At 39.4% G+C, this 57,671-nt stretch carries 68 protein-coding genes and 2 other annotated features (1 of these 70 running past the window's edge); of the genes, 3 read left to right on the top strand and 65 right to left on the bottom strand.

Going from position 1 to position 57,671, the window contains the following annotated elements; translation table 11 throughout:
- From AN161_RS19875 to ispF, 57 genes are all read right to left on the bottom strand, one after another.
- On the bottom strand, window positions 1-99 hold the 5' portion of the coding sequence (locus AN161_RS19875) for a DNA-directed RNA polymerase subunit alpha (protein ID WP_004233733.1). It extends 846 nt beyond the left edge of the window; the window shows 99 of its 945 coding nt (coding positions 1-99); its start codon is at window positions 97-99; its stop codon lies beyond the left edge, outside the window.
- A 139-nt stretch (window positions 100-238) separates the two neighbouring features.
- The gene (gene rpsK, locus AN161_RS19870; protein WP_004233731.1) at window positions 239-628 is read right to left on the bottom strand and encodes a 30S ribosomal protein S11; all 390 of its coding nucleotides are present in this window, start codon (window positions 626-628) and stop codon (window positions 239-241) included.
- Window positions 629-653: 25 nt separating this feature from the next.
- Window positions 654-1,019, bottom strand: coding sequence for a 30S ribosomal protein S13 (rpsM, locus tag AN161_RS19865; protein ID WP_053596069.1), 366 nt, complete (start codon window positions 1,017-1,019; stop codon window positions 654-656).
- A 24-nt stretch (window positions 1,020-1,043) separates the two neighbouring features.
- Window positions 1,044-1,157 carry a 50S ribosomal protein L36 gene (gene rpmJ / locus AN161_RS19860; protein WP_000868344.1) on the bottom strand — a complete coding sequence of 38 codons (114 nt, stop codon included), beginning with the start codon at window positions 1,155-1,157 and terminating at the stop codon, window positions 1,044-1,046.
- A 37-nt stretch (window positions 1,158-1,194) separates the two neighbouring features.
- Window positions 1,195-1,413 carry a translation initiation factor IF-1 gene (infA, locus tag AN161_RS19855; RefSeq protein ID WP_004233690.1) on the bottom strand — a complete coding sequence of 73 codons (219 nt, stop codon included), beginning with the start codon at window positions 1,411-1,413 and terminating at the stop codon, window positions 1,195-1,197.
- Between the two features lie 410 nt (window positions 1,414-1,823).
- Complete coding sequence (locus AN161_RS19850; protein ID WP_053596068.1) at window positions 1,824-2,477, bottom strand: adenylate kinase; 654 nt, start codon at window positions 2,475-2,477, stop codon at window positions 1,824-1,826.
- A 70-nt stretch (window positions 2,478-2,547) separates the two neighbouring features.
- A complete protein-coding gene (gene secY, locus AN161_RS19845) occupies window positions 2,548-3,843 on the bottom strand; it encodes a preprotein translocase subunit SecY (protein ID WP_053596067.1) in 1,296 nt (431 codons plus the stop codon).
- A complete protein-coding gene (rplO, locus tag AN161_RS19840; RefSeq protein ID WP_010860592.1) occupies window positions 3,843-4,283 on the bottom strand; it encodes a 50S ribosomal protein L15 in 441 nt (146 codons plus the stop codon). The genes secY and rplO overlap by 1 nt, the downstream gene beginning before the upstream one ends.
- 34 nt (window positions 4,284-4,317) lie before the next feature.
- On the bottom strand, window positions 4,318-4,500 hold the full coding sequence (rpmD, locus tag AN161_RS19835; protein WP_049662869.1) for a 50S ribosomal protein L30: 183 nt from the start codon (window positions 4,498-4,500) through the stop codon (window positions 4,318-4,320).
- Window positions 4,501-4,513: 13 nt separating this feature from the next.
- Entirely contained in the window at window positions 4,514-5,017 is a 504-nt protein-coding gene (gene rpsE, locus AN161_RS19830) for a 30S ribosomal protein S5 (protein ID WP_053482806.1), read from the bottom strand.
- A 21-nt stretch (window positions 5,018-5,038) separates the two neighbouring features.
- Window positions 5,039-5,398, bottom strand: a complete 360-nt coding sequence (rplR, locus tag AN161_RS19825; protein WP_075807301.1) for a 50S ribosomal protein L18 — start codon at window positions 5,396-5,398, stop codon at window positions 5,039-5,041.
- A 32-nt stretch (window positions 5,399-5,430) separates the two neighbouring features.
- Window positions 5,431-5,970: a 50S ribosomal protein L6 gene (gene rplF, locus AN161_RS19820; protein ID WP_053596065.1), complete on the bottom strand. Its 540-nt coding sequence runs from the start codon at window positions 5,968-5,970 to the stop codon at window positions 5,431-5,433.
- A 30-nt stretch (window positions 5,971-6,000) separates the two neighbouring features.
- Window positions 6,001-6,399, bottom strand: a complete 399-nt coding sequence (rpsH, locus tag AN161_RS19815; protein ID WP_008181717.1) for a 30S ribosomal protein S8 — start codon at window positions 6,397-6,399, stop codon at window positions 6,001-6,003.
- A 29-nt stretch (window positions 6,400-6,428) separates the two neighbouring features.
- Window positions 6,429-6,614: a type Z 30S ribosomal protein S14 gene (locus AN161_RS19810; RefSeq protein WP_004233656.1), complete on the bottom strand. Its 186-nt coding sequence runs from the start codon at window positions 6,612-6,614 to the stop codon at window positions 6,429-6,431.
- A gap of 21 nt (window positions 6,615-6,635) precedes the next feature.
- Entirely contained in the window at window positions 6,636-7,175 is a 540-nt protein-coding gene (rplE, locus tag AN161_RS19805) for a 50S ribosomal protein L5 (RefSeq protein ID WP_053596064.1), read from the bottom strand.
- Window positions 7,176-7,203: 28 nt separating this feature from the next.
- Window positions 7,204-7,512, bottom strand: a complete 309-nt coding sequence (gene rplX, locus AN161_RS19800; RefSeq protein ID WP_053596063.1) for a 50S ribosomal protein L24 — start codon at window positions 7,510-7,512, stop codon at window positions 7,204-7,206.
- 35 nt (window positions 7,513-7,547) lie between these two features.
- Entirely contained in the window at window positions 7,548-7,916 is a 369-nt protein-coding gene (rplN, locus tag AN161_RS19795; RefSeq protein WP_004233650.1) for a 50S ribosomal protein L14, read from the bottom strand.
- Between the two features lie 43 nt (window positions 7,917-7,959).
- Entirely contained in the window at window positions 7,960-8,223 is a 264-nt protein-coding gene (gene rpsQ, locus AN161_RS19790) for a 30S ribosomal protein S17 (protein ID WP_053596062.1), read from the bottom strand.
- 18 nt (window positions 8,224-8,241) lie between these two features.
- Entirely contained in the window at window positions 8,242-8,442 is a 201-nt protein-coding gene (gene rpmC, locus AN161_RS19785; RefSeq protein ID WP_049662852.1) for a 50S ribosomal protein L29, read from the bottom strand.
- Window positions 8,432-8,866 carry a 50S ribosomal protein L16 gene (gene rplP, locus AN161_RS19780; RefSeq protein ID WP_053596061.1) on the bottom strand — a complete coding sequence of 145 codons (435 nt, stop codon included), beginning with the start codon at window positions 8,864-8,866 and terminating at the stop codon, window positions 8,432-8,434. The genes rpmC and rplP overlap by 11 nt, the downstream gene beginning before the upstream one ends.
- A 1-nt stretch (window position 8,867) precedes the next feature.
- Window positions 8,868-9,521: a 30S ribosomal protein S3 gene (gene rpsC / locus AN161_RS19775; protein ID WP_053596060.1), complete on the bottom strand. Its 654-nt coding sequence runs from the start codon at window positions 9,519-9,521 to the stop codon at window positions 8,868-8,870.
- Window positions 9,522-9,524: 3 nt separating this feature from the next.
- Entirely contained in the window at window positions 9,525-9,869 is a 345-nt protein-coding gene (gene rplV, locus AN161_RS19770) for a 50S ribosomal protein L22 (RefSeq protein WP_004233639.1), read from the bottom strand.
- A 22-nt stretch (window positions 9,870-9,891) separates the two neighbouring features.
- Complete coding sequence (rpsS, locus tag AN161_RS19765; RefSeq protein ID WP_053596059.1) at window positions 9,892-10,170, bottom strand: 30S ribosomal protein S19; 279 nt, start codon at window positions 10,168-10,170, stop codon at window positions 9,892-9,894.
- A gap of 60 nt (window positions 10,171-10,230) precedes the next feature.
- Window positions 10,231-11,061, bottom strand: coding sequence for a 50S ribosomal protein L2 (gene rplB / locus AN161_RS19760; protein ID WP_036124661.1), 831 nt, complete (start codon window positions 11,059-11,061; stop codon window positions 10,231-10,233).
- 48 nt (window positions 11,062-11,109) lie between these two features.
- Window positions 11,110-11,394: a 50S ribosomal protein L23 gene (gene rplW / locus AN161_RS19755; protein WP_053482811.1), complete on the bottom strand. Its 285-nt coding sequence runs from the start codon at window positions 11,392-11,394 to the stop codon at window positions 11,110-11,112.
- Window positions 11,394-12,017: a 50S ribosomal protein L4 gene (gene rplD, locus AN161_RS19750; RefSeq protein WP_053596058.1), complete on the bottom strand. Its 624-nt coding sequence runs from the start codon at window positions 12,015-12,017 to the stop codon at window positions 11,394-11,396. Before rplD ends, rplW begins: the two co-directional genes overlap by 1 nt.
- 26 nt (window positions 12,018-12,043) lie before the next feature.
- On the bottom strand, window positions 12,044-12,673 hold the full coding sequence (gene rplC, locus AN161_RS19745; RefSeq protein WP_053596057.1) for a 50S ribosomal protein L3: 630 nt from the start codon (window positions 12,671-12,673) through the stop codon (window positions 12,044-12,046).
- Between the two features lie 43 nt (window positions 12,674-12,716).
- On the bottom strand, window positions 12,717-13,025 hold the full coding sequence (gene rpsJ / locus AN161_RS19740) for a 30S ribosomal protein S10 (protein WP_004233624.1): 309 nt from the start codon (window positions 13,023-13,025) through the stop codon (window positions 12,717-12,719).
- A gap of 541 nt (window positions 13,026-13,566) precedes the next feature.
- Window positions 13,567-14,883, bottom strand: coding sequence for a Na+/H+ antiporter NhaC family protein (locus AN161_RS19735; protein WP_053596056.1), 1,317 nt, complete (start codon window positions 14,881-14,883; stop codon window positions 13,567-13,569).
- A gap of 176 nt (window positions 14,884-15,059) precedes the next feature.
- Window positions 15,060-17,018, bottom strand: a complete 1,959-nt coding sequence (locus AN161_RS19730) for an ABC transporter permease (RefSeq protein WP_053596055.1) — start codon at window positions 17,016-17,018, stop codon at window positions 15,060-15,062.
- Window positions 17,008-17,769 carry an ABC transporter ATP-binding protein gene (locus AN161_RS19725; protein WP_053596054.1) on the bottom strand — a complete coding sequence of 254 codons (762 nt, stop codon included), beginning with the start codon at window positions 17,767-17,769 and terminating at the stop codon, window positions 17,008-17,010. Before AN161_RS19725 ends, AN161_RS19730 begins: the two co-directional genes overlap by 11 nt.
- Before the next feature lie 96 nt (window positions 17,770-17,865).
- Window positions 17,866-18,882, bottom strand: a complete 1,017-nt coding sequence (locus AN161_RS19720) for a sensor histidine kinase (protein WP_053596083.1) — start codon at window positions 18,880-18,882, stop codon at window positions 17,866-17,868.
- A 6-nt stretch (window positions 18,883-18,888) separates the two neighbouring features.
- Window positions 18,889-19,572 carry a response regulator transcription factor gene (locus AN161_RS19715; protein ID WP_053596082.1) on the bottom strand — a complete coding sequence of 228 codons (684 nt, stop codon included), beginning with the start codon at window positions 19,570-19,572 and terminating at the stop codon, window positions 18,889-18,891.
- 57 nt (window positions 19,573-19,629) lie between these two features.
- Entirely contained in the window at window positions 19,630-19,767 is a 138-nt protein-coding gene (locus AN161_RS29885; RefSeq protein ID WP_158003073.1) for a hypothetical protein, read from the bottom strand.
- Between the two features lie 354 nt (window positions 19,768-20,121).
- Window positions 20,122-21,309, bottom strand: a complete 1,188-nt coding sequence (tuf, locus tag AN161_RS19710; RefSeq protein ID WP_053596053.1) for an elongation factor Tu — start codon at window positions 21,307-21,309, stop codon at window positions 20,122-20,124.
- Between the two features lie 139 nt (window positions 21,310-21,448).
- Window positions 21,449-23,527 carry an elongation factor G gene (gene fusA, locus AN161_RS19705; RefSeq protein WP_053596052.1) on the bottom strand — a complete coding sequence of 693 codons (2,079 nt, stop codon included), beginning with the start codon at window positions 23,525-23,527 and terminating at the stop codon, window positions 21,449-21,451.
- A gap of 48 nt (window positions 23,528-23,575) precedes the next feature.
- Window positions 23,576-24,046 (bottom strand): 30S ribosomal protein S7, encoded by a 471-nt coding sequence (rpsG, locus tag AN161_RS19700; protein ID WP_025116448.1) that lies wholly within the window; start codon window positions 24,044-24,046, stop codon window positions 23,576-23,578.
- Between the two features lie 149 nt (window positions 24,047-24,195).
- A complete protein-coding gene (rpsL, locus tag AN161_RS19695; RefSeq protein WP_008181595.1) occupies window positions 24,196-24,615 on the bottom strand; it encodes a 30S ribosomal protein S12 in 420 nt (139 codons plus the stop codon).
- A gap of 98 nt (window positions 24,616-24,713) precedes the next feature.
- Window positions 24,714-24,962: a ribosomal L7Ae/L30e/S12e/Gadd45 family protein gene (locus tag AN161_RS19690; RefSeq protein WP_053596051.1), complete on the bottom strand. Its 249-nt coding sequence runs from the start codon at window positions 24,960-24,962 to the stop codon at window positions 24,714-24,716.
- A gap of 137 nt (window positions 24,963-25,099) precedes the next feature.
- Entirely contained in the window at window positions 25,100-28,786 is a 3,687-nt protein-coding gene (rpoC, locus tag AN161_RS19685; protein ID WP_053596050.1) for a DNA-directed RNA polymerase subunit beta', read from the bottom strand.
- A gap of 208 nt (window positions 28,787-28,994) precedes the next feature.
- Window positions 28,995-32,570 (bottom strand): DNA-directed RNA polymerase subunit beta, encoded by a 3,576-nt coding sequence (gene rpoB, locus AN161_RS19680; protein WP_198926917.1) that lies wholly within the window; start codon window positions 32,568-32,570, stop codon window positions 28,995-28,997.
- Window positions 32,571-32,810: 240 nt separating this feature from the next.
- On the bottom strand, window positions 32,811-33,413 hold the full coding sequence (locus tag AN161_RS19675; protein WP_053596048.1) for a class I SAM-dependent methyltransferase: 603 nt from the start codon (window positions 33,411-33,413) through the stop codon (window positions 32,811-32,813).
- A gap of 76 nt (window positions 33,414-33,489) precedes the next feature.
- Window positions 33,490-33,852 (bottom strand): 50S ribosomal protein L7/L12, encoded by a 363-nt coding sequence (gene rplL, locus AN161_RS19670; protein WP_053596047.1) that lies wholly within the window; start codon window positions 33,850-33,852, stop codon window positions 33,490-33,492.
- Between the two features lie 72 nt (window positions 33,853-33,924).
- Window positions 33,925-34,425 (bottom strand): 50S ribosomal protein L10, encoded by a 501-nt coding sequence (gene rplJ / locus AN161_RS19665; RefSeq protein WP_053596046.1) that lies wholly within the window; start codon window positions 34,423-34,425, stop codon window positions 33,925-33,927.
- 32 nt (window positions 34,426-34,457) lie between these two features.
- Window positions 34,458-34,604 (bottom strand) — a sequence feature (ribosomal protein L10 leader region).
- A 61-nt stretch (window positions 34,605-34,665) separates the two neighbouring features.
- Window positions 34,666-35,364, bottom strand: a complete 699-nt coding sequence (rplA, locus tag AN161_RS19660) for a 50S ribosomal protein L1 (RefSeq protein ID WP_053596045.1) — start codon at window positions 35,362-35,364, stop codon at window positions 34,666-34,668.
- Window positions 35,365-35,484: 120 nt separating this feature from the next.
- A complete protein-coding gene (rplK, locus tag AN161_RS19655; protein WP_053596044.1) occupies window positions 35,485-35,910 on the bottom strand; it encodes a 50S ribosomal protein L11 in 426 nt (141 codons plus the stop codon).
- A gap of 228 nt (window positions 35,911-36,138) precedes the next feature.
- Window positions 36,139-36,672 carry a transcription termination/antitermination protein NusG gene (nusG, locus tag AN161_RS19650; RefSeq protein ID WP_053596043.1) on the bottom strand — a complete coding sequence of 178 codons (534 nt, stop codon included), beginning with the start codon at window positions 36,670-36,672 and terminating at the stop codon, window positions 36,139-36,141.
- A 314-nt stretch (window positions 36,673-36,986) separates the two neighbouring features.
- The gene (secE, locus tag AN161_RS19645) at window positions 36,987-37,172 is read right to left on the bottom strand and encodes a preprotein translocase subunit SecE (RefSeq protein ID WP_053596042.1); all 186 of its coding nucleotides are present in this window, start codon (window positions 37,170-37,172) and stop codon (window positions 36,987-36,989) included.
- Window positions 37,173-37,220: 48 nt separating this feature from the next.
- The gene (gene rpmG, locus AN161_RS27765) at window positions 37,221-37,367 is read right to left on the bottom strand and encodes a 50S ribosomal protein L33 (RefSeq protein ID WP_075807303.1); all 147 of its coding nucleotides are present in this window, start codon (window positions 37,365-37,367) and stop codon (window positions 37,221-37,223) included.
- Window positions 37,368-37,443: 76 nt separating this feature from the next.
- On the bottom strand, window positions 37,444-38,091 hold the full coding sequence (sigH, locus tag AN161_RS19640; protein ID WP_053596041.1) for an RNA polymerase sporulation sigma factor SigH: 648 nt from the start codon (window positions 38,089-38,091) through the stop codon (window positions 37,444-37,446).
- 68 nt (window positions 38,092-38,159) lie between these two features.
- Window positions 38,160-38,672, bottom strand: coding sequence for an NYN domain-containing protein (locus AN161_RS19635; RefSeq protein WP_053596081.1), 513 nt, complete (start codon window positions 38,670-38,672; stop codon window positions 38,160-38,162).
- A 2-nt stretch (window positions 38,673-38,674) separates the two neighbouring features.
- On the bottom strand, window positions 38,675-39,427 hold the full coding sequence (gene rlmB, locus AN161_RS19630) for a 23S rRNA (guanosine(2251)-2'-O)-methyltransferase RlmB (protein WP_053596040.1): 753 nt from the start codon (window positions 39,425-39,427) through the stop codon (window positions 38,675-38,677).
- Entirely contained in the window at window positions 39,427-39,846 is a 420-nt protein-coding gene (locus AN161_RS19625) for a Mini-ribonuclease 3 (RefSeq protein ID WP_053596039.1), read from the bottom strand. The genes rlmB and AN161_RS19625 overlap by 1 nt, the downstream gene beginning before the upstream one ends.
- A gap of 5 nt (window positions 39,847-39,851) precedes the next feature.
- Window positions 39,852-41,252: a cysteine--tRNA ligase gene (gene cysS / locus AN161_RS19620; RefSeq protein ID WP_053596038.1), complete on the bottom strand. Its 1,401-nt coding sequence runs from the start codon at window positions 41,250-41,252 to the stop codon at window positions 39,852-39,854.
- Window positions 41,249-41,899, bottom strand: coding sequence for a serine O-acetyltransferase EpsC (gene epsC, locus AN161_RS19615; RefSeq protein ID WP_053596037.1), 651 nt, complete (start codon window positions 41,897-41,899; stop codon window positions 41,249-41,251). Before epsC ends, cysS begins: the two co-directional genes overlap by 4 nt.
- A gap of 231 nt (window positions 41,900-42,130) precedes the next feature.
- Window positions 42,131-42,348 (bottom strand) — a binding site (T-box leader).
- Window positions 42,349-42,398: 50 nt separating this feature from the next.
- Window positions 42,399-43,859, bottom strand: coding sequence for a glutamate--tRNA ligase (gene gltX, locus AN161_RS19605; protein ID WP_053596035.1), 1,461 nt, complete (start codon window positions 43,857-43,859; stop codon window positions 42,399-42,401).
- 91 nt (window positions 43,860-43,950) lie between these two features.
- Complete coding sequence (gene ispF / locus AN161_RS19600) at window positions 43,951-44,427, bottom strand: 2-C-methyl-D-erythritol 2,4-cyclodiphosphate synthase (protein ID WP_053596034.1); 477 nt, start codon at window positions 44,425-44,427, stop codon at window positions 43,951-43,953.
- Window positions 44,428-44,700: 273 nt separating this feature from the next.
- Here ispF and AN161_RS19595 point away from each other — a divergent pair, with 273 nt between their 5' ends.
- Window positions 44,701-46,359 carry an SWIM zinc finger family protein gene (locus tag AN161_RS19595; protein WP_053596033.1) on the top strand — a complete coding sequence of 553 codons (1,659 nt, stop codon included), beginning with the start codon at window positions 44,701-44,703 and terminating at the stop codon, window positions 46,357-46,359.
- 169 nt (window positions 46,360-46,528) lie between these two features.
- Here the strand turns inward: AN161_RS19595 and ispD are convergent, their stop codons facing one another.
- From ispD to AN161_RS19555, 8 genes are all read right to left on the bottom strand, one after another.
- Entirely contained in the window at window positions 46,529-47,218 is a 690-nt protein-coding gene (ispD, locus tag AN161_RS19590) for a 2-C-methyl-D-erythritol 4-phosphate cytidylyltransferase (RefSeq protein ID WP_053596032.1), read from the bottom strand.
- Between the two features lie 12 nt (window positions 47,219-47,230).
- Window positions 47,231-48,316 carry a PIN/TRAM domain-containing protein gene (locus AN161_RS19585; RefSeq protein ID WP_053596031.1) on the bottom strand — a complete coding sequence of 362 codons (1,086 nt, stop codon included), beginning with the start codon at window positions 48,314-48,316 and terminating at the stop codon, window positions 47,231-47,233.
- A 387-nt stretch (window positions 48,317-48,703) separates the two neighbouring features.
- On the bottom strand, window positions 48,704-50,080 hold the full coding sequence (gene radA / locus AN161_RS19580) for a DNA repair protein RadA (protein ID WP_053596030.1): 1,377 nt from the start codon (window positions 50,078-50,080) through the stop codon (window positions 48,704-48,706).
- A gap of 167 nt (window positions 50,081-50,247) precedes the next feature.
- On the bottom strand, window positions 50,248-52,692 hold the full coding sequence (locus AN161_RS19575; RefSeq protein WP_053596029.1) for an ATP-dependent Clp protease ATP-binding subunit: 2,445 nt from the start codon (window positions 52,690-52,692) through the stop codon (window positions 50,248-50,250).
- Entirely contained in the window at window positions 52,682-53,791 is a 1,110-nt protein-coding gene (locus AN161_RS19570; protein ID WP_053596028.1) for a protein arginine kinase, read from the bottom strand. The genes AN161_RS19575 and AN161_RS19570 overlap by 11 nt, the downstream gene beginning before the upstream one ends.
- Window positions 53,788-54,336 carry a UvrB/UvrC motif-containing protein gene (locus tag AN161_RS19565; RefSeq protein ID WP_053596027.1) on the bottom strand — a complete coding sequence of 183 codons (549 nt, stop codon included), beginning with the start codon at window positions 54,334-54,336 and terminating at the stop codon, window positions 53,788-53,790. Before AN161_RS19565 ends, AN161_RS19570 begins: the two co-directional genes overlap by 4 nt.
- Before the next feature lie 14 nt (window positions 54,337-54,350).
- Window positions 54,351-54,821, bottom strand: a complete 471-nt coding sequence (locus AN161_RS19560) for a CtsR family transcriptional regulator (RefSeq protein ID WP_053596026.1) — start codon at window positions 54,819-54,821, stop codon at window positions 54,351-54,353.
- Window positions 54,822-55,120: 299 nt separating this feature from the next.
- Window positions 55,121-55,426, bottom strand: a complete 306-nt coding sequence (locus AN161_RS19555; RefSeq protein ID WP_053596025.1) for a DUF4870 domain-containing protein — start codon at window positions 55,424-55,426, stop codon at window positions 55,121-55,123.
- Between the two features lie 124 nt (window positions 55,427-55,550).
- Between AN161_RS19555 and AN161_RS19550 the strand changes: the two genes are divergently transcribed.
- The gene (locus tag AN161_RS19550) at window positions 55,551-56,234 is read left to right on the top strand and encodes a class I SAM-dependent methyltransferase (protein ID WP_053596024.1); all 684 of its coding nucleotides are present in this window, start codon (window positions 55,551-55,553) and stop codon (window positions 56,232-56,234) included.
- Between the two features lie 72 nt (window positions 56,235-56,306).
- Entirely contained in the window at window positions 56,307-57,266 is a 960-nt protein-coding gene (corA, locus tag AN161_RS19545) for a magnesium/cobalt transporter CorA (protein WP_053596023.1), read from the top strand.
- The last annotated feature ends 405 nt before the right edge of the window (window positions 57,267-57,671 follow it).

Here is a 57,671-nt window from a genome sequence, read left to right as displayed (position 1 = left end):
TCCATATCCGCGTTCAAGCGGTTCTACAACAAACTTTCCATATTTGGAATCTTCGCTGATCTCCACCGTTTCAATCTTTGGTTTTTCAATTTCGATCATTTCATTTACCCTCCTTCAAAACATCGAATGTATAGGTTCTTTCCATCATAGATTCGATCGTCAATGACGTATCGTTTATTATCTGCACAAGACAGTCTGTACAAAAAATGATGTTCTCATACAATATGAGACGCACCCATTACACGCGACGACGTTTCGGCGGACGGCAACCATTATGAGGAACTGGAGTAACGTCTTTAATAGCAGTTACTTCTAAACCAGCAGCTTGAAGTGCACGGATTGCAGCTTCACGACCAGCACCAGGACCTTTAACAGTTACTTCCAACGTTTTCAGACCATGTTCAAGGGATGTTTTAGCAGCAGTTTCTGCAGCCATTTGAGCAGCGAATGGTGTAGATTTACGTGAACCACGGAAACCAAGAGCACCAGCACTTGACCAAGATACAGCGTTACCTTGCATATCTGTAATCGTTACGATTGTATTGTTAAATGTAGAACGAATGTGTGCGATACCAGATTCGATATTCTTTTTCACACGACGTTTACGAGTTTGTTGTTTACGAGCCATGTTAAGAAGGAACCTCCTTTACTTATTATTTTTTCTTGTTCGCAACTGTTTTACGAGGACCTTTACGCGTACGCGCATTGTTCTTCGTATTTTGACCACGAACAGGTAAACCACGACGGTGACGGATACCACGGAATGAACCGATTTCCATCAAACGTTTGATATTTAATGAAGTTTCGCGACGTAAGTCACCTTCAAGTTTGTATTTGTCTAATTGTTCACGGATTTTGTTTAACTCATCTTCAGTTAAGTCGCGTACGCGTGTATCTTCTGAAATGCCTGCGTCAGCTAATACTTTCTGAGCTGTAGTTTTACCAATACCGAAAATGTAAGTTAATGAAATTACCACGCGTTTGTCGCGAGGAATGTCAACACCAGCAATACGTGCCATGTACGTTGTGCACCTCCTTTAGAATTAACCTTGTTTTTGTTTGTGTTTAGGATTTTCACAGATTACCATTACTTTACCGCGTCGGCGAATTACTTTACATTTTTCGCAGATCGGTTTCACAGATGGTCTCACTTTCATCTAACCTAACCTCCTTAATAGTCCGGAGCGCAAAAGATTATTTAAAACGGTATGTGATACGACCGCGAGTTAAATCATAAGGGGATAACTCGATAGTAACCTTATCTCCTGGTAGAATACGGATAAAGTGCATACGAATCTTACCAGATACGTGTGCTAGAATCACATGTCCATTTTCTAATTCTACCTTAAACATCGCGTTTGGCAAAGTCTCAACAACTGTTCCTTCGACTTCAATTACATCATCTTTCGCCATCTACTCTGTCTCCTCTCTATATGCAAATTAAAGTTCTCATCGTTACATCAAACGGATATCTGCTGCAACTATAGATGCAACCTCGTTTCAACATATGTTTGGATTGTATGAGAGATGTTGAAAGACGCTCGTCTGGTTTCGTTTCACACAATCCACGGAATATACAGGACCAGTAAGGACACTGACTTCCCATGTTTACACGAATACCGGAATGTCTAGGATGAGATATTCATACCCGTTACACAGATGCTTCCACGAAACCCATTATACTCTTTCAAAAGTAATGTTGCACTTTTTAAAAGAAATATATACCGGGCACAATATGCTTTTGCAACTCTCAAAAAAATTATATTCGTTGTTGCTCCCGCATGCCTCCCGCGGAAGCAGTATTCTGCGCCCGGAGCCGGGTATCAGCTGCGGCTGCCCTGTAATAGAGCATCAAGATCAGCAAACACATTGTTAATATCTTGCTGTCCATCTATATTTGTTAACACACCTTTTACTTCATAGTAGTCAAGTAAAGGTTGTGCTTGTTTCATATTTACTTCCAGACGGTTCGCAACCGTTTCAGGATTATCATCCGCACGTGTATAAAGCTCGCCACCATCTTTATCACATTTTCCTTCCTCAGCTGGAGGATTGAAAATTAGATGATAAGATGTGCCACAAGTTTTACAAATACGACGACCTGATAGACGAGCAATTAGCTCATCTTTTTCAACTTGGATGTTAATCGTATGTTCAATAGCTTTGCCAAGGTCAGCAAGAATGCTGTCTAAAGCTTCAGCTTGAGGAACAGTACGTGGGAAACCATCTAGTAAGAATCCCTTTTCACAATCAGGTTTAGCAAGTCGCTCACGAACAATACCAATCGTTACTTCATCCGGCACTAGAGCACCTTGATCCATAAACGATTTAGCCTGTAAGCCTAGTTCTGTACCACCTTTAATAGCAGCACGGAACATATCGCCTGTAGAAATATGAGGAATCGCGTACTTCTCAACAATTTTATCTGCCTGTGTACCTTTACCAGCACCTGGCAGACCCATTAAAACGATATTCATACGGAAATATTCCTCCCACAAAAGGTTAGCTGATTTCAGGAAACGATAGAACGTTCCCTAAAAACCAACATTATTTCATAAAGCCTTTGTAGTGACGTTTAACAAGTTGAGATTCTAGCTGCTTCATCGTTTCGAGCGCTACGCCGACTACGATAATAATACTAGTACCACCGATTTGCACTGTGGCAGGTAGATTCATAAAGCTTATGAATATAATCGGCATTACAGAAATAACAGTTAAGAAAATCGCACCGACAAATGTCAGACGATATAACACGCTTGTTAAATACGTTTGTGTACTTTCACCAGGGCGAATACCCGGAATGTAAGCACCTTGCTTTTTCAAGTTATCTGCCACATTTTCTGGATTCACTTGTATGAATGCATAGAAATATGTGAACGCGATGATCAATGCAACGTAAACAATCATCCCAACAGGTTTTGTATTATCAAACGTGTTTTCAATGAATGTTGTTACAGCACCTTCACCAAAGAACGGAACTAACGTACGAGGTGTCATAAGAAACGCTGATGCAAAGATTACCGGAATAACCCCTGCAGCATTTACTTTTAACGGTAAATGCGTTTGTTGACCACCAGTTTGTTGGTTACGTCCAGTAACTCGTTTTGCATATTGAATTGGAATTTTACGTAGTGCTTGTTGCACGTAGATAACCCCAACAACAACTGCAAGCATAATTAAAACAAGTAATCCAAGGATTATTAGGTTGATAAATAGCTTATCACCCGCACCTTCGATTTGTTGTGCATAGATTTGGTTGATACCCGTAGGTAATGCCGCAACGATACCTGCGAAAATTACAATAGAAATACCATTACCGACACCATGCGCAGTAATTTGATCAGCAAGCCATACTAGGAATGCTGTACCCGCTGTTAATACAATAGAAATTGTAACATATGTTAAAATTCCTTCTTCTTTAATCAATGACCCGCCGTACATTCTATTAAAACCAAATGACATCGCGAATGATTGGATAAAGGCAAGAACGATTGTAAAGTAACGAGTAAATTGAGCAAGTTTTCGTCTTCCGACTTCACCTTGCTTTGCCCACTCAGCAAATTTCGGTACTACGTCCATTTGCAATAACTGAACAATGATTGAAGCAGTGATGTAAGGCATAATTCCCATCGCAAAGATAGAGAAGTTCTTTAAAGCACCACCGCCAAAAGTATTCAGGAAACCAACGAGGTTGAACTCATCAGTTGCCTTTAATACATTAGCGTCAACGTTCGGTACTGGTACAAACGTACCAATACGGAAAACGATTAACATTAAAAGGGTGAAAATGATCTTATTTCGTATATCTCGAACACGCATAAAGTTAGAGATTGTCTGAAACATTAAATCACCTCAGTAGTTCCGCCGGCATTTTCAATTGCTTCTTTAGCCGAAGCTGAGAATTTATGAGCTTTTACTGTAAGCTTTTTGTTAAGAGTTCCGTTTCCAAGAACTTTAATTCCAGCTTTTTCATTGCTCACTAAACCTGTTTCAAGTAATAATGCAGTTGTTACCTCTGCACCATCTTCAAAACGGTTTAATGTGTCAAGATTAACGATCGCGTACTCTTTACGGTTAATGTTAGTAAAGCCGCGTTTCGGTAAACGACGGAATAAAGGGTTTTGACCACCTTCGAATCCTGGGCGTACACCGCCGCCAGAACGAGAGTTTTGACCTTTATGACCTCTACCTGCAGTTTTACCGTTACCAGAACCGATACCGCGACCTACGCGGTTACGTACTTTACGGGAACCTTCTGCTGGTTTTAACTCATGAAGTTTCATATTGGATGGCACCTCCTTGTTCGTTAATTAAAAATTAGTTTTCTTTGACAGTAACTAAGTGAGCTACTACATCAATCATACCGCGAGTCGCTGCATTGTCAGCTTTCTCAACAGTTTGGTTTAATTTACGTAAACCTAATGCTTCAATAGTTTTGCGTTGTGCTGGTTTAGAACCAATCACAGATTTTGTAAGGGTGATTTCTAATTTGTTAGCCATTATCTTTCCCCCCTTATCCTAATATTTCTTCCACTGATTTACCACGTAATTTAGCTACGTCCTCTACGCGTTTTAATTCAGTTAAACCTTGAATAGTTGCACGCACCATGTTAATTGGTGTGTTAGTTCCAAGTGATTTTGAAAGAATATCAGTAATACCAGCAAGTTCTAGTACTGCACGTACTGGACCACCAGCGATAACCCCTGTACCAGGAGCAGCAGGTTTAATTAGGATTTCTCCTGCACCAAAGCGACCTTGCACTAAGTGTGGAGTTGTTCCACCTACGCGTGGCACTTCGATTAAGTTTTTCTTCGCATCTTCAACAGCTTTACGGATAGCGTCTGGCACCTCTTGAGCTTTACCAGTACCGAAACCTACATGACCGTTTTTATCGCCAACAACAACTAATGCTGTGAAGCGGAAGCGACGTCCACCTTTAACAACTTTTGCAACACGGTTAATAGTAACTACGCGTTCTTCAAGTTCTCCAAGTTTGTTTGCGTCAATTCGACTCATGAAATGTGTCCCTCCTTCTTATTAAAATTCTAAACCGTTCTCACGTGCAGCTTCAGCTAAAGCTTTTACACGTCCATGATATAAGTAACCACCACGGTCAAATACTACAGCAGTAATATTTTTTTCCGTAGCGCGTTTTGCGATTGTTTCACCGACTTTAGTTGCAGCATCAACATTGCTACCAGCAGCTTCAAAACCATTTTCTTGAGAAGATGCGCTAACAATTGTTACGCCTGCTACGTCATCGATAAGTTGAGCGTAGATGTTCTTGTTAGAACGGAATACGTTTAAGCGTGGACGCTCAGCAGTACCCGAAATTTTAGAACGTACGCGTGCATGACGTTTTTTACGAACCTGATTTTTATCTTGTTTCGTAATCACAAGGGTCACTCCTTTCTAATGCTTAAGCAGCATTATTTACCTGTTTTACCTTCTTTACGACGAACATATTCGCCTTCATAACGGATACCTTTACCTTTGTAAGGCTCTGGTGGACGCACGTCACGGATGTTAGATGCAAGAGCACCAACGCGTTCTTTGCTAATACCTTTAACGATGATCTTAGTGTTAGAAGGAACTTCAACTTCTAGACCATCTTCAGGTGTGAACTCAACTGGATGTGAATAACCTACGTTAAGAACAAGTTTTTTACCTTGTAATTGCGCACGGTAACCGACACCGATTAGTTCTAATGATTTTTCGAAACCTGCAGAAACACCAGTAACCATGTTCGCTAATAGCGCACGAGTTGTACCGTGGTTTGTGCGGTGTTCTTTTGAGTCAGAAGGACGAGATACAGAAATCACATTACCTTCTTGCTCAATTTTCATATCTTGGTGGAAAGAACGAACAAGTTCGCCTTTAGGACCTTTAACGGTAACTGAGTTGTCAGCTGCAACAGTAACAGTTACGTTAGCTGGTACCTCGATAATTTTTTTACCTACACGAGACATTTAGTTGCACCTCCATTCATTTATTGCTAATTACCAAACGTATGCTAGAACTTCGCCGCCAACTTGTTTAGCGCGAGCTTCTTTATCTGTTAATAAACCTTGTGAAGTTGACACTAAAGCGATACCAAGACCGTTCAGTACTTTAGGCACTTCATTTGTTTTTGCATATACTCGTAGACCAGGTTTAGAAATACGTTTTAAGCCAGTGATAACGCGCTCGTTATCTTTACCGTATTTTAAGAAGATACGGATAATACCTTGCTTGTTGTCTTCCACGTATTCTACGTCACGTACGAAACCTTCGCGCTTTAAAATTTCAGCGATTTCTTTTTTCACGTTGGAAGCTGGTACTTCTAACTTCTCGTGACGAACCATGTTCGCATTACGAATGCGAGTAAGCATATCTGCAATCGGATCAGTCATTGTCATTACATTTACCTCCTTCCCAAATTAGGGGATTACCAGCTGGCTTTTTTCACGCCAGGAATTTGTCCCTTATATGCAAGTTCTCGGAAACAAATACGGCAAAGTTTGAATTTGCGATATACAGAGTGTGGACGGCCACAGCGTTCACAACGTGTATATTCTTGCACTTTAAACTTTTGCTTACGTTGTTGTTTAACGATCATAGATTTTTTAGCCACGTTTTCGCCCTCCTTGTTTAATTACTTTTGGAACGGCATACCGAATTGTGTCAATAACTCGCGAGCTTCTTCATCAGAATTCGCTGTCGTTACGATCACGATGTCCATACCGCGTACTTTTGAAACTTTATCGTAATCGATTTCTGGGAAAATTAATTGCTCTTTAACACCTAAAGTGTAGTTACCGCGACCGTCGAATGCTTTTTTAGAAACACCACGGAAGTCACGTACACGAGGTAGTGAAATTGAGATTAATTTGTCCAAGAATTCATACATACGCTCACCGCGTAATGTAACTTTAGCACCGATAGGCATACCTTCACGTAGACGGAAACCTGCGATCGATTTTTTCGCTTTAGTTACAACTGGTTTTTGACCAGTGATAATTGTTAATTCTTCTACAGCTGCATCTAATGCTTTTGAGTTTTGAACTGCGTCACCAACACCCATGTTGATAACGATTTTGTCAACTTTCGGCAATTGCATAACTGATTTATATCCGAATTTGCTCATAAGAGCAGATGAAACTTCATTTGAATATTTTTCTTTTAGGCGGCTCATTTGTTTACCTCCCTTCTTTTTATAGAAATTAGTCGATTACTGCACCTGATTTTTTTGCAACACGAACTTTTTTACCGTTTTCGATTTTATAACCTACACGAGTCGGCTCGCCAGATTTAGGATCGATTAGCATTACGTTCGAAACGTGAATTGCAGCCTCTTGGCTTACAATTCCACCTTGTGGATTCAATTGGTTAGGTTTTACGTGTTTTTTCACGATATTCACACCTTCAACAAGAACGCGATCTTGTTTAGGGTAAGAAGCAAGAATTACGCCTTCTTTGCCTTTGTCCTTACCAGTGATAACCTTAACCTTGTCACCTTTTTTTACATGCATGCTGTCGCACCTCCTTGATTGGCACTATCATGAAATTAAAGAACTTCTGGAGCTAGAGAAACGATTTTCATGAAGTTGCTGTCACGTAATTCACGTGCAACAGGTCCGAAAATACGAGTTCCGCGTGGTGATTTATCATCACGAATAATTACACAAGCATTTTCATCAAATTTGATGTACGTACCGTCTTTACGACGTACGCCTGATTTTGTACGAACGATAACAGCTTTAACAACGTCACCCTTCTTAACAACGCCACCTGGTGTTGCTTTCTTAACTGTACAAACAACGATATCACCGATGTTAGCAGTTTTACGGCCAGAGCCACCAAGCACTTTAATTGTAAGAACTTCACGTGCACCTGAGTTGTCAGCAACTTTCATACGACTTTCTTGTTGGATCACTTAGGTTACCTCCCTTCGGAAATTGGTTGTTCCGAAATAGTTATTAAATAATAACCGCTTTTTCTACAACTTCAACTAGACGGAAACGTTTAGTAGCTGATAGCGGGCGAGTTTCCATGATACGTACGATATCACCGATTTTCGCTGTGTTTAATTCATCATGAGCCTTAAACTTTTTAGAGTATTTTACACGTTTACCATAAAGCTTGTGCTTTTTGTGAGTTTCAACTAAAACAGTTACAGTTTTGTCCATTTTATCTGAAACAACGCGGCCCGTGTAAACTTTGCGTTGATTACGCTCAGTCATACTTGAAAACCTCCTTTATCAGTTATTTGCACTGATTTCTCTTTCACGAATAACAGTCTTCATACGCGCGATTGCTTTACGCACTTCACGAATACGAGCTGTGTTTTCTAATTGACCAGTCGCCAATTGGAAGCGAAGGTTGAAAAGCTCTTCTTTCAGTGATTTCACTTTTAATTCTAATTCAGAAGTGGCAAGGTCACGGATTTCATTAGCTTTCATTAGATTCACCACCAGTTTCTTGACGTTTTACGATTTTACATTTAACAGGAAGCTTATGTGATGCTAAACGAAGTGCTTCACGTGCGATCTCTTCAGATACACCAGCAATTTCGAACATTACTTTTCCTGGTTTTACTACTGCAACCCAACCTTCAGGAGAACCTTTACCAGAACCCATGCGGACTTCTAGAGGTTTTTTAGTGTAAGGTTTGTGTGGGAAGATTTTAATCCAAACTTTACCGCCACGTTTCATGTAACGAGTCATCGCGATACGTGCAGCTTCGATTTGACGGTTAGTGATCCAGCTAGCTGTTTGAGCTTGTAAGCCCCATTCGCCGAAAGATACTTCTTTACCGCCTTTCGCTTCGCCACGCATGTTTCCGCGGTGTTCACGACGGTATTTTACGCGTTTAGGCAATAACATATTATTTGCCTCCTTCCACAGATTTCTTCGTAGGAAGAACTTCACCACGGTAGATCCATACTTTAACGCCTAATTTACCGTAAGTAGTGTCAGCTTCTGCGTGTGCATAGTCGATGTCAGCACGTAGAGTATGAAGTGGAACAGTTCCTTCACTATAGTGTTCAGCACGCGCGATATCAGCGCCACCTAAACGACCAGATACTTGTGTTTTAATTCCTTTTGCACCAGCACGGATTGTGCGTTGGATCGCTTGCTTTTGCGCACGACGGAATGATACACGATTTTCTAATTGACGAGCGATATTTTCAGCTACTAGACGAGCGTCAAGATCAGCACGTTTGATTTCGATAATGTTGATGTGTACACGTTTACCAGTTAAGTTGCTAAGGTATTTACGAAGATTTTCAACTTCAGTACCACCTTTACCGATTACCATACCTGGTTTCGCAGTGTGAATTGTAATGTTTACACGGTTTGCAGCGCGTTCGATTTCAATTTTAGAAACAGAAGCGTCTTTAAGAGCCGTTTCAATATATTTACGCACTTTGATGTCTTCGTGAAGTAGAGTTGCATAGTCTTTTTCAGCGTACCATTTTGACTCCCAGTCACGAATAATACCAACGCGCAGTCCTATTGGATGTACTTTTTGACCCACGGATTAGCCCTCCTTCTTCTCAGATACCACTAGTGTAATGTGGCTTGTGCGTTTGTTAATTGCGCTTGCACGTCCTTGTGCACGTGGACGGAAACGTTTTAATGTTGGACCTTCATCAACGAAAACTTCAGAAACTACTAAAGAGTTGATGTCAAGATCGTAGTTGTGTTCAGCGTTAGCAACTGCAGATTTTAATACTTTTTCAACGACTGGAGACGCCGCTTTTGGAGTATGACGTAAAATTGCAACTGCCTCACCAACTTGCTTGCCTCGAATTAAGTCTACTACTAGACGTACTTTACGAGGAGCAATGCGAACTGTACGAGCGATAGCTTTAGCTTGTGTCATTAGGATTTACCTCCTCTCAAAATTAGCGTCTTGTTTTCTTGTCGTCTGCACCGTGACCTTTGTAAGTACGTGTCGGTGCGAACTCACCAAGTTTATGGCCTACCATATCTTCTGTTACGTATACAGGAACATGTTTACGTCCATCATATACAGCAATTGTTAGTCCGATGAAGTTCGGGAAAATTGTAGAACGGCGTGACCAAGTTTTGATAACTTGTTTTTTCTCAGAAGCCTCTTGTGCTTCCACTTTTTTCATTAAGTGACCATCAACAAAAGGTCCTTTTTTCAAGCTGCGACCCATGTAGGAACCTCCCTCTGTGATTCCACCACGGCTCTCACATAGAACCGTAGTTTAACCACTCTATTTTTTACGACTACGGATGATGAATTTATCCGATTTGTTTTTCTTCTTGCGAGTTTTGTAACCAAGTGCTGGTTTACCCCAAGGAGTCATTGGTGATTTACGTCCGATTGGAGAACGTCCTTCACCACCACCGTGTGGGTGATCGTTAGGGTTCATTACAGAACCACGTACTTCTGGGCGTTTACCTAACCAACGGCTACGACCTGCTTTACCGATGTGTACAAGTTCGTGTTGTTCGTTACCAACTTGACCGATTGTAGCGCGGCAAGTAGCTAATACTAAACGTACTTCACCAGATTGTAGACGAACGATTACGTATTTATCTTCACGACCAAGTACTTGTGCAGAAGTACCAGCAGAACGTACTAATTGTCCACCTTTACCAGGTTTTAACTCGATGTTATGGATTGTAGTACCCATTGGAATGTTTGCTAATGGTAATGCGTTACCTACTTTAATATCAGCATCCGGACCAGATACGATTGTTTGACCAACCTCTAGACCTTTTGGTGCTAAGATGTAAGCTTTTGCTCCATCAGCGTAGTTGATTAATGCGATATTCGCAGAACGGTTTGGATCATATTCAATAGTAGCAACTTTTGCCGGAATGCCATCTTTAACACGTTTGAAATCGATAACACGGTATTGCTTCTTATGACCACCACCATGATGACGAACAGTGATTTTACCTTGGTTGTTACGACCAGCTTTGCGTTTAGTTGGTTCAAGCAATGATTTCTCAGGCTTGTTAGTTGTAATTTCCGCAAAGTCTAAAGACGTCATATTACGACGACCATTAGAGGTAGGTTTATACTTTTTAATCGCCATTGTGTTTTCCCTCCTTCTTGAGTGTTCAAATCATAAATCCATCAAGGATTACATTTCGAATAATTCAATTTCTTTGCTGTCAGCAGTTAATTTAACAATCGCTTTACGACGTTTGTTAGTGTAACCACCGTAACGGCCAACGCGTTTGAATTTACCTTTGTAGTTAAGAACGTTTACTTTCTCAACTGTTACACCAAAGATTTCTTCTACAGCGTCTTTTACTTGAGTTTTGTTAGCGCGAGTGTCTACTTCGAAAGTATACTTTTTCTCTGCCATAAGTTCTGAAGAACGCTCAGTAATGACTGGACGTTTTAAAATATCACGTGCTTCCATTATCCAAGCACCTCCTCAACTTTTTCTACTGCAGATTTTGTGAATACAACTTTATCATGACCTAATAGATCAAGAACGTTGATTCCGTTTGCAGTTAAAACTGTTACGCCAGGGATGTTACGAGCAGATAATGCTACGTTTTCATCTAGGTCAGCAGTTACGAATAAAGATTTTTTCTCTATAGAAAGATCTTTAAGGATTTTTGTAAATTCTTTTGTTTTTGGTGCTGCTAGTGTAAGAGCATCAAGAACTAAGAAGTTTTGTTCTACTACTTTAGCTGATAAAGCAGATTTAAGAGCTAAGCGACGAACTTTTTTAGGTAACTTGTAAGAGTAGCTACGTGGAGTTGGACCGAATACAATACCACCACCGCGCCATTGTGGAGAACGGATAGAACCTTGACGAGCACGACCAGTTCCTTTCTGACGCCATGGTTTACGACCACCACCAGCTACCTCAGAACGGTTTTTAACCTTGTGATTACCTTGACGAAGAGAAGCGCGTTGTGCTACTACAGCGTCGAATAATACTGCTTCATTTGGTTCAATTCCGAAAATCGCATCGTTTAACTCGATTTCACCAACTGAAGCTCCTGTTTGACTAAGTACAGATACTTTTGTCATTCCTGTTTCCTCCTTTCCTCAGGTGATTACTTAGCTTTAATTGCAGTTTTAACTGTAACTAGAGCTTTTTTAGAACCAGGAACATTACCTTTAACAAGTAGTAAGTTACGTTCCGCATCAACTTTCACGATTTCTAAGTTTTGGATTGTAACTACAGTGCCACCCATTTGACCAGGTAATTTCTTTTGTTTGAATACGCGGTTCGGAGCAACTGGACCCATTGAACCAGGACGACGGTGGTAACGAGAACCGTGGGCCATAGGACCACGAGATTGTCCGTGGCGTTTGATAACACCTTGGAAACCTTTACCTTTAGTAACACCTGTTACATCAATTACATCGCCTTCTGCGAAAATTTCTACTTTGACTTCTTGACCAACTTCGTATTCTTCCACGTTCACGTTGCGGAATTCACGAATGAAGCGCTTAGGAGCAGTGTTCGCTTTTGCTACGTGACCTTGTTCTGGTTTGTTAGAAAGCTTAACGCGCTTGTCTTCAAAACCAACTTGGATAGCTTCGTAGCCATCTGTATCAACAGTTTTCTTTTGAAGAACTACGTTTGGAGTAGCTTCGATAACTGTTACCGGGATTAAATCGCCGTTTTCAGCGAAAACTTGTGTCATACCAATTTTTCTACCTAAGATTCCTTTAGCCATTTGTCACACCTCCTGTAAGTTTTAAAAAGTTATATTTTTACCATTAAAGTTTGATTTCGATATCAACGCCAGATGGTAAATCAAGTTTCATTAACGCATCAACAGTTTGTGGTGTTGGGTTAACGATATCGATCAGACGTTTATGCGTACGCATTTCGAATTGTTCACGAGAATCTTTGTACTTGTGAACAGCACGAAGAATTGTGTACACAGACTTCTCAGTTGGAAGTGGAATCGGACCTGATACACTTGCACCTGAACGTTTTGCAGTTTCCACAATTTTCTCAGCAGATTGATCTAAAATACGGTGATCATACGCTTTTAAACGAATACGAATCTTTTGTTTTGCCATTATTTTCCCTCCTTCTCGCCTATTTTCTAGACATTCTCCACGAAAATTCTCCCACACACCGCCATGGCAAAGCGGCCGGGTGTGTCGGCAACCTCTCGTTTCATCGCAGTCAAAGACCAACATTCAACATTATATACAATAAAAAAAGAATAAGCAAGTCTTTTCGCTAAATTCTTTTAAATGTTGCTGATATTCTTGCTACTAATATTTCTCGCTTATTTAAGCCGTTTACTAGTATATAAAATTTCCATGCACATTGCAACACATAAGGCTGTTATATCAACGTTTTCGAACATTTCTAACAATTAATCAATACCATTATGTAAAAAAGCAGTCTCTAATAGTAGAAACTGCTCTTTCAATAACTTTATCCCGCGTCAACTGCCCGTAAAAGTCCGATGGTGTAAACTAATAGTCAGTAGGGATGAAGAAAATCCCCTCTGAATCAATTATGCCTCGGCCTAATTGCGTTTGGAATCGGCTTTGTGCTTGCATAAAGAATTCCTTTCCGATTCCGTGACATCCGTCGGAGGCTTTAACTTTATAAGAAGAACACACATGCAACCCAACCAAATATAATAAGTGGGATGTTAATAAAAATAAACGTTGGCACACACGTATCCCAAATATGATTATGCTGTCCATCTACATTTAAACCTGCAGTTGGTCCTAAAGTAGAGTCAGAAGCAGGAGAGCCTGCATCGCCTAAAGCACCTGCTGTACCAATCAGACAAATAATCGCCAGAGGGCTCATTCCCAATCCTTGTGCAAGGGGAACGAATAAGGTTGCAATTATTGGCACTGTTGCGAAGGATGAACCGATCCCCATCGTTACAATTAAACCAATGACCAGCATAACAAATACCGCTAAGCTCGTATTGCCTTTAAATACTGTAAGGGCGTCTGTAATTAAGCTATTAATATGACCTGTGGCATTAATAACAGATGCAAACCCATTTGCAGCGATCATAACAAAGCCAATAAAGGCCATCATTTTCATTCCCTCAGAAAGAATCTCATCTGCCTCTTTCCATTTAAGTGCGCCTGTAAAATACATAATCATAATCCCTGCAAAAGCACCTACAATCATCGAATCAGTATAAAGTTGTGCACATAGAGAGACAATTAAAGCCACAGCCGTAGAAAAAATAACAAACTTACTGACATTTACATTTAAAGACTCTGTCTCAACATCATTATTTTGATATTGTCGAGGCTTTCGATAAACGAAAAATGCTACACCTAACCCAATTAACATCCCAAGAGCAGGTATAGCCATCGCTACTGGTACATCACGTGAAGATGCCTCCATACCAGCCTGAGACACTTGGGTAGAAACGATATCTTGGAAAATAGCTCCGAAGCCGGCAGGTACGAAACTATATGTCCCTATTAAACCGACAGCGATTAATGTTGCAATAATTCGGCGGTCAACCTCTAGCATATTTAAAATCTTTAAGATCGGAGGTATCAATAATGGAATAAAGGCTATATGAATTGGAATTAAGTTTTGTGAGAAAATAGACATCATAAAGATCAGTAAGAAGATTAAGATCTTTACCAAACCTTGTCGATTACTTTTACCGTTTTTATTTAATATTTTTAAAATCCCTGCAATCATTAATTCAGGAATTCCTGTTTTTGAAATGGCAATAGCGAAACCACCAAGCAATCCATAACTTAAAGCAATCGTTGCGCCTGCTCCTAATCCTTCTGTAAATGATTGTACAGTTGCCTCAATACCCATGCCGCTTGTTAGACCTCCTGCAAAGGCCCCTAATACAAGAGAAAGAACAACATTGATACGGAGCAAGCTTAATATTAACATGACAGCTACTGCCACAATTACTGCGTTCATTTCAACACTTCACTTTCGTACACTAGATTACTAACACATTAAACTTTAATTGTCTAATAATTGAAAGTCAAGATGTTTTTATATCCCTATAATATCTTTCCAAATTATCACGACGCAAAAAAACAGTATGATCTTAAATAATCATACTGTTTTTCGAGTTTCTACCTATTTATTTGTTATAACGATTCGCGAATGACTTTTTTATAATAACCAACAGAAAGTACAGCGAAGATAGCATATAACGCTATATAGCAGCTCATAGCAATCCATAATGGTGTGGTTAACTCTGAACCGAATAAAAACCATCCCGACTTAACAGCAAAGTAACTATGGAGCAGCCCAATTATTAATGGAACACCAAAATTAAAGGCTTGTTTCATATATATACCTTTCATAATATCTTTTTCAGCGAAGCCAATTTTTCTTAATATCGTATACGAGCCTCGCTCCTCTTCAGCCTCAGACATTTGCTTAAAGTATAAAATACTACCGGTTGTCATTAAAAATGCTAAACCTAAAAATGCTGCGGTAAATATTATAATTCCTAATAATTCAATATTCCCCTTACGCTCTTCTTCATAGGATTGTATAAAGTTTTCGCCATTTGATTGCATATATAATTTCTCTGCTAGAGCTAAATCACTTTTATTCTTTAGATTTATAGTAGTTTGATTTTGCCACATATCAGGTACATCATGAGCAGCTAATTTTTCAAACAGTGCATCTGGAACTATGAAAATTGGCCCCCCAGGCCCAGAAGTAACAGTACCACTTATAATACTTTCATGTCGAACTTCTTTAACATGAAGCATTTCTTCCTTAGTCCCCTCTGGACCTCTTGGTGTGACAACTACATCACGACCCTTTTCAAGCGGAAACATCTCTGCCATATAACCACCATAGTTTGTTAATATAACATCATTATCCGAAACGGAAGCTTCAGGAACTAATTGTTGATAATCAGAAAGTGGAATTATATAAATGATTCCATCTAAACCAAAAAGGGGATTATCCTCATTTTGTTGACTTTCAGATAATAATTGTGTAAACGAAGCTGAAACACTCTGTAATCGGTAATCTCTTTTATCAAAAGCAATATTATTTTCTTCCAGCTTCTTTAAAAACTCCTGGCCCTTATCTTCAAGTAATACATAATCTCCAGGTACTTGACTATATGCCGACGATTCTGATGAATAATACGATATATATGCTAATGTTGTAAACCCAAGTGAAACACCCGTTAAAACTGTTATAAGCGTTAAGGATTTCGCATTTCCTTTCATACGATGCATAATCGGTGTTAATGCTAATACATCACGGGCAGTTAGATGTCCATTTTTCTTAAGACGAATTGAATTCATAATAAATGCTACAGAAAAACGGAAAACAAGGAACGTTCCGCCAATGGTAGTTGCTAAAATAATAATCATATTAAGCATTAAATTACCCTTAGAGTTAATATCGAAAAGCTTAGTTGATGCATAGTAGCCATATGCAATAAATACAAGTCCCAAAAAACCAACAACCATTTGTAATGGACTGAAACGTTTTACGCGCTCATCGGCTTGCTTGGAAGCACTAAATAATGATAGTAATGATACGCGGTAAATCATCCAAGCCATTTGCACAAGTACAATGACTAGTAGAATGGCAAACACTACGATAGATTGCTGTAATGCCTCTGTACTAAATGTCATCGTCACAAGTGCCTCTTTTTCGAGTACCCGCAGTAAAATCATTGCAAATAAGCGCGAACTAAAGAACCCTGCAAGCATACCCAAAACGATTGCTCCTACAAATAAGAGGATACTTTCTATTGCTAATAAGCGTACGATAAGCCCCTTTGTCATTCCTATTAGCTGATACAAGCCTATTTCCTTACTACGACGCTTCATAAATAGATGGTTGGCATATAGGACGAAAAACAAGACAATAAAGTACAGCATATATGTTGCCGCAGCAAAACCTGCTTTGGCCGTACCGCTCTGGTCTACTGTATCGAGCACTTCAGCATTATTTTGCAATGTCACAAAAGAAAAATATAAAGTAACACTAAAAATAAGTGCGAAAAAATATAAATAATAATGCCTCATATTTTTCTTCATGCTGCGTAACACGAGCTTACTAAGACTCATAGCCGTCACCGCCTAGCACACTTTGCGTATGCATGATTTCTTGAAAAAATGCCTGTCTCGTTTTATCTCCTTTATATAGCTCACTATAAATGAGTCCGTCCTTCAAAAATAAAACACGTGTACAAAAACTCGCTGCTACCGCATCGTGCGTAACCATCATAATCGTTGCTTTCTTTGATTCATTAATACTTTGTAGATTTTTTAAAAGTGCTGTGGCTGATTTTGAGTCAAGTGCACCTGTAGGTTCATCGGCAAATACAAGTGAAGGATTTGTAATTAGTGCCCGAGCCGCCGATGTACGTTGCTTTTGACCACCTGATATTTCGTTAGGGTATTTATTTAAAATCTCGGCAATACCTAATAAATGTGTAAGCTCCTTTACACGACTCTCTGCAACAGCCATTGGTAGCTTACCAATGGCTAATGGTAATAGAATATTTTCTTTCACTGTCAATGTATCCAATAAATTATAGTCCTGAAATATAAATCCTAATTGCTCGCGACGGAAATTAGCCAGCGCCTTCTCCTTCATACCACGTAAGTTTTGACCATTTATTTCAATAACACCTTCTGTTGCAAAGTCAATCGAACACAAAACGTTTAAGAGTGTTGTTTTCCCAGAGCCTGAAGGTCCCATGATGCCAACAAATTCACCTTTATTCACTTCTACATCAATACCCTTTAAAACCTCTTGGGCTGTTGATTTTTTACCATATACTTTTTTTACTTTACGACCAATTAAAACTGCCACTTGTAAACGCCCCTTTCTATAGTTCAAGTGTACCCTGCCTTCTTCGCCAATTCGTGCGTTTTACATGACAATATAAAAAGGTAGGTGACAATTTCGTCATCTACCTGTTAGTTTGACATATTCATTTTGTAATGGAAAACGTAATGTAAATATTGAGCCTTCGCCAACACTTGATTGGACAGTAATACGGATGCCAATTTTCTGCGCCACATTATGTGCTAAGTATAGACCCATACCTGTTGATTGTGCAGATTCTCTTCCGGCTGTCCCAGTATACGACTTCTGAAAAATTCGAGGTAGATCCTCTCTACGAATACCAATGCCTGCATCTTTTATATGTAGTAGTGTCGCTCCAGTTACATCTACTTCCGTAAATATTAATACTTCTGAATTTGCAGGACTATATTTAATCGCATTGGATAGAATTTGTCGAACGATAAAGGCTAACCATTTACTATCCGTCGTCACATTCTCAGTTAACTCATCAACATCAAAACCAATGCCTTTTTCAATACACCATGCCTGCATAGCTCTTATTTCTTTATAGACAACGGTTCTTAGCTCAATATCCATCATATAATTATCTTTTTCAATAGACACAAAACGCGTTTGATGTAGCTGCTGATCAACCAATAAATGCAGTCTAAGCCACTCAGTCTCTAATTTACGACGTAGAGCTAAATCCTCTACATGATCCAGCATCAAGTTAATTGATGTTAAAGGTGCCTTTACTTCATGAACCCATGCTAGGAGCTCATCTGAATACTCCTGTAGCTGTACCTTTACTTGATTTAATTCTGTATTCTTATCATAAATAACATCTTCAATTTTCGTAAGGTATGCCGTTTGAAAAGGTGATATAGCCAAATTTTTGCTATGTACATCATCAAGTTGGCTTTCTACATTTCCCAGGAAATCTCTTAGCTGCCTTACTTCAACTACATATCGCCAAATAAGAAAGACCATAAAACTAATCAACACGCTAATATTCATATACCAAATAGATATTCCCTCTAATCCAGCGTCTAAAGAAAATAAAACATTGATCATCACGATGATAAAAGCAAAAAAGCCTATCCATGCGAGGCGTTCTCTTAAAAATAAAATGAGCATTGTCAATCACGTCCCTTGTGTTACAGCCATATAACCAAGTCCCTTTTTAGTTAAAATCACTTCTTGTAAACCTATATCCTCAAGCTTAGTACGTAATCGATTAACATTTACCGACAATGTATTATCATTGACAAAGCGTTCATCGTCCCATAACTTTCTCATCAAATCATCTCTAGATACAATTTGATCGGCTTTCTCTACTAAAATACGTAAAATAAAGAGTTCATTTTTAGTTAATGAAGCAAGCTTACCCTCATACATAATCTCACTGCGTGCATAGTCAATAACTGCACCATTAAATCGTGTGACATCCATTGATTCTTCTACATAATCATATGTCCGACGTAAAATAGCTTGTACCTTTGCAAGTAATACCTCCATATGGAAAGGTTTTTGTACAAAATCATCTGCGCCCATTTGCATTGCCATGACCATATCCATTGGGTGGTCCCGTGAAGATAGAAAGAGAATTGGCACCTTTGAGATATGACGAATTTCACGACACCAATGAAAGCCATCATAAGCAGGTAGCTGAATGTCAATCAATACAAGCTGTGGCTTTTGTTCAATAAAATCATCCATCACTTTTTGAAAATCTTTAGGACCCACAACCTGAAGCGACCATTGTGCAAAACGTGTCTGAATCATTTCGAAGATTGATGGATCATCTTCTATCAACAATATTTTCATCTCCACTTGCAAATTCTCCTTCCACGAAGTGTTCTTATGTATTAAATAGGCTCATCGTCATAACGTGAGGTTGATTTCCGCTCCGGCTGGGCGCTTTGTTGCTGACGCTTCGCTTTCGCACAGATAAAACATTTGCCGCTGACGCTTCGCTTTCGCGCAGAGCAGAGCTTCCTGGGGGCGTCCGATGAGCCCCAAGGAGTCGCCCAGCCGGAACGAAAATCAACTTATATACGGGATACATTTTTAACAAATGTTACCCTAACTTTCTGAAGATAAATATTTAAAAGGTTGGTAGATATTAAAAGGTGTACCATTCTACACTCTAAATGCTGCACTTGCTTTTAATTTCAATCCCTGCTATTAGTTTTCACCTCTAGCAGGGATTGAAAAAATCGCTATTTCTGCTTTTTTGGTATTTCGCCAATTATGTATACATAAAATAATCTAATTCAAGTAAAATTATCAAATGTTCTTTACTCATTTTAACATAAAAAACCAATCTGTAAGCGTCCCTACAGATTGGTTTTGAAAAATTAGCTTGCGCTAAAATTATTTTTGGATAGAAGCAACTACGCCAGCGCCTACAGTACGGCCACCCTCACGGATAGAGAATTTAGTACCTTCTTCAAGAGCGATTGGAGCGATAAGTTCTACTGTCATTTCGATGTTATCGCCAGGCATTACCATTTCAACGCCTTCTGGTAAGTTACAGATACCTGTTACGTCAGTTGTACGGAAGTAGAACTGAGGACGGTAGTTAGAGAAGAATGGAGTATGACGGCCACCCTCTTCTTTTGATAAAACGTAAACTTCAGCTTTGAAGTTAGTGTGTGGAGTGATTGAGCCTGGTTTAGCTAATACTTGACCACGTTGGATTTCTTCACGAGCTACACCACGAAGTAAAGCACCGATGTTGTCACCAGCTTCAGCGTAGTCTAATAATTTACGGAACATTTCAACGCCAGTTACAGTTGTAGATTTAGCTTCTTCAGCGATACCTACGATTTCAACTACGTCACCAACTTTAACTTGACCACGTTCAACACGGCCAGTTGCAACTGTACCACGACCAGTGATTGAGAATACGTCCTCAACTGGCATCATGAATGGTTTGTCAGTTTGACGTTCTGGAGTTGGGATGTAAGAGTCTACAGCGTCCATTAATTCAACGATTTTTGCTTCCCATTCTGCTTCGCCTTCAAGAGCTTTAAGAGCAGAACCTTTGATTACAGGAATATCGTCGCCTGGGAAGTCATATTCAGATAGTAGGTCACGGATTTCCATTTCTACTAATTCTAATAATTCTTCGTCGTCAACCATATCACATTTGTTCATGAATACTACTAAGTATGGAACACCTACTTGACGAGATAAAAGGATGTGTTCACGAGTTTGTGGCATTGGGCCATCAGCAGCAGATACTACTAAGATACCGCCGTCCATTTGTGCAGCACCAGTGATCATGTTTTTAACATAGTCAGCGTGTCCTGGGCAGTCAACGTGTGCATAGTGACGAGTATCAGTTTCGTATTCTACGTGAGAAGTATTGATTGTGATACCACGTTCTTTTTCTTCTGGAGCGTTATCGATATCAGCGTATGATTTAGCTTCTCCACCCATTTGTTTAGAAAGAACTGTTGCGATTGCAGCAGTTAAAGTTGTTTTACCATGGTCAACGTGTCCGATTGTACCAATGTTAGCATGCGTTTTTGAACGGTCGAATTTTTCTTTAGCCATTAGAGATTGCCTCCTCAAAATTATATGTTTATATTTTTAAAAAAATTATAGAATGATTGCTGATAGCGAACGGGCCCATCCGCCATCCCACAATCATAGCTTACAAATTAGTTATACTTTATGCAAGATGAAAATTCAATTATTCACCTTTATTTTTTTTGATGATTTCAGCAGCGATTGATTTCGGTACTTCTTCATAATGATCGAATGTCATTGAGAATACACCACGACCTTGCGTTGCTGAACGAAGAGTTGTTGCGTAACCAAACATTTCCGCTAAAGGAACCATTGCACGAACAACTTGAGAGTTACCGCGAGCATCCATACCCTCAACGCGTCCGCGACGAGAAGTAATGTTACCCATGATATCACCAAGGTACTCTTCTGGAATTACAACTTCAACTTTCATCATTGGTTCTAAAATAACTGCATCACATTGTTTCGATGCTTCTTTAAGAGCCATAGATGCAGCAATTTTAAACGCCATCTCATTCGAGTCAACGTCATGGTAAGAACCGAATACTAATTTCGCTTTAATGTCGATTAGTGGGTAACCAGCTACTACACCGCGGTCAAGAGAGTCACGAAGACCAGCTTCTACTGCAGGAATGTATTCACGAGGTACTACACCACCAACGATAGCGTTTTCGAATTCAAAGCCTTTACCTTCTTCATTTGGAGAGAACTCAATCGTTACGTCTCCGTATTGTCCACGACCACCAGATTGGCGAGTGAATTTACCTTGAACTTTTGCAGAGCTACGGAATGTTTCACGGTAAGATACCATTGGAGCACCTACGTTAGCTTCTACTTTAAATTCACGGCGCATACGGTCAACTAAGATATCAAGGTGAAGCTCACCCATACCTGAGATGATTGTTTGTCCAGTTTCTGTGTCAGTGTGAGCACGGAAAGTTGGATCCTCTTCTTGAAGTTTTTGTAAAGCTTGACCCATTTTATCTTGGTCAGCTTTTGATTTTGGTTCTACAGAAAGAGAAATTACTGGCTCAGGGAACTCCATTGATTCAAGAATAACTAGGTTTTTCTCGTCACATAAAGTATCACCAGTAGTAGTATCTTTAAGACCTACTGCTGCTGCGATGTCCCCAGCAAATACTTTAGAGATCTCTTCACGAGAGTTTGCGTGCATTTGTAGGATACGGCCTACACGCTCACGTTTACCTTTAGAAGAGTTTTGTACGTATGAACCTGATTCTAATGTTCCAGAGTACACACGGAAGAAAGTTAATTTACCTACGAATGGATCAGTCATAACTTTGAATGCAAGAGCTGAGAATGGCTCTGCATCAGAAGATTTACGTACTAACTCTTCGTCACCATCAACTGAAGTACCGTTGATTGCTGGTACATCAATTGGAGATGGTAAGTAATCTACAACTGCATTTAACATTGGGCGTACGCCTTTGTGTTTGAATGCTGTACCACAGATTACTGGGTAAAATTCTACTGCGATCGTAGCACGACGGATAGCCGCTTTAAGTTCAGCAACAGTGATTTCTTCGCCTTCTAAATATTTTTCCATGATATCTTCATCAACACTTGCAACAGCATCGATTAATTTTTCACGGTATTCTTCAGCTTGTTCGCGGTATTCTTCAGGAATTTCGCCCTCAGTTACTGCTGTACCTTTTTCGTCGCCGTAGAAAGTAGCTTTCATTTCAACTAAGTCAATGATTGCTGAGAACTGGTCTTCAGCTCCGATAGGTAATTGGATAGGATGAGCGTTTGCTTGTAAACGATCGTGTAGAGTTCCTACAGAATATAGGAAATCTGCTCCTGTTTTATCCATTTTGTTAATGAACACGATACGTGGAACGCCGTAAGTTGTAGCTTGACGCCATACTGTTTCAGTTTGAGGTTCAACACCAGATTGAGCATCAAGAACTGTTACAGCACCATCAAGTACGCGTAGTGAACGTTCAACTTCTACAGTGAAGTCTACGTGTCCAGGAGTATCGATGATGTTTACACGGTGGCCGTCCCATTGAGCTGTTGTTGCAGCAGAAGTGATTGTGATACCACGTTCTTGCTCTTGCTCCATCCAGTCCATTTGAGAAGCGCCTTCATGAGTTTCACCGATTTTGTGAATCTTACCTGTGTAATAAAGGATACGCTCAGTTGTTGTTGTTTTACCAGCATCAATGTGAGCCATGATCCCAATATTACGTGTATTCTCTAGGGAGAATTCGCGTTTCATTAGGTATTTCTCCTTCCATATTGAGCATATGCGATGTTTAGATATTAATTACCAACGGTAGTGAGCGAATGCTTTGTTTGCTTCCGCCATTTTGTGCATATCTTCACGTTTTTTAACTGATGCACCTGTGTTGTTAGAAGCATCAAGGATTTCGTTAGCTAAACGTTCTTCCATCGTTTTTTCACCACGAAGACGAGCGTAGTTAACTAGGTAACGAAGACCTAAAGTTGTACGACGTTCTGGACGTACTTCTACTGGCACTTGGTAGTTAGAACCACCAACACGGCGAGCGCGTACTTCAAGAACTGGCATTACGTTATTTAGAGCAGCTTCGAATACTTCAATTGGATTTTCACCAGAACGTTCTTTAACAATTTCGAACGCACCGTATAAAATCTTTTGAGAAGTACCTCTTTTACCATCAACCATCATTTTATTAATTAAACGAGTTACTAGTTTTGAACTATAAATTGGATCTGGTAACACGTCACGTTTGGAAACAGGACCTTTACGAGGCATGTGTTTTCCTCCTTTCGAATAGTTATCGATTTATTTTATAAGAATTACCTTGTCATAGTTGCCGGGCAAATTTCCAATCTGCTAGCAAGATTGAAAATTTGCGACTACTACTTCAAGTCCATTATTAAGCAACGCTCAATAATGTTAAATTATTTTTTTTCTTTAGGGCGTTTTGTTCCGTATTTAGAACGTGATTGTAAACGACCGTTTACACCAGCTGTATCAAGAGCACCACGTACGATATGGTAACGAACACCCGCTAAGTCTTTTACGCGTCCGCCACGGATAAGAACAACACTGTGCTCTTGTAAGTTGTGGCCTTCACCTGGGATATAAGCTGTAACCTCGATTTGGTTAGTTAAACGTACACGAGCGTATTTACGTAACGCTGAGTTTGGTTTACGAGGTGTCATTGTACCTACACGAGTACAAACTCCGCGTTTTTGTGGAGATTTAACATCAGTTAAAGATTTTTTAAATGAGTTATATCCTTTGTTTAACGCTGGTGATTTTGATTTCGTGCTTTTAGATTGACGAGGCTTACGTACTAATTGGTTAATTGTAGGCATCGATTTTTCCTCCCTTCATTTATTCCTTGTTAATACCACACATCCAGGTGGTTCATTTTTTGGGTAAAAACAAAGTCTTTGTGTTTAATACACAAAAACTACTCTACAGTAATCGCAACTACCGCAGCTCCAACATGGATTCCACAGGCCTTGCCCAGTTCCTTTTTCGACTCAACAAGAATAACTGGTATACCAATTTCTCTCGCGAAAGATATGGCCGAATCGGTTACCCAATTGTCTGCATCGAGTGCCACAAAAAGTTCTTTCACTGAACCGGCTCGTATTGCTTTTACTGCTTGCTTTGTACCTATGATTGTTTGACTAGCCCTTACTCTATCATAAGACATTTTCATATCCTCCAAAGTACAGACAGTTAACTATCAACCTTCAATATATTATCATTACCAATTTCGACTGTCAACTCATATCTTTAAAAAGTCCGAAGAGATGATGAAAAAACATCCCCTCGGCACTTATTTAATGATTATTCAGCAGAAATTAGATTTTCTGTGTCAAGCTCATCTTTTTCAATACGGATTTGACGGTAACGTTGCATACCAGTACCTGCAGGAACAAGTTTACCGATAATTACGTTTTCCTTCAGACCTAGAAGTTCATCACGTTTTCCTTTAATAGCAGCATCCGTTAACACACGAGTTGTTTCTTGGAATGATGCAGCAGATAAGAATGATTCTGTTTCAAGAGAAGCTTTTGTAATACCTAGGATAACAGGACGACAAGTTGCAGGGTTTTTGCCTTTTAACACAGCATCTGCATTTGCTTCTGAGAATTGGTGGATGTCTAGTAATGATCCTGGTAATAATTCTGTATCACCAGCTTCAATTACACGTACTTTACGAAGCATTTGGCGAACCATTACCTCGATATGTTTATCTCCAATTTCTACCCCTTGCATACGGTATACTTTTTGTACTTCTTTTAATAGATATTCCTGAACTGTTGAAACGTCTTTAACTTTTAACAATTGTTTTGGATCGATAGAACCTTCTGTTAATACTTGACCACGTTCTACAAAGTCGCCTTCTTGTACTTTCAGACGAGCATTGTAAGGCGCTGCGTATTTACGTGTTTCTACTTCACCTTCAATTGTAATCTCTTTTAGACCTTCACGAATTTCAGTGATGTCTGAAACAGTACCTGCGATATCAGAAATAACTGATTGCCCTTTAGGATTACGTGCTTCAAAAATCTCTTGGATACGTGGAAGACCTTGTGTAATATCATCCCCGGCAACCCCACCTGTATGGAATGTACGCATTGTTAATTGTGTACCTGGTTCACCGATTGATTGAGCCGCAATAATACCAACTGCTTCTCCAACTTCAACCTCTTCACCTGTTGCTAAGTTCATGCCGTAACATTTTTTACATACGCCATGTTTTGTATTACATGTAAACGCAGAACGGATTGTCACTTCTTCGATACCTAGCTCTATAATGATACGAGCAATATCTTGATCGATTAATCCGTCTTTTGCTAAAATCACTTCGCCTGTTTCTGGATGATAGATTGTTTTCTTCGTATGACGACCAACAATACGTTCGTCTAACGCTTCGATTAACTCTGTACCTTCCATTAACGCTCCAATTGTTAAACCGCGGTCAGTTCCACAGTCATCTTCACGAACGATAACATCTTGTGCTACGTCTACTAGACGACGAGTTAAGTAACCTGAATCGGCAGTTTTCAGGGCTGTATCGGCAAGACCTTTACGAGCACCATGTGTAGAGATGAAGTATTCCAATACCGTTAAACCTTCACGGAATGATGATTTGATTGGAAGTTCGATGATACGACCAGCCGGGTTGGCCATCAGACCACGCATACCTGCTAACTGAGTAAAGTTAGATGCGTTACCACGGGCACCTGAGTCAGACATCATAAAGATTGGGTTTGTTTTCTCAAGCGACTTCATTAGCTTCGATTGAATTTCATCTTTCGCAGCACTCCAACTTGAGATAACGCGATCATAACGCTCATCTTCTGTGATGAAACCACGACGGAATTGCGCCTGAACTTTATCTACTTTTTCTTGAGCTTCCGCTAAGATTTCACCTTTATCTGGTAATACGACGATGTCAGATACACCTACAGTGATACCAGCACGTGTTGAATATTTGAATCCTAGGTTCTTCATGCGGTCAAGCATTTTAGATGTTTCAGTGATGTGGAAACGTTTAAATACTTCAGCAATGATATTACCTAAGAATTTTTTACGGAATGGGTTTACAACTGGTACCGATGCAAAGTGTTTGCGTAGCACAGCTGTGCGTTGTGCTTCCACTTTACCTTTTTCATCAAGCCCATTATATGCAGCATCTGCTTCAAGCTCTTTTAACGTTTCTTCATCAATTGTTAAGTTAACAAAGTATTTGTCTGGTGTTTCTTGCTCTAAGTTGAAATCAGTTGGCTCGTTAATGTATGGGAATGATTTCGGCAAGATTTCGTTAAAGATTACTTTACCAACAGTCGTTAATAGGAACATATTATTTTGTTCTTCAGTAAATGTTGGATTATTTAGCGAACTTGCTTTAATTGCAATACGAGTATGCAAGTGAACATGACCTGTATCATAAGCAATTAATACTTCATTTGGCCCATAGAAAATTGTTCCTTCGCCGCGAGCTGCTTCACGCTCAAGCGTTAAGTAGTAGTTTCCTAATACCATATCTTGAGATGGTGTTACAACTGGTTTACCGTCTTTCGGGTTCAGGATATTTTGTGCAGCAAGCATTAGAAGACGAGCTTCTGCTTGTGCTTCTGCTGATAATGGTACGTGAACCGCCATTTGGTCACCATCGAAGTCAGCGTTATAAGCTGTACATACTAATGGGTGAAGACGAATAGCACGACCTTCAACTAGTGTTGGTTCAAACGCTTGAATCCCAAGACGGTGAAGCGTTGGTGCACGGTTTAGTAATACTGGATGCTCGCGAATCACATCTTCTAAAACATCCCATACATCGTTGTTTAAACGCTCAATTTTACGTTTAGCTGATTTAATATTATGAGCAAGACCACGTTCTACTAACTCTTTCATTACGAAAGGCTTGAATAGCTCAATTGCCATTTCTTTTGGTAGACCGCATTGATACATTTTTAAGTTTGGACCTACTACGATAACCGAACGACCAGAGTAGTCAACACGTTTACCAAGTAAGTTTTGACGGAAACGACCTTGTTTACCTTTCAGCATATGTGAAAGTGATTTTAATGGACGGTTACCAGGACCTGTTACAGGACGACCACGACGACCATTATCAATTAATGCATCAACAGCTTCTTGTAACATACGTTTTTCGTTTTGTACGATGATACTTGGAGCACCAAGATCTAGTAAACGTTTCAAACGGTTATTACGGTTGATTACACGACGATATAAATCATTTAAGTCAGAAGTAGCAAAACGCCCACCATCTAATTGCACCATCGGACGAAGCTCCGGTGGAATAACTGGTAGTACATCTAAAATCATCCATTCAGGAGAGTTGCCTGAGTTACGGAATGATTCAACAACTTCAAGACGTTTAATTGCACGAGTACGACGTTGACCTTGTGCTGATTTCAACTCTTCTTTTAAAGATTGAGTTTCATCTTCAAGATCAATTTTGCCTAGCAATTTCTTAATTGCTTCTGCACCCATAGACGCTTCGAATGTGTTACCGAATTTTTCACGGTATGCACGGTACTCTTTTTCAGAAAGTAGTTGTTTACTTTCTAAGTTTGTAGCACCTGGCTCAATTACAACGTAGGATGCAAAGTAAATTACTTCTTCTAATGCACGTGGGGACATATCTAAAATAAGACCCATACGGCTAGGAATACCTTTGAAGTACCAGATATGAGAAACTGGTGCTGCTAATTCGATGTGGCCCATACGTTCACGACGAACTTTCGCGCGTGTTACTTCAACTCCACAACGATCACAAACTACGCCTTTATAGCGTACACGCTTGTATTTACCACAATGACATTCCCAATCCTTAGTTGGACCGAAAATACGCTCACAGAATAAACCATCTTTTTCTGGTTTTAATGTACGATAGTTAATTGTTTCAGGTTTTTTAACTTCACCGTATGACCAAGAACGAATCTTGTCAGGAGAAGCTAAACCAATTTTCATATATTCAAATTCATTAACGTCTATCAAGGAGCCTACCTCCCTCTAGTATAGGTCTTTAAAAAGACTCTTTTACGCAGCTCGATAATCGTTTGCAAGAATCATTTCTCTTTAGCAAAAGATTAAAAATAGAATGATTTATTGAAAGAAAAAGCCGGACAGGGCGTTAAATCCTGCCCGACTAATTTGAAAAATAACTTTGACCGTGTTCACAAAGAATGTGAATTAACGTTTTCCATTATTCAAAAGACTCTACTGGCTCTTCTTCTGTATCTGGCTTTGATGCAATGTTAAGTGCGTCAGCTGGTTGAAGATCCTCTTCTTCGTCTAAGTCGCGAAGCTCTACCTCTTCATCATTGACCGTTAACATTTTCACATCCATACCAAGAGATTGAAGCTCTTTAATCAATACTTTGAATGATTCAGGAACGCCTGGCTCTGGTACACTTTCACCTTTAACGATTGCTTCGTATGTCTTCACACGACCAACAACGTCATCGGATTTAACTGTTAAGATTTCTTGAAGTGTATAGGCAGCACCATATGCTTCAAGTGCCCATACCTCCATCTCACCAAAGCGTTGTCCACCGAACTGTGCTTTACCGCCAAGTGGCTGTTGAGTAACAAGTGAGTAAGGACCTGTTGAACGTGCGTGAAGTTTATCATCAACCATGTGAGCAAGTTTGATCATGTACATGATCCCTACTGATACACGGTTATCGAATGGTTCACCTGAACGTCCATCATACAGGATTGTTTTACCATCACGGTTCATACCTGCCTCTTCCATTGTCTCCCAAACATCTTCTTCGTTGGCACCATCGAATACTGGAGTTGCCATATGAACGCCTAGGTAACGAGAAGCCATACCTAAGTGTAATTCCAAAACTTGTCCGATGTTCATACGAGAAGGTACACCAAGTGGGTTTAACATGATATCAACAGGAGTACCGTCTGGCATGAATGGCATATCCTCTTCCGGTAAGATACGAGAGATAACCCCTTTGTTACCATGACGTCCGGCCATTTTGTCCCCTACGCGAATTTTACGCTTTTGAACAATGTAAGCACGAACTAATTGGTTAACACCTGGTGGTAATTCATCGCCATCTTCACGGTTAAATACTTTCACGTCAAGAATAATACCGCCAGCACCATGTGGTACACGTAATGAAGTATCACGAACTTCACGAGCTTTTTCTCCAAAGATAGCATGTAATAAGCGTTCTTCAGCAGTTAATTCTGTAACCCCTTTAGGTGTTACTTTACCTACAAGAATGTCACCATCACGTACCTCCGCACCAATGCGGATAATACCACGTTCATCTAAATTACGAAGTGCATCTTCCCCAACGTTTGGAATATCGCGAGTGATTTCTTCAGGTCCTAATTTTGTATCACGAGACTCTGATTCGTATTCTTCAATATGAACAGATGTATAAACATCGTCTTTTACAAGGCGTTCGCTCATGATAACAGCATCCTCATAGTTAAAGCCGTTCCAAGTCATGAACGCAACAAGTACGTTACGACCAAGAGCAAGTTCACCTTTTTCCATAGATGGGCCATCTGCTAAAATGTCACGAGGTTTCACACGTTCGCCAACTTTTACAAGAGGGCGTTGGTTGTATGAAGTACCTTGGTTAGAACGAATGAATTTTTGTAATTTATATTTTGTTAAATCGCCTTTAACCTCTTTACCGTCAACGACTTCAATACGGCGAACATGGATAGAGCGAGCTTCAACATGCTCAACAATACCATCATATTTCGCTACTACAGCCGCACCTGAGTCACGCGCATCAACATGTTCCATACCAGTACCAACAAATGGTGCTTCTGGATTAAGAAGAGGAACCGCTTGACGTTGCATGTTGGCACCCATAAGTGCACGGTTTGAGTCATCGTTTTCTAAGAACGGGATACATGCAGTCGCAGCTGAAACTACTTGTTTAGGAGATACGTCCATGTAGTCCATTAGAGATTTATTAAATACTGTATTATCCCCTCGGAAACGACCTACTACTTCGTCTTTAGCAAATGTACCATCAGGATTTAATAGTGAGTTCGCTTGTGCTACATAGTAGTTATCTTCTTCGTCAGCTGTTAAATAATCAATGTGATCCGTTACTTTACCTGTTTCGTGGTCAATATGACGATAAGGCGTTTCAATGAATCCGAATTTATTTACTCTGGCAAATGAAGATAATGAGTTAATTAAACCAATGTTTGGACCCTCTGGTGTCTCGATTGGACACATACGGCCATAGTGAGAATAGTGAACGTCACGTACTTCCATACCAGCACGCTCACGTGTTAAACCACCAGGTCCTAATGCAGATAGACGACGTTTGTGTGTTAACTCTGCCAGTGGGTTTGTTTGGTCCATGAATTGTGATAATTGAGAGCTACCAAAGAACTCTTTAATTGACGCAATCACTGGACGAATATTAATTAATTGTTGTGGTACGATAGCAGCTGTATCGTTAATAGACATACGCTCACGTACTACACGTTCCATACGGGATAAACCAATACGGAATTGGTTTTGTAACAGCTCACCAACAGAGCGCAGACGACGGTTACCTAGGTGGTCGATATCATCTGTTGCCCCTACTTGGTAAAGTAAGTTGAAGAAATAACTTACTGAAGATAATACGTCAGCAGGTGTAATATTCTTCACTTCTTCATCGATGTACGCATTACTAATAATATTGATTTCTTTTTGTGCTTCATCTTTTGGTGCATAAATTTTAATAGACTGGATTGTTACATCATCCTCAAGTACTCCGCCTACTTGTGATAAAGTGCGGAAACCGATGCCTTTTGATGAATCTTCTAGATACGGTAAGATTTTATCTAAAGTACGACGGTCAAGAATTGTACCCTTCTCTACTAAAATTTCGCCTGTTTCTGGGTCTACAAGCGTTTCAGCAATCGTTTGGTTAAATAAACGATTTTTGATATGAAGCTTTTTATTCATTTTGTAGCGACCAACATTCGCTAAATCATAGCGTTTCGCATCGAAGAAACGAGAGTATAATAAACTCTTCGCACTTTCAACTGTTGGTGGCTCACCTGGACGTAAACGTTCATAGATTTCTAAAAGTGCTTTTTCTGTACTTTCAGAGTTATCCTTCTCTAACGTATTACGTAAATATTCATTATCTCCGATAATATCGATAATTTCTTGGTCTGAACCGAAGCCTAATGCACGAAGTAACACTGTTACTGGTAGCTTACGAGTACGATCAATACGCACATATACTACATCTTTCGCATCAGTTTCATATTCTAGCCATGCACCACGGTTTGGAATAACTGTCGCTCCGAAACCTTTCTTACCGTTTTTATCAGTTTTATCATGGAAATACACACTTGGTGAACGAACTAATTGTGAAACGATAACACGTTCAGCACCATTGATAATGAACGTACCTGTCTCTGTCATTAATGGGAAGTCACCCATGAAGACATCCTGTTCCTTCACTTCGTCTGTTTCTTTGTTGTAAAGACGTACTTTCACACGTAATGGAGCTGCGTAAGTAACATCTCGCTCTTTACACTCATCGACATCATACTTAGGGTCACCTAATGAATAATCGATGAATTCTAATGAAAGATTGCCTGTAAAGTCCTCGATCGGCGAAATGTCACGGAACATTTCACGTAAACCTTCTTCAAGGAACCATTCGTAAGACGCCGTTTGAATCTCAATCAGATTTGGAAGCTCAAGCACCTCTTTAATACGCGCAAAGCTTCTACGCTGGCGGTGTTGTCCATACTGAACTAGTTGACCTGTCAACTCATTCACCCCTCAATAAAGCGATATTAGGTCTTTGCAAAATCATACAAATAGTGTATGATTTCGAAAGACAAAAAGAAAACGAGTCTTCAAAAAGATCTCATTTTCGGTTAACTAAACTATCTTGGCAAGTATACCCACATTAAAACAAACATATACAAAAGGGCATACGACCTCAAAATAATATTTTTGCATTGTATCATATTATCATAGCCAATTTGTCAAGTCAATAATTTATGCATATTTCAACTATTTTTTTGCACGTACTATCCAGTACCCTTTTTTCTTCTCCACAACATCGACTTCTGAAAATTTTTCTTCTAAGTAACTTACCGTTGACGGTGCACCTTGCTTCTTCTGTATCACTACCCACAGCTCACCAGATGACACTAACTTATCATAAGCTCCATCGTAAAAACGGAAAATAGTTTCCTTTCCTGCGCGAATTGGAGGGTTGGTTAAAATAGCTGCGGCTTTTACGTCCTTGTCAACCGTCGATAGTCCGTCACTCACAAATATTCGTACATTTTGAACACCGTTTACTTGCGCATTTTTTTGCGAGAGTGCAACTGCACGTTCATTTATATCCATCATAAAAACGGTACGCTCTGGGTTTGTTTTGGCGATCGATAATCCAATCGGTCCATACCCACACCCCACATCAAAAATTGCACCATCAATATCAGGCATTTGAAAAGCATCTATTAAAACACGGGATCCAAAATCTACTTCGCTTTTACTAAATACTCCTGCATCCGTTTCAAAGGAAAACGTATGCCCTAACAATTGGAATGTCCAGTGACGAGGTTTACTCTCAGTTTGAGGCTTACTTGTATAATAGTGATCTGACATTTTCACGCCTCCTCAGAATGAAGAAAAAAGCTCGCCAAAATGACGAGCTTTCCTTTTGTTTAAAAGTAACGCGAGATTACTTAACTTCTACAGATGCGCCAACTTCTTCAAGTTTAGCTTTGATTTGTTCAGCTTCATCTTTAGAAACGCCTTCTTTAAGAGCTTTAGGAGCGTTATCTACTACTTCTTTAGCTTCTTTAAGACCTAAACCAGTGATTTCACGAACCGCTTTGATTACTTTGATTTTTTCAGCACCAGCAGATGCTAATACTACGTCAAACTCTGTTTTTTCTTCAGCAGCGCCAGCAGCAGCACCACCAACTACTGCTACAGGAGCAGCAGCTGTTACACCGAATTCTTCTTCGATAGCTTTTACTAAATCGTTTAATTCAAGAACTGTCATAGCTTTGATAGCTTCTAAGATTTGCTCTTTATTCATTATAATTTCCTCCTAATTGGATAACGTTTTATTTTTGCGGGTCAGGCCGCAGAAGTTATAGTGCGTATGAAATTACGCGCCTTGTTCTTCTTTTTGTTCTGCAACAGCTTTTGTTGCAAGTGCGAAGTTGCGCACTGGAGCTTGAAGTACAGATAAAAGCATAGAAAGAAGACCTTCGCGTGATGGAAGTTCTGCAAGTGCTTTAACATCTTCAACAGAAGCGATTGTACCTTCAATAATACCTGCTTTAATTTCTAAAGCTTCATTTTTCTTAGCGAACTCGTTGATGATTTTAGCAGGAGCTACAACATCTTCATTTGAGAACGCAATTGCGTTAGGACCAACTAATACGTCGTTGATTCCTTCAAGGCCTACAGCTTCAGTAGCACGACGTGATAAAGTGTTTTTGTAAACTTTGAACTCAACGCCAGCTTCACGAAGTTGTTTACGAAGCTCAGTCACTTGTGTAACATTAAGACCACGGTAATCCACAACTACTACAGAAGCAGCATTTTTGAATTTTTCAGTAATCTCTTGAACTTGTACTTGTTTGTTTTCGATTGCTTTGCTCATGATGACACCTCCTATTAGAATGGGTCATTTATACCGACAAAAGAAAAGCCCCTGGGTCGTATAGACACAGAGGCTGAAAGTCATCATCTTTAAAATAAGAATCCGAATTCCGATGTCCTCGGTAGGATCATTAAGTGACAAGTCACTCCTACTGTCTACGGTACAAATGGATGATTCACAACAGCAATCATCTTATCATAGATAGACGACGCCGTCAACAGATTTATATAAAAACCTTAATTATTTTACTACTACGCTTGAAGCGTCAACTTTAAGAGCTGGGCCCATTGTAGTTGTAACGTTTACAGATTTCATGTAAGTACCTTTAGCTGCAGCAGGTTTAGCTTTTTGTACTACATCAAATACAGTTAAGAAGTTTTCTACTAATTGTTCTGCAGAGAAAGAAACTTTACCGATAGGTGCGTGGATGATACCAGCTTTATCAGCACGGTATTCTACTTTACCAGCTTTAATTTCTCCGATAGCTTTTGTTACATCGAAAGTTACTGTACCAGTTTTAGGGTTTGGCATTAAACCTTTAGGTCCTAATACACGACCAAGTTTACCAACTTCACCCATCATGTCAGGAGTTGCAACGATTACATCGAAATCGAACCAACCTTGTTGGATTTTTTGGATGTATTCTGCATCGCCTACATAGTCAGCACCAGCCGCTTCAGCTTCTTTAAGTTTTTCACCTTTAGCGAATACTAATACGCGTTGAGTTTTACCAGTACCGTTTGGTAACACTACTGCACCACGGATTTGTTGGTCGTTTTTACGAGTATCGATTCCTAGACGGAAAGCAACTTCTACAGTCGCGTCGAAGTTCACTGTGCTAGTTTTTTGAGCAAGTTCGATTGCTTCTTGTGCGCCGTATAGTGCGTTACGGTCGATTAATTTTGCTGCATCTTGCAGTTTTTTACCTTTTTTAGCCATTATATAATTCCTCCTTGATTGTGGTTATAGCGGATTTTACCTCCCACGAATAAAGGTTGCGCGTTCACAAAGAAACTCCGCAACCTTCCAAAAAACAAATACATCATCAAGTAACTGGGATTAGTCTTCGATAACAATACCCATGCTTCGTGCAGTACCTTCAACCATTAACATAGCAGCTTCTACTGAAGCAGCGTTAAGGTCTGGCATTTTAGTTTCAGCGATTTCGCGAACTTTATCACGTTTAACCGTCGCCACTTTGTTACGGTTTGGTTCACCAGATCCAGATTGGATACCAGCTGCTACTTTAAGTAGAACTGCTGCAGGTGGAGTTTTTGTAATGAAAGTAAATGAACGGTCTTCGAATACTGAAATTTCAACTGGAATAATAAGACCAGCTTGATCTGCAGTACGCGCATTGAATTCTTTACAGAATCCCATGATGTTCACACCCGCTTGACCTAATGCAGGACCAACCGGTGGAGCTGGGTTTGCTTTACCAGCAGGGATTTGAAGTTTAACAACTTTAATAACTTTTTTAGCCACGAGACACACCTCCTTAAGTCCGTGATGTGGTAATTGGGTTGCCCCTCCCACTCAATATCTGTCTGTCAGCTAAAGTGCCGATAACATTAAAATTATCATTACAGACGTCAAACTAAAGTATGACAGTCTGACCTTTGAAATGATACCACTTTTAATTTTTTTAAGCAAGTAGTAATTAACAAAATCTGCGACATACGTCTCAGACATACGACGATTTAGTTACTAGAACTACATTTTTTGTACTTGTTCAAAATCTAGTTCCATAATTGTTTCGCGACCAAACATATCGACAGAAACTTTCAATTTCCCTTTTTCAGTGTCAATTTCTTCAACACGTCCTTGGAAGTGAGCAAAAGGTCCTTCTAATACTTCTACCGCTTCCCCAACAGAAATATCAATCTCGACAACTTTGTCAGTCATCCCCATTTGCTGTAGTAGACGCTCCACTTCTTCAGGTAATAAAGGTGTAGGCTTTGCACCGCCACCAGATGAACCGATAAAGCCAGTTACACCTGGCGTATTACGTACAACATACCACGAATCATCTGTCATAATTAGCTCTACTAAAACATAACCAGGGAAAACTTTGCGCATCATTGTACGCTTTTTCCCATCCTTCATTTCTGTTTCTTCGTGTTCAGGCACAATAACACGAAAAATCTTATCTTGCATACCCATTGTTTCTACACGTTTCTCTAGGTTTGCTTTTACGCGGTTCTCATACCCTGAATACGTATGAACAACATACCAATTTTTCTCCATAACTACTAGGACTCCTCGTCCGTCCCTCCCTTACAAATAAAAGTGAAAAAATGAATCGCGATATGCTAAGCGTATCCTTTACTCTTTTCACAAACTGCTCATTAGAAAAACATAACTTTCGCTAATAGCTAACGAAAGCCCGATGATATATACCTAATCTAGCATAGTCATCTATTGCTACCCGCATACTATCCTAGTAGCATACTTATCATATTGAGAATATTTTACTGCTGTTTACTTCATAAAACAAACGAAAAAACCCGTTTATTGTAATGACGGGCTATTTCAGAAGTATTAACATGCTATTTACTAAATTATAACTCTAAGTACCAGCGGAATAATGATGAAATACCTAAGTCAACTAACACAAAAAATAAAGCCATAATTACAACAGTTGAAATTACAACGACTGTATATTTCGTCAGTTCTTTACTTTTTGGCCAGCTTGTTTTGCGCATTTCCGACATTACATTGCTGAAAAAGCCTTTAATCTTGCCCATTCTAGCCTAACCTCCGAATCAATCATATCTGTATATTTACAAATTCTTTTATAGCGTTTGTTTATGCACTGTATGTTCATTGCAATGCGAACAAAATTTCTTTAATTCGAGGCGTACAGTCGAACCTTCCTTAGCTGGAAAAGTGTAATTTCTCGATCCGCATTTTTCGCAATTTAGAACGACTTTTTTTGCCATATAATCACCTTTTCGGCACTTTGTCTTTTCAAGACTAACACCTATATTTGTCAATGTCAACAAGGGTATGCAGCCTCTAGGACATTTCTTCAAGAACTAAATGTCGCTCTAATTTACGCTTTACTCGCTGCAAAGCATTGTCAATGGACTTCACATGACGATTTAATTGTTCGGAAATTTCGTGATAAGACTGGCCATCTAAATAAAGAGCTAACACTTGCAACTCTAATTCACTTAAAATCTCACCCATCTTTTCTTCTAAGTAGTCAAACTCTTCTCTATGAATCATTAATTCTTCCGGATCATCCATAATGGCACCGGTTAACACATCCATTAATGTACGATCTGACTCTTCATCAAAAATAGGCTTGTCCAAAGAGACGTAAGAATTTAGAGGTATATGCTTTTGTCTTGTAGCTGTTTTAATAGCCGTAATAATCTGTCTTGTAATACACAGCTCAGCAAAAGCTCGAAAAGAAGCAAGCTTATCTCCCTTAAAATCGCGAATGGCTTTGTATAAACCGATCATGCCCTCTTGCACAATGTCTTCCTTATCAGCACCAATTAAAAAATAAGATCTCGCCTTCGCTCTTACTAACAAACGGTATTTCGTAATTAAATAATCCAACGCATCTGTATTACCTTGATGCACCATTTCAATAAGTTCTTCATCATTGAATCGTTCAAAATCTTGTGTCACTTGTACAATACTATTTTTAAACATGGTATCACCTCAGCCACAACAGATAATTAGGAACAGTATAACGGAATTGGAAAATATGCGTCAATCAATCATTTCAAACCGCGTCGCCATTTTTCAAAAGCCAATGCAACTTCAGGCTTAAGTTCTATGCGAGAAGGCGGCTTGCTATCCTGTTTTCGTTTCACATCATGAGAAATTTTATGTTGGATAATACTCATATCAATTTCTAGCTCTCTTGCCGATTTTCGCAAAGCACCATTACCAAAAATAACATTTTGCTCTGCCATGTCGGAAGTTGCTACGTGAATCTGTACATTTCTAGCTTTTAGTTCATGCGTCATTTTTTCAATGCGTTCATCTGCTGTTTCGTTTTTCCGTGTATAAATGATTTCGACATCATTTTCTATAAAAGATTGCTCCACACCCGGTACAAGATGTGCGTCAAAAACGATAATTATGCGCCACCCTATGGCTGCTTTATACTCAGCCATAAGCTCGATTAATCTCTTACGCGCATCTTCAAAATTTGTATCTCGTAATGGCCGTAGCTCTTTCCAAGCTCCAATCATATTATAGCCATCAACAAGCAAAATGTTGTTCATCGTCAATCATTCGCTTCTTGACGTTTACGATACACTTCGTACATTAAAAGTGCAGCAGCTACCGATGCATTTAGTGATGTGACATGCCCAATCATCGGTAAATGATATAAAAAGTCACATTTTTCTTTTAACAAGCGGCTCATGCCTTTGCCTTCACTACCAATAACAATCGCAAGCGGTAATGTTGCATCCATTTTACGATAGTCTACAGAACCTTTGGCATCTGTACCTGCAATCCATACACCTCGTTCTTTTAGTTCATCTACCGTCTGCGCTAGGTTATTAACACGTACGACAGGTACATGCTCAATTGCTCCAGTGGAAGACTTTGCCACTACAGCTGTCAAGCTTACTGAACGACGCTTCGGGATAATAATGCCGTGTACACCTATAGCATCAGCAGTTCGCATAATAGAGCCTAGATTATGCGGGTCCTCTAGCTCATCTAAAATTAAGAAAAATGGGTCTTCCTGTTTTTTTGCTGCCGCCGCAAATAAATCCTCTAGCTCTGCATAACTATATGCTGCAACAGAGGCAACAATTCCTTGGTGATTGGCATCTGATAATTGATCAACCTTTTTTTTCGGGACAAATTGCACAATAACCCCACGTTCTCGCGCTAAATCTAGAAGTTCATTAACCCCTGATTTTTTTACGCCTTCTGCAATCCATACTTTATTCATATCGCGGCCTGACCGAAGTGCTTCTAACACTGGGTTTTTACCGGCAATAATTTCACCATTCTGCTCTGCCATTATTTTGACACTCCTTTCGATTCCTCGATTATTTGAATAGCGTATGCAATGATTGCATACACGCGTTCTAGCTCATTTAATAAATATAAACTACCAAGCACCGCCTCAAAGCCTGAGCTATTACGGTATGTTTGAACATCTGTATTTTTTGGCACAGAGCCGGATTTGGCATTGCGTCCACGACGGAACACAGCCAATTCCTTCTCTGTTAAAAAGCCTTCATCCATCATTTGATGTACAATCATAGATTGTGCTTTCGCTGACACGTAACGTGTCGCTTCTCTATGAAGTGTATTAGGTTTAACACGGCCGGCACGTAGCAAATGCTCTCGTACCTTTTGCTCTAAAACTGCGTCTCCCATATAGGCTAACGCTAATGCATTCAATTGCTTGACATCTTCGTTGCGGAGTTTATCCAAGTTACTTACCCTCGTTTCCATCTAGTTCCTTGTCGCGTATCTTCTAAAATGATACCTTGCGCTTGCAAATGGTCACGAATTTCATCTGAACGAGCAAAATCACGATTTTTACGTGCTTCTACACGCTCCTGTAAAAGTGCTTCAATTTCTTCGTCTAATAGCTCTTCTTCTTTTGCAAATTCAATACCTAAGACGTCACCTAGCACCTCAAAAGTTTCAGCAAAACTCAATAATACTTTTTCATCAGTATTCGTTTCATTTAAATAAATATTTGCGATACGTGCTAATTCAAATAATACGGAAATAGCATTGGCTGTATTAAAATCATCATCCATTGCTTCTTCAAAATCAGCTTTTTGTTCAGCAATCTTTTCAAGCCATTCTTCTGAGTGATCACCTAGGCTTGCCGTAGCTGTTAAACGGTGTTTGACATTGTTGTAGGCAGTACGAATTCGTTCTAAGCCAGTTGCAGCTGCATCTACTAAATCTTTCGCAAAGTTAATTGGATGGCGATAATGCACTGAAAGCATAAAGAAGCGTAGAATTTGTGGATCAATTTGTTTTCGAATATCATTGACGAGTATAAAATTACCTAGAGATTTGGACATTTTTTCATTATCAATATTAATATATCCATTGTGCATCCAATAACGCGCAAATGTTTTATCATTATGAGCTTCAGATTGTGCAATTTCATTTTCATGATGTGGGAAAGTTAAATCTTGCCCACCCGCATGAATATCAATAGTATCTCCTAAATGTTCACGCGCCATTACTGAGCATTCAATATGCCAACCCGGACGACCTTTCCCCCAAGGACTTTCCCAGTAAATCTCACCAGGCTTAACAGCTTTCCATAGAGCGAAATCTAATGCATCATCTTTTTTCTCGCCTGCCTCAATACGAGCACCAATTTTTAAATCATCTACCGATTGGTGTGATAATTTACCGTAGCCATTAAATTTACGAGTTCGGTAATAGACATCACCAGCTGACTCATAGGCATAACCTTTATCGACTAAAACTTGAATGAATTGAATGATATCATCCATATGCTCTGTAACGCGTGGATGTACATCTGCTTTCTTGCAGCCTAACGCTGTAACATCTTCAAAGTATGCGGCAATAAAGCGCTCCGTCAATTCATGAACTTCTTCTCCAAGCTCGTTAGCAGCCTTAATAATTTTGTCGTCCACATCTGTGAAATTTGAAACGAATTTCACATCATAGCCTTTGAATTGAAAATAACGACGTACTGTATCGTAGACAATTACAGGGCGTGAATTCCCAATATGAATGTAGTTATAAACTGTCGGACCGCAAACGTACATTTTTACTTTGCCTTCTTCCAGCGGTACGAAAGTTTCCTTTTGTCGTGTTAATGAGTTGAAAATTTGAATACTCATTGTGTTTCTCTCTCCTTTTGTAAGCGTTCGATTTCCTGATGCAATTCTGCAATCTGCTTCTCGAAAACTTGACAACGTTCTTCTACAGGGTCAGGTATATTTTGGTGGTCTAGTTTTTTCTCTAGACGAACTCCATCCTTAATCACTATTTTACCAGGAATACCGACAACTGTAGCATTTGGTGGCACTTCTTTTAAGACAACTGAACCTGCACCAATTTTACTATTCTCACCAATGGTAATAGAACCTAATACTTTTGCGCCTGTTGCAACTAGTACATTATCTTCTAATGTTGGATGGCGTTTTCCCTTTTCTTTCCCTGTACCACCTAAAGTTACACCTTGATATAAAGTTACATTATCACCAATTTCACAAGTTTCGCCAATCACAACCCCCATCCCATGGTCAATAAAGAAACGTCTACCAATCTTTGCTCCAGGATGAATTTCAATTCCAGTAAAGAAGCGACTAATTTGTGAAATGGCACGGGCTATAAAATAAAAACGCCTTTTAAAGAACCAATGTGCAACTCGATGCGCCCATGTAGCATGTAGACCTGAGTATGTTAGCACAACTTCAAGCACACTACGCGCTGCTGGATCATTCTCAAAAATCGTTTCTACATCTTCCTTCATTCTTTTAAACACAAAAAATTCCCCCTTTTCGTTTTGATTGGCCTTGACCCTTTGAAATTTTTACACGATCAACTGCATCCTTGACCATTGAAATAGTGCAACTGACGTTTATTTCGCTGCAGAGTTAGCTGAGTAGAGTTGGCGCACCCAACAACATGTCTATCAATTTCGCCTTTCGCTACAAAAAACATTTGCTGAATGAAGATAAATATAAAAAGCGCCCCTATCATCCCAAAAAGGAATGACAGAGACGCTAAATTTGCGCGGTTCCACTCTGATTGAAGGCAAAGGCCTTCCACTCTGGACGTCCTGTAACGGGAACGAATCGATAAAGCCTACTATTGTTCAGCTTCATGCTCAAAGGTGCATTTCAGTTTTGCCTAGGCTCAGACCACTTTCAGCCGGTGATGGTCTTCTCTTTGGAGCATGCGCCACTTACTTCTCCTTATCAACGCTTTCTCAATGTAAATACATTTTACAACGAACTGATAAATTGTCAATCAATTTCTACTTATTGCGCAAATTTTTCTACACGATCAATTGTTTTCTGTTTGCCAATTAAGCAAATCGCGTTCGGAAGCTCTGGACCATGCGTTTCACCCGTCGTTACAACGCGAATTGGCATAAATAGATTTTTACCTTTGTGACCTGTTTCTTTTTGAACAGCTTTAATAGCAGCTTTTACAGTATCAGGTGTAAATTCTTCTAAACCTTCAAGTTGCGCTTTAAATGCTGCCATTACCTCAGGTACCTGCTCACCTGCTAGAACTGCTTTTGCTTCTTCATCATATTCAATGTGATCGTTAAAGAATAGGCGAGATAGCTCTACAATTTCAGCACCAAAGCTCATTTGGTCATGATAAAGTCCGATTAAATCTGTTGCCCATGCATGTTCTTCCGCTGTTAGCTCTTCTGATAATAAACCCGCTTTTTGTAAATGTGGTAAAGATAATGCGACCACTTCTTCTAAAGATAGCTTTTTAATGTATTGGTTATTCATCCAAGTAAGCTTTTGCTTATCGAACATAGATGGTGATTTTGAAAGACGTTTTTCATCAAACATTTTAATAAATTCTTCTTTTGAGAAAATCTCTTCTTCCCCTTCAGGAGACCAGCCAAGTAATGCAAAGAAGTTGAACATCGCCTCAGGTAGGTAGCCTAAATCTTTATATTGTGTGACGAATTGAATAATTGATTCATCACGTTTAGATAATTTTTTTCGATTTTCATTAATGATTAATGTCATATGACCAAAGCGTGGATATTCCCAGCCGAATGCATCAAAAATCATCATTTGTTTTGGTGTATTCGATAAATGCTCTTCACCACGGAATACATGCGAAATTTCCATAAAGTGATCATCTAGCACTACCGCATAGTTATACGTTGGGATACCGTTTGCTTTAACAAGTACCCAATCACCAACATCTTTAGACTCAAACGCTACTTGTCCACGTACTAAATCTTCAAATTCATATGTTACATTTTCAGGTACGCGCATACGAATTGTATATGGTTCACCAGCAGCTTCTTTAGCCGCAACTTCCTCTGCTGATAAATGACGACAAGTACCATCATAAGTTGGAGCTGCTACACCTCGTGCTTTTTGTTCTTCGCGAGACGCTTCTAATTTCTCAGAAGAACAGAAGCATTTGTAAGCTAAACCTTGCTCTAATAGTTTTTCAGCGTGCTCTTTATAAATATCAAGACGCTCCATTTGACGATAAGGTGCATATGGTCCACCGATATCGATCGACTCATCATATTCAATACCTAACCATTTTAAGTTATCTAGCTGAGATGCTTCTCCGCCTTCTACATTACGCTCGATATCTGTATCCTCAATACGTACGATGAATTTACCGTTATGATGTTTTGCATATAAATAGTTGAATAACGCTGTACGCGCTCCACCGATATGTAAGAAACCAGTAGGGGATGGCGCGTAACGAACACGAACTTCTTTCGCCATAATTAAAAGCCTCCTAAATTTTCGTTCAAAAAATTGACTTTGTTCATTTTACCACTCTGTTACAGGAAATAAAAGCGCCTAGAGCCTCCTTTTACTTCTTAATCAATAGGATTGTCGCCATAGCCGCAATCCCTTCCTCGCGACCTGTAAAACCTAAACGTTCAGTTGTTGTTGCCTTGACATTTACTTGAGAAGGCTCTGCATGAAGTAATTCAGCAATACAATTTTGCATTTGTTCAATATATGGTGCCATTTTCGGACGTTGTGCCATAATCGTACAATCCACATTACCTAGAACATAACCCTTGTCCTCAACAATCTTCCAAATATGCTCTAATAATTTCGCTGAATCAGCATCCTTAAACGCAGGATCTGTATCTGGGAAATGACGACCGATATCTCCCTCACCAATAGCTCCTAATGCTGCATCTGTTACAGTGTGTAATAAAACATCTGCGTCCGAATGCCCTACTAACCCTTTTTCATGAGGAATTGTTATACCTCCAATAATTAATGGACGTCCTTCTTCAAATGCATGTACGTCAAATCCTTGTCCAATTCGAAACATATGATATTGAGACTGTCTAATAAGTTAATTAAAATAGGAAAATCCACCAACTAAAAGGCCCAGATTGGCAGACTTGAAAAGCTTCTATTCAGCTTATAAAGCAGTCTCATTCACCTTCCTTCACTTTTATATTTACTCTATATTATACCCTCACATTTTAACATATTTCCTAGGAAATTGAGGGCTCTGTCTATGAGAGTTCATATTTGTATCTCTCTCCTCCGTATTTTCTGATATGCTTATCCTAATTTATCACAAAAAGGAGGTGCTTTAATGAATATTCATACTTTTGAAAGGCATTTTAATAAGGTGATTTTACAACGTGGGTACAATTATTATCAGAATCGTCATGTCATTGATATTATACACATTGACAATAGCAATTGGCAGGCTGAGGTCGAGGGGTCTGAGCTGTATATTGTAGATATCATTGTTGAAGCAAATGGCGACATTACACACGTCGATTGTGATTGCCCATATGATGACATTTGTAAGCATATTGCCGCTGCGCTATATGAAATTCAGGGGCAACTAAACAATCCTCGTGTTTCAGTATCTAAGTCATCTAAAGCACAAAAACCAACATTACAGCAATTGCTAGCTACGCAATCAAAGGAAAATCTAATAACGTTAATTCTAAAAGTTGGACAGAACTACCCTAGCTTTCTGCAAGAATTTGAAATGCTACTAACAGAACCAGCGGATGTATTAAAAGCCGCTGAACAATTAATCATTCAGCATCTAAAAAAAGGAGAAGATCGCCGTAGTGGCTTTATTCCACGTAATCAAGCAACGAAAGCGTTAAAAGGCGTCTACACAACACTTCAACACGCTCAGGAACATATTGACCAAGGTAACTATATAACAGCTATTGAGCTTAGCTTCCTTTGCTTCCAACATACATTTGATGCACTGCAATATAGCGACGACTCCGATGGCGATTTCGGTGGTGCTATTGAAGACAGCTTTGAATTAATTAGTCAAGCGATTAACGAAGGAGTAGATGTTTGGTCAAAAGAGCAGTCAGAAACGGTGTATGACCTTGTTATTCAAGAAGCAATGAACCACGAGTTAAGTGGTTGGTCAGATTGGCGTATTCATTTGCTCCATTCCTGTGTACCTCTTTGTCATGATGATGCTATCGAGGAACGATTTAAAACCCTTATTCACTCAATGAAAAGCGCATCAGATGATTGGCATGCACAATATATGAATAAACAGTTAAGAAAGATAGAGCTTCGCTTGTTACAGGATAAATATAATGGTAAGGGAGTAGAGACATTTTTAGAGCAGCATATTGAGGACTACGATATGCGTGAACTAATTATCAAATCTGCCATCAACCTTGGTGAGTATGAAAAAGTATTACAGTTAACAGCTGATGGGCTACAGGTAGATGAAAAATCAGCAGGTATCGTTAAAAAATGGAGGCAATTCGCTTTTATCGCTCATAAAGCACTCGGACATACAGAAGACATGCGCGAATTGGCATTACAACTGTTGCTATCTGGTGAGTATTCTTACTACACAGAATTCAAAGCACTACATCCCGCTGAACAATGGCCTGAAGTTTTTGAAGAACTATTAGATCGACTTACAAATTCTCGTTTGTATACGCAAATCATTGTAGAGGAACAACAAACTAAACGTATTTTAGACTATTGCAAAGAACATCCAACAAGAATCGAGTACTATTATCAATACATAAAAGAACAGTACTATGAAGATGTTTGTGCACTATTCATTGACGCCATCACTGCCGATGCTCGAATTTCCTCTAATCGCAAAAGTTATCAAGGCGTTTGTCATTCTATCAACATTATGCGTAGGGCCGGCTACACCATTGAAGCAAAGCAATTAATTTCTGACTTACTACAAGCGTATCCAAAACGCCGTGCTTTTGTGGAGGAATTGAAGAACATACAAAAATAGAGATAACCAAAGTTTACACTCGAGGGAATTAAATACTGTTAGAAATTGTTGAAACAGATCTTATCTTGAAGAGAGCCCTCAAACTTATAAAAAATGAGCAGAAATATCAAAGCAAAAAAGAGGCTCGGTTTTCATACCTTGCCTCTAATGTTTCGTTTATTCTAGCATTTCATTGCTTTTTAGCGCGTTTCTGTAATATCGCTTCACCGAAAACTAAATCTTCTTGCGTCGTCATCTTTACATTTTCGTAGCTGCTTTCTACAATATGCACCTCATGGCCAAGACGTTCTACTAGCATCGCTTCATCGGTACCAAGAAAACCTACCTTCTCAGCAACATCCTCCGCCTCCACAATCAAATCAAATTGAAATGCTTGTGGTGTTTGAATCATCCATAAGCTTTCACGATCAATAGTTTCTTCAATAACACCATCACGTACTTTTTTCATTGTATCCTTCGCACGAACACCCGCAATCGCAGCGCCAAAGTCATGCGCACTTTGTACAAGATTCGCAATAATGTCATGAGTGATAAATGGACGCGCAGCATCATGCACAAGCACAATATCGACCTGTTTCATTTCTTTCATGCACGAATGAACGGAATGCTGACGCTCAGCACCACCATCAGGCAAGCCTTTAACTTTAGAAATTCCATATCTCTCGAGCATTTCTTGAATAAATCCGCGCTCTTCTGGCTTCACTGCAAGCCAAATACCTGTACACTGACTATCCTGTTCAAATACTTCCAGCGTGTGTATGAGAATGGGTTTCTCTAAAAGATTTAAAAATAACTTATTTTGCCCCGCTCCCATTCGCTTTCCGCTACCTGCTGCAGGCAACACTACTTCATATTGCACATTTCTCACTTCCTAGTCATCCTTGGGTTTAGCAAAAATCATACGACCTGCTGATGTTTGTAGAACACTTGTTACGGTTACCGTAATTGCCTGTCCTATATAGCTACGTCCACCTTCAACAACGATCATTGTCCCGTCATCTAAATAAGCAACCCCTTGATTATGCTCTTTTCCATCTTTAATGACCATTACTTGCATATCCTCACCTGGAATAACGACAGGCTTCACTGCATTTGCTAAATCATTGATGTTTAGCACCTTCACATGGTGTAGCTCACAAACTTTGTTCAGGTTAAAGTCGTTCGTAACAATCTGTGTATCGGCACCTCTTTTCTTTGCAAGACGTACTAGCTTTAAGTCAACCTCTTGCACATCCTCAAAGTCCTCTTCAGTAATCTCAACCTTTGTCATACGTTCATCTTGTAATTTTTTCAAAATATCTAAACCACGACGACCTCTTGTACGCTTTAACGTATCCGAAGAATCTGCAATATGCTGTAGCTCAGTAAGGACAAATTGGGGTACAACCAATATACCTTCTATAAAGCCTGTTTCAGAAATATCTGCAATACGACCATCAATAATAACACTAGTATCTAACAGTTTATAGCTTCCTCGTGCTTCTTGAGGCTCTACACCTTCTGCTAATTTTTTCTTCGTATTGTTACCACGTAATGTAAATAGCTGGATTAGTTCATCACGCTTTTTAAAGCCTACACGGAATCCTAAATATCCAAGCACAAATGACAGTATAATTGGTAAAACCTTTGTAAAACTCGGTAAATCAATACTATCGATTGCAAAGCCTAAGAAATACGCAACAATCAGTCCAATAATGAGCCCAAGTGTACCAAATAGTAAGTCTCCAACAGGCACCTTAAATAGCACCTCTTCCATCCAGCTAATAAGCCTTACAAAATAATCGGAAAAGGCAAACGATAATGTAAACAGTAAAAGTGCTCCTAAAGCTACTGATACGTAGGGATTATCAAGCCAAGGATTAGATGATAAATGAAGCAATTCGTATAATGGCGGTAAGAAAACAAGGCCTAATGCTCCTCCAATCAGTAAAAAAGCAATTTGAACAAATTTTTTCATAAGCTGTCACCTCCCATTCTTAATATATAATTATACATAGTTTATTGCAGAAAATCTTTTATGACCCTATCAAAGTATCGGTAATTTCATCCATTGATCGATCATCCCAAGTCTACTGAAAATCAATTTCTAAAATTCTTCACACTAAAATCAGAAATGCTCTTTGGCATCCGATCTGCATTAAACAAGCATTTTCACGGACATTATCATAGACGCCAATTCCCCTCTTTGAGTTTCCTACCTTCTATCTATGAATTAAAAAAACCAAAACCCTCTATTTCAGCGAATGTCTTTTGTACCGAAAGCGCAGCGACAGGTACAGGTGTTCAATTGCTGAAAGAAGTTAAAAGTGCATGTCAGAACATTGTCCAACATGCACAAACTTCTTTATAGCTCTCTAAAGCAAGCATTCAATGCATCCTTTATCGTTTCTACGCCAACTATCTCAATACCTTGTGGAAAATCCCAGCCACCGATATTAGAGGCTGGTAAGAAGACCCGTTTAAATCCGAGCTTTGCTGCCTCAATCACACGCTGTTCAATCCGAGATACACGACGCACCTCGCCTGTCAAACCTACTTCCCCAATAAAGCAATCTGTCGCTCTGACAGCTTGATCCTTAAAGCTCGAAACAATGCTTGTTAACACAGCCAAATCAATTGCAGGCTCATCAAGCTTCACGCCGCCAGCAACTTTAATATATGCATCCTGTGCCTGTAGCATGAGACCCATTCTCTTTTCAAGGACGGCCATAAGCAGTTGCACACGGTTTTGATCGACACCTGTTGCCATTCGTTTCGGATAATTAAAGCTTGTTGGTGTTACAAGCGACTGAATTTCAACTAGAATTGGCCGTGTACCTTCCATTGAGGCTACGATTGTTGACCCAGCCGCCCCCTGTGAACGCTCCTGTAGGAACAACTCAGACGGGTTTAACACTTCCTTTAAGCCTCCTTGAAGCATTTCAAAGATAGCAATTTCATTTGTAGAGCCGAAGCGGTTTTTTTGGCTCCGTAAAATACGGTGATTATGATGTCGTTCTCCTTCAAAATACAATACCGTATCAACCATGTGCTCTAAAATACGTGGCCCTGCAATTTGTCCTTCTTTTGTTACATGTCCAACTAGAAAAATAGCAATTCCCTTTGTTTTTGCAATTCGCATGAGTTCTGCTGTACATTCACGCACTTGTGATACACTACCAGGTGCACTCGTTACCTCTGGATGAAAAACAGTTTGAATAGAATCGACAATAACAAACTTTGGCTGCACCTCATCAATGGTTTGATTTAAAAACTCTAAATTCGTTTCAGAATATATATAAAGCTCCTGTGAGATCACCCCTAAACGTTCTGCACGCAGCTTTGTTTGACGGATGGATTCCTCACCGGAAATATAGAGCACACGATGTCCCTTATTCGACAGCAACGCAGATACTTGTAATAATAACGTCGACTTCCCGATCCCAGGATCTCCTCCGATTAATACAAGAGAACCTGGCACGATGCCTCCACCTAGCACTCGGTTGAGCTCACCCATTTCTGTTGCAACTCGTGATTCCTCAGCAGCTTCAATCTGCATAATAGGGAGAGCCTTTTGGGTAACTGTAGCAGAATGTTGGAATGCCCCTCGTGGCCCTTTTGCAATGACCTCTACCTCTTCAACCATCTTATTCCATTCTCCGCATCCTGGGCATCTTCCCATCCATTTTGCAGATTCATAGCCACAGCCTGAGCATACAAATTTCGTTTTCTTCTTTGCCAAATTGCATTCACCTCGAATATTTGTTCTTATGTTTATTGTACATAAAAAAGGACAGCTTGGCACTATAGCCTTGCTGTCCTTTTCAAATGAAATGTTTACCCCGCATGAATGTGCAGTAATTTATCTGTACCGAAAGCGAAGGTTCACTTTATCGTATGATATGAAGATTATTTAGAAGTAGATACTTCCTCTTTTTTCTTCACAACAAACTCATCATTCACGTAATCAATGATTACTTGATTACCCTTCTCTACATTGCCTTTCAGTAGTTCTTCCGATAAACGGTCTTCTACTTGTTTTTGTAATGCACGACGTAGTGGGCGAGCACCGTATTGAGGATCATAGCCTTCCTCCACAATTTTCTCAAGAGCTGAATCCGTCAACTCTAGCGAAATATCTTGCTCCTTCAGACGTTTCGTTAAAGCATTCGCCATCATCGCTACGATTTCTTTTAAATGTTCTTTTTCTAGTGAGTGGAAGACGATCATTTCGTCGATACGGTTTAAGAATTCTGGGCGGAATGCTTTTTTCAATTCCTCCAGCATTGTACCCTTCATATCTTTATACTTCGTATCCGTACCACCTACATTGAAACCAAGGTTTTTCTGATATTTTAAAGCATCCGCACCAACGTTTGATGTCATAATAACAACTGTGTTGCGGAAATCTACCACACGACCTTTAGAATCTGTTAAACGGCCATCTTCAAGTACTTGAAGTAAGATATTGAAAACATCTGGATGAGCCTTCTCAATTTCATCTAGTAATACTACAGAATATGGTTTACGACGAACCTTTTCTGTTAGCTGACCGCCATCATCAAAGCCTACATAGCCAGGAGGAGAACCAACTAAACGAGAAGTCGAATGTTTTTCCATGTACTCAGACATGTCAACGCGGATCATTGCGTCCTCATCACCAAACATAACTTCAGCTAATGCTCTTGCAAGCTCTGTTTTACCAACCCCTGTTGGACCTAAGAAAATAAATGAACCAATTGGTCGTTTCGGATCTTTTAAGCCAGCTCTTGCACGGCGAATTGCTCGAGAAATTGCCTCTACTGCTTCTCCTTGACCTACAACGCGCTTGTGTAACTCTTCTTCAAGCTGTAATAACTTAGAAGATTCTTCAGAAGCAATTTTTGATACTGGAATTCCAGTCCACATAGATACAACCTCTGCTACATCATCCACTGTAACTTTCGATTCGGCTTTCCCCTGTTCTTCCTTCCAATTTTTTCTCGTAGATTCAATTTCATCTTTTAGCTTTTGCTCTGTGTCTCTTAATGATGCTGCCTTTTCAAATTCTTGACCTGAGACGGCTGCATTCTTTTCAGAGCGTACATTTTCAAGCTTATCTTCAAGTGCCTTTAAGTTTGGTGGCACTGCGAATGAACGTAAGCGTACCTTAGAACCTGCTTCATCGATTAAATCAATCGCCTTATCTGGTAAGAAGCGATCAGAAATATATCGGTCACTCATTTTTGCTGCTGCTTCAATTGCCTCATCTGTAATTTTCACACGGTGATGCGCTTCATAACGATCACGTAAGCCTTGAATAATTTGAATGGCTTCTTCTACAGTTGGCTCATCGACTTGAATAGGTTGGAAACGACGCTCTAATGCTGCATCCTTCTCAATATATTTGCGGTACTCATCTAGTGTTGTCGCACCGATACATTGAAGCTCACCACGAGCTAAAGATGGTTTTAAAATATTTGATGCATCGATCGCACCTTCTGCACCACCTGCACCAATTAATGTATGCAATTCATCGATAAATAAAATAACATTGCCTGCTTGGCGAATTTCATCCATTACTTTTTTCAAGCGATCTTCAAATTCACCACGATATTTTGTTCCGGCAACAACTGTCCCCATATCAAGTGTCATGACGCGTTTATCACGAAGAATTTCTGGCACTTCATTATGAATAATTTGCTGTGCTAAGCCTTCAGCGATAGCCGTTTTACCGACACCTGGCTCACCGACCAATACAGGGTTATTTTTTGTACGGCGAGATAGAACCTCAATAACACGTGTAATTTCCTTGCTTCGACCAATGACCGGATCTAAATTGCCTTCACGAGCAATTTGCGTTAAATCACGCGCAAGGCTATCTAATGTTGGTGTATTTGCAGCCTGTGCAGCTTGTTGACCAGATTGAGCATTATCATTATTACCTAATAACAAAAGCACTTGCTGACGAGCCTTATTTAATCCGACACCAGCATTGTTTAATACACGAGCAGCTATACCTTCACCTTCACGAATAAGTGCTAATAGTAAATGCTCTGTACCGATATAAGAATGACCTAGTTTGCGTGATTCATCGACTGATAGTTCTATTACTTTTTTAGCTCGAGGTGTGTAGTGGACAATTGGACCAACATCCTCTTTACCTTTCCCTACAAGCTCTTCAATACCTGCTTCAATCATTTGAGGACTAATATCAATGGCTTCTAATGCTTTTGCAGCAATACCGCCGCCTTCACGGATAAGCCCTAATAGAATATGCTCTGTTCCAATTGATTCGTGCTTCCAACGAATAGCCTCTTCTTGTGCAAGCTGTAATACTTTTTGCGCGCGTTGTGTAAAACGATTAAACATCAAATGAATCCTCTCCTTTTTCCCCAATAATAGGCTTACTCATATTTTCTTGAAATAATGCCTCACGAAGCATTTCAGCTCGTACGCGATCTCGCTCAGCAGGTGGCAAAACGTCCCCTGCATAATGCTGTAAAAATCCAGGTTGCATACTGACAACACATTCGTTTAAAGTGGTCGCTTTAATGCCTTCAATTAACTGTAAATCAACCCCTAAACGGATATTCGATAGGCAAGTAGCTGCTTCCTCACTCGTTAAAATTCGAGCATATGTTAAGGTACCTAAAGAACGGTATACGCGATCTTCGAGGGCAAGCTCTGCTTTTTCCATTAACTTGCCTCTTGCATGCCGTTCTTTTTGAATTATTTTTTCAGCGACACTTTGAATGTCCGCTAAAATATCATCTTCTGTTTTTCCTAGTGTAATCTGATTTGACACTTGGTAAACATTACCTAAATTTTCACTACCTTCTCCATATATTCCCCTTACTGTCATTCCTAATCGTGTCATTGCATTAATGATTTGATTCATCTGACCTGTGAGTGTAAGGGCTGGCAGGTGCATCATGACAGATGCTCGCAAACCAGTACCAATATTTGTTGGGCAACTTGTTAAATAACCAAATGTATCTCGAAATGCATAAGGCAAAGCTTTCTCTAAGGTACGATCAATTTTATCGGCCTGTTCGAATGCCTTTTGAAGCTGAAAACTTGCCGTCATACATTGAATGCGTAAATGATCTTCTTCGTTCACCATAATGCTAGTTGATTCGTCATCGGATAAAAGCATGGAGCCAACTAGCTCTTTTTTTGCAAGCTGAGGACTAATTAAATGTTTCTCTACAAGTATTTGACGTTGTAAAGCTGTTAAATCCTTAATAGCAAAATATGAGTAATTTTCTTGAAGCTCCGTACTGTCCTTTATTGCATGTGTAACTGCCTGCTCCACCTGTAATGCCTCATTCTCTGTAAAGGCTAATGGAAAACGATAACCGTCTAAATTTCGAGCAAGACGGATACGGGTACTAATGACAATATCTGAATAATCATCCTCCATACTCATCCATATTGGTGTAGCACGCTCTAAAAACGATTCAATCATCACGACACATCACCACCTTCAAATTGTAGGTGCTTCTCAAGTTCCTTCACTTCATCACGAAGCTTTGCTGCCTCCTCAAATTGTTCTTCATCTACAGCAACTTTCATACGTTTACGAATATCTTCAATTTGCTTTTTGATAACATAAACATTGCTTCGAGCACCAGGCATTTTCCCTATATGTTGAGGCCCAGCCTGTATACGATTAAAGAGCTTCGGTAAGTGCTCGCTAAAGGTGTCATAACAGCTAGGGCATCCAAATTTACCTTCTTTTAAAAACTGTTTATACGTAAATCCACATTGTGGACATGTTTGCGGTTGTGGCTGCGCCTGCTGTTTTTCACCCGCTTTTTGTTGCTGCCACGAAGGTGAGCCAAACCAATTGGATAATAGCTGTTGAATAGATATTGGCTCTTGTTTAAATTCAGCATGAAATGGATGGAACTGCGAGGCGCAGACGTCACAATAATGGTGCTCCACCTTTTGACCACTTTGAACCTGTGTTACGGTAACTGTCGCATTACGCTGCTTACAATGTTCGCATATCATTTCCATCACCTCTTTTATTTTTGCTGTTCATATTTAATCGTTGTTAGCATCGCTCGTAAAATTTTTGCTCGAATATGATCCCGTAACGGGAGTTGCAAATCAATAGTTGAGCGATCAACTGCTGCTAATATTATTTTCGCTTCTCGCCTTGAAATTACCTGCTCATCAATTAGTCGATAAACTAAATCTTCTGCCATTGTTTGCGATGCCCCACCTTCTATTTGCCTGAGGACATCGTCGATTAAATCAATTTGTGAATTCGCGCGGACACGTAAAATTCGAATGTACCCACCACCACCACGTTTACTTTCAACAAGGTAACCTCGTTCGGCAGTAAATCTTGTATTTATTACATAATTTATTTGTGAGGGCACACATTGAAATTTATCTGCAATTTCACTACGTTTTATTTCAATATGCCCTTCTCCACCTAATTCAAGTACTTGCTTTAAGTAGCCTTCTATGATGTCTGATATATTACGCATTTTAGGAATACACCTCGCTTACTTCACTGACTTTGACTATCTTTGACTTTCTTTGAGTATATTATACAAAACGCTTGAAAATAATTGCAATTATTTCGCACACTGAAATTAAAAGCGACCGTTTATCTCCGACAAATACTAGAGATTTCTTCTGAGAAATCGAAGCGTTCTCGGGGGATGCGCTTGAAACTAGACACACTGAAATGTTGAATGCCCCCACTCATACCTATAATCTACCCTTATCACCAATAGAAAAAACGCAAGCATATGCAACTAGCATATACTTGCGTCTATAAAAATTATACCCAGCGACCAACAATTGGATAACGCCAAGGCTCATCAGATAAAGCCTTCACAATACCGATAATTGGTACGATAAATAACATAATCCCAAAAATTATTAAAAACGGTATACCAATTAATAAAAAGCTTAAAATAACTGAAATTCCAATTAAAATCCATATTACAACTTGGAACAGCATTGCTTGAACAGAAATTGCTTTTATTTCTTCATCCGAGCTAATTAAGAAAAATATAATTGGTACGAACCATGGCGCAAAAAAAGCACTTGCGTGTATGATTACCTTAGACCATTTAGTTTCCATTTATATCAACCTTTCCATTTTAATTTGTCTTTGTTTTATGTACTACTATTTACGGAATAATACCCTAAATAGTTTCAAATATAAATCGATTTTAAAAATTTTTTTGAAAGGCATGTGATACGTGATGGAATTCAATAACACACTTGCGAACGAATATGAAAAAGGTATTCGTCGCACGCTACCTAGCTACGATGCAATGCTACGTTTAACACAAACATTTTATCGATCTACATTACACGAGAAAGCTGAATTTTTAGTAGTTGGATCAGGAAGCGGCAATGAAATTTTACAGCTCGCTGAGCAAAGACCTCATTGGTCATTTGTTGGCATAGACCCTTCTTCAGCCATGCTGCACATAGCTGAAGAACGTTTAAAATCTCTACCTAATAATATTTCTTTATATCAAGGAACTATACTCGATACTCAGCTACCTTCAGTGAAGTTTGATGCAGCTAGTTGTGTACTAGTGCTTCATTTTATACAAGATTACCAAGAGAAGTTTGCAACATTAAAAGAAATAGCAAATAATTTAAAGCCTGGTGCACCATTTGTGCTCGTCTCAAAATACGGACAGCCTGGCTCCTTAGAAACTGAGCTACAATTTGATTTATGGCGTGCTTATTGGCTACAGCATACAAAGCTATCACCATTAGAGGTAGCGGAAATGGAGAAATCCATACGTTCTCTTTCATTTATGCGTGAAGAGGACATTTTATCACTATTACAGCAGGCAGGCTTTACAAAACCATCTAGATTCTTTGCCACTACTTTATTTGGCGGTTGGATATGCTATAAAGAAGAGATATAAAAATAGGGTGTTATTTCTTGTGAAGACAAACACACCTGTTAGGATAGGATTAACGGAATTGAGGTGAATGCTGTGATACGCACAATTGGAATTACAAAAGACCAAAAACTTATAAAAGAATTTCCGCTTGAGGATATACACAAAAACGAATTTGAATGGTACTGGGTCGACTTTAATTGTCCGACCGATGAGGAAGAACTACTGTTAGATACATTTTTCCATTTTCACCCGCTTGCTATAGAAGATTGCTTAATGCGTTTACAGCGGCCAAAGCTCGATTTTTACGATGATTTCCATTTCTTTGTTATTCAAAGGGTTAACGAAGAATTATCAGCTGAGGAAGTAAATATTTTTGTTTCTAATAAATTTATTGTTACATTCCATAAAAACGTAGCACCCGAAATAGATCGAGTGCAAAAGATGCTAGAAAAACAGCCAAAGAATTGGGAACGAGGCACAGTATATTTAACGTATCAAGTAATCGATAAAATCGTTGATAGCTATTTCCCACTTGTCTATAAGATCGAGGATCATTTAAATGCACTTGAAGATGAGCTTAACTATCAAAGTAACCACAATGCCATGAAAATTGTGTTCGAATTCCGTAGTGATTTGCTTCATTTGCGTCGCACAATATTACCAATGCGTGATTTATTATATCGAATCCTTAATTCTTATCGCTTTTCACTAAATAAATCTGAACGAGCTTACTTTGGCGACATTTACGATCATCTGCTAAAGCTTACAGAAATGGTAGAATCCAATCGTGAACTTACAGCTGATATGCGCGATAACTACATGGCGATGAGCTCTAGCCGTATGAATGGCATTATGATGACATTGACTATTGTATCGACAATTTTTATTCCATTAACATTTATAGCTGGTGTTTACGGTATGAACTTTGATCATATGCCTGAACTTCACGGACGGTATAGCTACTTTATCGTGCTTATTTTGATGATTTTAATTGCAATATTTATGCTCGGGATTTTTAAATTTAAAGGCTGGTTTAAATTATTTAAACCTTAAAAATGGTAATTCATTGGTATAAAAATAGACCAAAGATAACCTATGGGAAACAAACTCTTGTATCAAAATGGTCAAGGAAATCTTAGTGAATGTTGTGACAATGAGGATGTTTTTCCGTTCGAGGCTACTCACCATGATCGAACAGAATAGACTTATAACAGTGACGAGATTGTACAACTGCTGCCGCTTCGCTTTCCCACGGACAAAAGTCGAAGTTTCGTTTTATCACTATAAATTAGAGTGGTATGCCAGAAGATACAGGCTATGTGAAGTGGTTGATTGGAGTGGAGGCTGTGCGACTACTTGGGGATCAGCGTCACAGATGAGATCCTGGAGCGCAAGGAAGCTGCTCATCGGACACCCCCAGGAAGCTTTGCTCTGTGCGAAAGCGAAGCCAACAATTGT

Origin of the sequence: Lysinibacillus sp. FJAT-14222, from assembly GCF_001278875.1 — a bacterium.
GTDB classification, from domain to species: domain Bacteria; phylum Bacillota; class Bacilli; order Bacillales_A; family Planococcaceae; genus Lysinibacillus; species Lysinibacillus agricola.
This window is presented reverse-complemented; position numbering and strand designations above follow the sequence as displayed.

Coding starts and splice junctions, on each gene's coding strand:
- rpsK (WP_004233731.1), bottom strand. CDS start 628: ATGGCTCGTAAACAACAAACTCGTAAACGTCGTGTGAAAAAGAATATC.
- rpsM (WP_053596069.1), bottom strand. CDS start 1,019: ATGGCACGTATTGCTGGTGTTGACATTCCTCGCGACAAACGCGTGGTA.
- rpmJ (WP_000868344.1), bottom strand. CDS start 1,157: ATGAAAGTGAGACCATCTGTGAAACCGATCTGCGAAAAATGTAAAGTA.
- infA (WP_004233690.1), bottom strand. CDS start 1,413: ATGGCGAAAGATGATGTAATTGAAGTCGAAGGAACAGTTGTTGAGACT.
- AN161_RS19850 (WP_053596068.1), bottom strand. CDS start 2,477: ATGAATATCGTTTTAATGGGTCTGCCAGGTGCTGGTAAAGGTACACAG.
- secY (WP_053596067.1), bottom strand. CDS start 3,843: ATGTTTCAGACAATCTCTAACTTTATGCGTGTTCGAGATATACGAAAT.
- rplO (WP_010860592.1), bottom strand. CDS start 4,283: ATGAAACTTCATGAGTTAAAACCAGCAGAAGGTTCCCGTAAAGTACGT.
- rpmD (WP_049662869.1), bottom strand. CDS start 4,500: ATGGCTAACAAATTAGAAATCACCCTTACAAAATCTGTGATTGGTTCT.
- rpsE (WP_053482806.1), bottom strand. CDS start 5,017: ATGAGTCGAATTGACGCAAACAAACTTGGAGAACTTGAAGAACGCGTA.
- rplF (WP_053596065.1), bottom strand. CDS start 5,970: ATGTCTCGTGTAGGTAAAAAAATTATCGAGGTACCAGCTAACGTAACT.
- rpsH (WP_008181717.1), bottom strand. CDS start 6,399: ATGACAATGACTGATCCGATTGCAGATATGCTTACTCGCATTCGTAAT.
- rplE (WP_053596064.1), bottom strand. CDS start 7,175: ATGAGCCGCCTAAAAGAAAAATATTCAAATGAAGTTTCATCTGCTCTT.
- rplX (WP_053596063.1), bottom strand. CDS start 7,512: ATGCATGTAAAAAAAGGTGACAAGGTTAAGGTTATCACTGGTAAGGAC.
- rpsQ (WP_053596062.1), bottom strand. CDS start 8,223: ATGACTGAGCGTAATCAACGCAAAGTTTACACGGGCCGCGTTGTTTCA.
- rpmC (WP_049662852.1), bottom strand. CDS start 8,442: ATGAAAGCTAATGAAATCCGTGACCTTGCCACTTCTGAATTAGAATTA.
- rplP (WP_053596061.1), bottom strand. CDS start 8,866: ATGTTATTGCCTAAACGCGTAAAATACCGTCGTGAACACCGCGGAAAC.
- rplV (WP_004233639.1), bottom strand. CDS start 9,869: ATGACACAAGCTAAAGCTATCGCTCGTACAGTTCGCATTGCTCCTCGT.
- rpsS (WP_053596059.1), bottom strand. CDS start 10,170: ATGGGTCGCAGCTTGAAAAAAGGACCTTTTGTTGATGGTCACTTAATG.
- rplB (WP_036124661.1), bottom strand. CDS start 11,061: ATGGCGATTAAAAAGTATAAACCTACCTCTAATGGTCGTCGTAATATG.
- rplW (WP_053482811.1), bottom strand. CDS start 11,394: ATGGAAGCACGTGATATTTTAAAACGTCCAGTCATTACTGAGCGTTCT.
- rplD (WP_053596058.1), bottom strand. CDS start 12,017: ATGACAAAAGTATCTGTACTTAGTCAAACAGGAGCTTCAGTTGGTGAA.
- rplC (WP_053596057.1), bottom strand. CDS start 12,673: ATGGCTAAAGGAATCTTAGGTAGAAAAATTGGTATGACACAAGTTTTC.
- rpsJ (WP_004233624.1), bottom strand. CDS start 13,025: ATGGCAAAACAAAAGATTCGTATTCGTTTAAAAGCGTATGATCACCGT.
- AN161_RS19735 (WP_053596056.1), bottom strand. CDS start 14,883: ATGAACGCAGTAATTGTGGCAGTAGCTGTCATGTTAATATTAAGCTTG.
- AN161_RS19730 (WP_053596055.1), bottom strand. CDS start 17,018: ATGAGTCTTAGTAAGCTCGTGTTACGCAGCATGAAGAAAAATATGAGG.
- AN161_RS19720 (WP_053596083.1), bottom strand. CDS start 18,882: ATGCTCATTTTATTTTTAAGAGAACGCCTCGCATGGATAGGCTTTTTT.
- AN161_RS19715 (WP_053596082.1), bottom strand. CDS start 19,572: ATGAAAATATTGTTGATAGAAGATGATCCATCAATCTTCGAAATGATT.
- tuf (WP_053596053.1), bottom strand. CDS start 21,309: ATGGCTAAAGAAAAATTCGACCGTTCAAAAACGCATGCTAACATTGGT.
- fusA (WP_053596052.1), bottom strand. CDS start 23,527: ATGAAACGCGAATTCTCCCTAGAGAATACACGTAATATTGGGATCATG.
- rpsG (WP_025116448.1), bottom strand. CDS start 24,046: ATGCCTCGTAAAGGTCCTGTTTCCAAACGTGACGTGTTACCAGATCCA.
- rpsL (WP_008181595.1), bottom strand. CDS start 24,615: ATGCCTACAATTAACCAATTAGTACGTAAGCCTCGTCAATCTAAAAGC.
- AN161_RS19690 (WP_053596051.1), bottom strand. CDS start 24,962: ATGTCTTATGATAGAGTAAGGGCTAGTCAAACAATCATAGGTACAAAG.
- AN161_RS19675 (WP_053596048.1), bottom strand. CDS start 33,413: ATGTCAGATCACTATTATACAAGTAAGCCTCAAACTGAGAGTAAACCT.
- rplL (WP_053596047.1), bottom strand. CDS start 33,852: ATGAATAAAGAGCAAATCTTAGAAGCTATCAAAGCTATGACAGTTCTT.
- rplJ (WP_053596046.1), bottom strand. CDS start 34,425: ATGAGCAAAGCAATCGAAAACAAACAAGTACAAGTTCAAGAGATTACT.
- rplA (WP_053596045.1), bottom strand. CDS start 35,364: ATGGCTAAAAAAGGTAAAAAACTGCAAGATGCAGCAAAATTAATCGAC.
- nusG (WP_053596043.1), bottom strand. CDS start 36,672: ATGGAGAAAAATTGGTATGTTGTTCATACGTATTCAGGGTATGAGAAC.
- secE (WP_053596042.1), bottom strand. CDS start 37,172: ATGGGCAAGATTAAAGGCTTTTTCAGCAATGTAATGTCGGAAATGCGC.
- rpmG (WP_075807303.1), bottom strand. CDS start 37,367: ATGGCAAAAAAAGTCGTTCTAAATTGCGAAAAATGCGGATCGAGAAAT.
- sigH (WP_053596041.1), bottom strand. CDS start 38,091: ATGTTTAAAAATAGTATTGTACAAGTGACACAAGATTTTGAACGATTC.
- AN161_RS19635 (WP_053596081.1), bottom strand. CDS start 38,672: ATGAACAACATTTTGCTTGTTGATGGCTATAATATGATTGGAGCTTGG.
- rlmB (WP_053596040.1), bottom strand. CDS start 39,427: ATGGCAGAGCAGAATGGTGAAATTATTGCCGGTAAAAACCCAGTGTTA.
- cysS (WP_053596038.1), bottom strand. CDS start 41,252: ATGAGTATTCAAATTTTCAACTCATTAACACGACAAAAGGAAACTTTC.
- gltX (WP_053596035.1), bottom strand. CDS start 43,859: ATGGCGAAAGAAGTTCGTGTTCGTTACGCGCCATCCCCTACTGGTTTC.
- ispF (WP_053596034.1), bottom strand. CDS start 44,427: ATGTTTCGAATTGGACAAGGATTTGACGTACATGCATTTGAAGAAGGA.
- AN161_RS19595 (WP_053596033.1), top strand. CDS start 44,701: ATGAATATTCATACTTTTGAAAGGCATTTTAATAAGGTGATTTTACAA.
- AN161_RS19585 (WP_053596031.1), bottom strand. CDS start 48,316: ATGAAAAAATTTGTTCAAATTGCTTTTTTACTGATTGGAGGAGCATTA.
- AN161_RS19565 (WP_053596027.1), bottom strand. CDS start 54,336: ATGATATGCGAACATTGTAAGCAGCGTAATGCGACAGTTACCGTAACA.
- AN161_RS19560 (WP_053596026.1), bottom strand. CDS start 54,821: ATGCGTAATATATCAGACATCATAGAAGGCTACTTAAAGCAAGTACTT.
- AN161_RS19555 (WP_053596025.1), bottom strand. CDS start 55,426: ATGGAAACTAAATGGTCTAAGGTAATCATACACGCAAGTGCTTTTTTT.
- AN161_RS19550 (WP_053596024.1), top strand. CDS start 55,551: ATGGAATTCAATAACACACTTGCGAACGAATATGAAAAAGGTATTCGT.